This is a genomic window from Pseudidiomarina fusca (assembly GCF_032227045.1).
GTDB classification, from domain to species: Bacteria; Pseudomonadota; Gammaproteobacteria; order Enterobacterales; family Alteromonadaceae; genus Pseudidiomarina; species Pseudidiomarina fusca.
Map to the genome: position 1 here is coordinate 57,672 of NZ_JANFPJ010000011.1, position 57,671 is coordinate 115,342.

Consider the following 57,671-nt stretch of genomic DNA (forward strand, 5'->3'; position numbering starts at 1 on the left):
CAGCACCACATTGTCGACCACTACACTTATACTTTTTTAGGTGATGGTTGCTTAATGGAAGGTATTTCACACGAAGCCTGCTCGTTAGCTGGTACTCTCGGCCTGGGTAAGTTGATTGCTTTTTATGATGATAATGGCATTTCTATTGATGGCGAAGTTGAAGGCTGGTTTACGGATAATACTGAGCAACGTTTTCATGCGTACAACTGGCATGTGATTGCCGATGTTGATGGTCACGATGCCGAAGCTATCAAAGCGGCTATTCATGCTGCCCAAGCGGTAACAGATAAACCTACGCTAATTATTTGCAAAACCATTATTGGTTTTGGTGCGCCCAACAAACAAGGCACAGAAAGCTGCCACGGCGCGCCATTAGGTGCCGATGAAATTACTGCGGCACGGGAGCAATTAGGTTGGTCGTACGGGCCGTTTGAAATTCCCGCCGATGTGTATGCCGCATGGTCTGCTAAAGCATCAGGTGCGGCCGCCGAACAACAATGGCAACAAGCCTTTGCTGCGTATGCACAAGCCTACCCTGAGCTGGCGGCAGAACTAGAACGTCGTTTAGCGGGCGAGTTACCGGTCGATTTTGCCGCCCAAGCGGATGCCTATATTGCTAGTTTACAAGCGGAGCCAGCTGCTATCGCTAGTCGTAAAGCTTCGCAGAATGCATTGAATGCCTATGGCCCTATGCTGCCAGAATTGCTTGGTGGTTCAGCAGATTTAGCTGGGTCAAACCTGACGCTTTGGAGCGGCGCTAAAGGTGTGAGCGCTGATGATGCCGCGGGTAACTATGTCTATTACGGGGTCCGTGAGTTTGGCATGTCGGCAATCATGAATGGGATTGCGTTACATGGTGGTTTTGTACCTTATGGCGCTACCTTCTTGATGTTTATGGAATATGCACGTAATGCGGTGCGTATGGCTGCGCTAATGAAGCAACGCAGTATTTTTGTTTACACTCACGATTCAATTGGTTTAGGCGAAGATGGCCCAACGCACCAACCGGTAGAGCAAACAGCGAGTTTGCGCATGACCCCAAACATGAGTACCTGGCGCCCGTGTGACCAAGTTGAGTCTGCGGTTGCTTGGAAAGCGGCTTTATTGCGTACCGATGGCCCTAGCGCTTTGATTTTTAGTCGTCAAAATTTAGCTCAGCAAATTCGTACCGAGGAGCAGGTTGCGGCGATCGAGAAAGGCGGTTATATCCTCCTTGATAGCGCTGGTCCGGCTGATTTGATTTTGCTGGCAACGGGCTCAGAAGTTGAACTAGCGATGCAAGCAGCACAGCAGTTACAACAGCAAGGAACACAGGTACGCGTAGTATCTATGCCTTGTACCGACCTGTTTGACGCACAAAGTGCCGACTACAAAGAGTCGGTGTTACCTGCTCGGGTAACCCGTAGAATTGCTATTGAGGCAGGTATTGCTGATTACTGGTACAAGTATGTAGGACTGCAAGGCCGCGTGGTTGGCATGACCAGCTTTGGCGAATCTGCTCCAGCCGGTGATTTGTTTAAGTTCTTCGGTTTCACGGTAGAGAATATTGTGAACCAAGCACAAGAGCTATTATCAGCATGAGCCAACCCCTAACCGAGCTGTTGAGCGCATCGGCAAGCCATCCTAAACGTATTGCTATCAATGGGTTTGGGCGTATTGGCCGCAGTGTGTTGCGAGCTTTGTACGAACGCGGCTATCGTGACCAACTGCAGGTGGTTGCCATCAATGAATTAGCACCAGTTGCCAGTATGGCTCATTTACTCAAATATGATACCAGCCATGGCCGGTTCAGCGAGCAGGTTAGTGTTGCAGAAGATCAAAGTTTGCAGGTGGCCAAGGATCGAATTGAGGTTTCTTCTGCAGCTCAGTTAGAACAGCTCGAGTGGCAAGCGCTGCAGTTAGATGCCGTGCTTGATTGTACTGGCGTATTTGGTACCCGAGACGATGGTGCTGCGTATCAACAGCAAGGCATTCCGCGGGTACTGTTTTCACAGCCTGGTGCTGCAGATCTCGATTTTACTGCTATTTATGGCGTGAATCATCAAGCCATCAAGGCAGACCATCAGTGGGTCTCGAACGGTTCTTGTACGACCAATTGTATTGTGCCGGTCATTGCTGTTTTAGATCAGGCCTTTGGTATCGACAGTGGTGCAATTACCACCATTCACGCAGCCATGCATGATCAGCAAGTGATTGATGCTTACCATACTGATCCGCGTTTAGCTCGAGCTGCTGGGCGCTCGATTATTCCTGTCGATACTCGATTAGCGCGCGGCATTGAACGGATCTTGCCGAAATTTGCCGGACGGTTTGAGGCTATTCAGGTACGGGTGCCAACCACTAACGTAACAGCTATGGATTTGAGTGTAACTGTGCATGCTGAGGTGAGTATAGAGCAGGTTAATCAAGTATTAGCAGAGGCCGCACAGGGCGCTTATGCTAACGTGCTAGGTTACACCGATGAGCCGCTGGTATCGATCGATTTTAATCACGACCCGCGCTCAAGCATTGTTGATGGCACCCAAACTCGGGTCGCCGATAAACGTTTGATTAAAGTGTTGTGCTGGTGCGACAACGAGTGGGGCTTTGCCAACCGCATGTTAGATACAGTGCAAGTGATGTTAGCAACAGATTCAAAATAATTAAGAAGGATTTTTTTATGGCTGCAGTCATTACTATGTCAGATTTAGATTTAGCCGGTTTACGGGTACTGATTAGAGAAGATCTGAATGTTCCAATTCAAGCTGGCAAAGTTAGTTCAGATGCACGTTTGCGTGCTGCGTTACCAACCATTCAAGCAGCCGTAGCGGCTGGCGCAAAGGTGATGGTGATGTCGCACTTAGGGCGCCCGGAAGAAGGTGTCTACGACGCCGAGTTTTCATTGCAGCCGGTGGTAGATTGGTTAAACGAACATCTTGATGTACCGGTTCGTTTAGCCACTGATTATCTGAACGGCGTAGACGTGGCTGTAAATGAAGTTGTGGTGTTTGAAAATATTCGCTTTAATGTAGGTGAGAAGAAAAACGATGATGCTTTAGCACAAAAGTTAGCCGCTTTGTGCGATGTCTTTGTGATGGATGCATTTGGTACCGCGCACCGTGCTCAAGCATCTACTCACGGTGTTGCTAAATACGCTGATGTGGCTTGCGCCGGACCGTTACTTGCAGCCGAATTAGATGCGCTAGGTAAAGCATTAGCAAATCCTGCGCGGCCGTTAGTGGCTATTGTTGGTGGCTCGAAGGTTTCGACCAAGTTGACGGTATTAGAATCGTTATCTACGGTAGTAGATCAATTGATTGTCGGTGGTGGTATTGCCAATACCTTTATTGCCGCAGCCGGACACGGGGTTGGCAAATCTCTGTATGAAGCCGATTTACAAGCCGAAGCTAGTCGCTTAGTAGCAGCGGCACAAGCCAAAGGTGGTGATATTCCACTTCCTTCAGATGTGGTTACCGGTAAAGAATTTAGTGCCACTGCAACAGCAGAAACCAAGCCGGTAACAGCTATTGCAGCGGACGACATGGTGTTTGATATTGGTCCGGATACCGCTCAAGCTTTTGCCAAGATGTTAGAACAGGCTGGTACCATTGTTTGGAATGGCCCCGTTGGCGTATTTGAGTTCGACCAGTTTGGTGAAGGTACGCGAGTTTTAGCTGAAGCTATTGCTAACAGTAAGGCATTTTCGATTGCTGGCGGTGGTGATACTCTAGCTGCCATTGATAAATACGGAATTGCCGACAAAATCAGCTATATTTCTACGGGTGGCGGCGCATTTTTAGAATTTTTAGAAGGTAAAGAACTGCCGGCTGTGGCGATTTTGGAAGAACGCGCACAACACGGCTAAGCAGCTATCTATAAGCCAAATTACACAAAAATATTAGGAGAGATATTACATGGCTTTGATTTCATTACGTCAGTTGCTCGACCATGCAGCTGAGCAAGGCTACGGGGTACCGGCCTTTAACGTCAACAACTTAGAACAAATGCGGGCCATTATGATGGCAGCTGATGCTACCGATAGCCCGGTAATTGTACAAGCGTCTGCCGGTGCTCGCAGCTACGCTGGTGCACCTTTTTTGCGTCACTTGATTTTAGCCGCAATTGAAGAATGGCCACATATTCCTGTTGTTATGCACCAAGATCACGGCACCTCACCGGCGGTTTGTCAGCGTTCGATTCAATTGGGGTTTAGCTCAGTAATGATGGATGGCTCATTGCGAGAAGACGGTAAGACTCCGGCGGATTACGACTATAACGTACAAGTTACTCAGCAAACGGTAGCTATGGCGCATGCCTGTGGCGTATCGGTTGAAGGTGAGTTGGGTGTATTGGGTAGTTTAGAAACTGGTGAAGCTGGTGAAGAAGATGGCGTAGGTGCTGAAGGCAAGCTCACACACGACCAGCTGTTAACGGACCCAGAAGAAGCAGCACAGTTCGTTCGTGCCACTAATGTAGATGCGTTAGCTATTGCTTGTGGTACGTCGCACGGTGCCTATAAGTTTTCACGCCCACCAACCGGTGATATTTTAGCGATTGATCGAATTAAAGAAATCCACAAACGGATTCCAAATACCCACTTGGTCATGCACGGTTCGTCGTCAGTACCGCAAGAATGGTTAAAAGTTATCAATGAATTTGGTGGTGAAATCCCAGAAACTTATGGGGTTCCGGTTGAGCAAATCGTTGAAGGTATCAAACACGGCGTACGTAAAGTAAATATTGATACCGATTTACGTTTGGCATCAACGGGTGCTATCCGTCGCCACTTGGCACAGAACACCAGCAATTTTGACCCACGTAAATATTTAAAAGCTTCGACCGATGCTATGTACGAGATTTGTAAAGCTCGCTATGAAGCCTTTGGTTGTGCCGGTCAAGCAAGCAAAATCAAGGTTATTTCGCTAGAAGATATGTTCGGGCGCTACGAACGGGGCGAATTAGACGCTAAAGTAAATTAATCCAGGGTTTAGAATGCCATATCAAGAGGTTATACTAAGGGTATGGCTTTCTTTAGGATTGAAGTACTACCAAAAGGGGAAAATATGCGCTTAACTCAAGCTACTATTGCGATAATTAGTTTATTTGCCGTTGCTGGAACTGCACAGGCAAGTATTTTTATGTACGATGATGCCAGTGATTTAGATACCACGGCAAAAAAAGAGTGGGATGCAAGTGCTGAGTTAGGTCTGTTATTCACCTCTGGTAACACCGAAACTGAAACACTAAAGGCTAAATTGAATTTAGCCCGCGATTTTGAGAACTGGCGTCATAAAGGCGTGATTGATTATTATCGCTCGGAGCAAGTTGATCAAAATACTGGCGATACCATCACGACGGGTGATAAAACCTTTTTGTCCGGCCAAAGTAACTATAAATTTAGTCCTGAAAGCCGTTCTTCGTTATTTGTGTTCGGCTCTTACGAAGAAGACAAGTTCAGTGGTTATGAATACCAAGGCACGTTAGCTATTGGTTACGGTGCTCGTTATCGTTACAACGAAAAAATTTATGCCGACTACGAGGTAGGTCCTGGTTACTCGATGAGCAAGCCTATTGTTGGCGGCTTACCACAAGAACAAGAAACCAGCGCAATTTTGCGTTTGGCTGGTAACTTGGTGTGGGATGTGAGCAAAAACTCTAAATTCAATGCATTGGCTTCTACGGAAGTGGGTTCTGATAATACTAAAACCCGTGCCGAGGCTTCTATTTCTGCCAATATTAATAGCTCGTTGGCACTGAAGCTTTCTATCGCAGGTACTCATAACTCATTTTTAGAAGACTCTACGAAAGAAAAATTAGATACCGAAACCGCTGTTACTTTGGTTTATACCTTCTAACTTAGTTGTACTAAGTGATTATAATGGCGTGAATAAGACTGGGCCTTGATTAACTATCATCGCCCAGTCTTTTTTTGAGGTGAACCGGCTCTCGCGCTTTTCTTATTTTAAGGTTAAGTAGCTCCACCACCAAACTGAATGCCATAGCAAAGTAAACATAGCCTTTAGGAACATGAAAGCCGAGTCCTTCCCCCATGAGCGTGAAGCCAATTAAGATCAGGAAGCTTAGTGCTAACATTTTTATGGTTGGATGATTATCCACAAAATCACCGATAGCTTTGGCGGCCACCATCATTACTAACACCGCAATAATAATAGCAATAATCATCACGGTCACGTAATCAACTAAACCGACCGCAGTAATGACTGAATCAAGTGAAAAAACGATATCAATCAGTGCAATTTGCACAATAATGGCACTGAAAGTAGCAGCTTTCGGAGTTTTTGTTTGATCGTGAGTGCCTTCTAGCGAGTGATGTATTTCAAGGGTACTTTTGGCTAATAAAAATAGGCCGCCACCAAACAAAATAAGATCTCTTCCTGAAAAACTTTGCCCGATGAGGCTGAACAGAGGTTCAGTTAACCCCATCACCCATACAATAGCTAGGAGCAAGGCAATACGCATGCCCATGGCCAGCATTAGTCCTAGTTGCCGGGCGCGTTGCCGCTGCGCTGGCGGCAATCGACCGACCAAAATTGAAATAAAAATAATGTTATCTATGCCCAAAACTATCTCTAAAGCTGTGAGCGTGATAAGAGCGAGCCATGCCTCGGGTAGTAAAATCCATTCGAACATGATGAATTCTCTTTGTTGATTTGTTTTTAAATTACCATAAATCGGTTACTCTTTAAGCACAACTTTAATTTTTGCTTTGCGTGTACGAATAATCTTCGTTAGTATTCGCGCACCTCAATGAGGTTGTATAAAGCGTTTATTTCAGCAGCAACAAAGGCGAACTTTTATGTCTGCAAATTCGTTTCTTGGTATGTTTGCCAAGTCTCCGATCAAACCTATGATCGATCATATTGAGCAAGTGCACGATTGTGCCATGACGCTTAAACCCTTCTTTCAAGCCGTGTACTCAGGAAACTGGGACGAAGCAGAAATTCATCGCAAAGAAATCGTCAAAAAAGAGAAAGCAGCTGACGATATGAAGCGTGATATTCGCTTAAACCTTCCTAGCGGTTTGTTTATGCCGGTGGAACGTACCGATTTACTTGAGTTGGTATCGCAACAAGACCGCATTGCTAACAAAGCAAAAGATATCTCAGGCCTTATGACCGGCCGTGAAATGCAAATCCCTGCAGCTATGATAGAAGGCTTTGATGCTTATTTATCACGTTGTCTAGATGCTACTGATAAAGCAAAAGAAACCATTGGTGAATTTGACGATTTATTAGAAGTAGGCTTTAAAGGTCGTGAACGTCAAATCGTCGATAAAATGATTTCTGAGCTTGACGAAATTGAACAAGATACGGATGCCTTACAGGTGAAGTTACGTCGTCAATTACGTGCTCTCGAAAATGAAATGAGCCCATTAGATGCGATGTTCTTGTATCAAATTTTGGATTGGGTCGGTGACCTTGCAGATCTTGCTGAGCGCGTGGGTGCTCGCTTTGAATTGATGCTAGCCCGCGTCTAAGCCGGAGAATAATCAATGGATATTTTAACAACGTATAGCACGACGTTGATCTTGCTCGCCGCCGGTTTCGGCTTTTTTATGGCGTGGGGGATTGGTGCCAACGATGTCGCAAATGCGATGGGTACCTCGGTAGGTTCTAAAGCTTTAACCATCAAGCAAGCCATCATTGTAGCTATGATTTTTGAATTTGCTGGGGCTTACTTAGCTGGTGGTGAGGTTACCTCAACCATTCGTAAAGGTATTATCGACTCCGGTTATTTTGTCGATACACCAGAACTTTTGGTGTTTGGTATGATCGGCTCTTTGCTGGCAGCGGGAACCTGGCTACTTATCGCCTCTTGGGCCGGTTGGCCTGTATCAACCACTCATTCTATTATTGGCGCTATTGTTGGCTTCGCCGCAGTAGGTGTTGGCGTAGATTCAGTCTCTTGGGGCTCGGTGGTTGGTATTATCGGTAGTTGGGTTATTACCCCGATGATTGCCGGTTTAATTGCATACTTTGTATTCTTGAGTGCGCAAAAGCTTATCTTTGACCAAGAAAATCCGTTAGCTATGGCAAAACGCTATGTGCCTTTCTATATGGCTCTCACCGGCTTTATGATTTCGTTGGTGACGATCAAAAAAGGTTTAAAGCACGTTGGTATTGAAATGACCAGCACCGAAGGCTACTTAACGGCAATAGCCGTGGCAGTAGTGGTCGGGGTGCTAGGTAAAGTTGCCATTAGCCGCTTGAAATTTGATCCTGCTGCAGACCGCAACATGCATTACACCAACGTTGAGAAAGTCTTTGCGTTGTTAATGGTTGTTACTGCCTGTGCTATGGCCTTTGCCCACGGCTCAAACGATGTAGCCAATGCTATTGGTCCTGTTGCTGCAGTAGTAAGTATTGTTTCTAGTGGTGGCGAGATCTCCTCAAAAGCTGCATTAGCTTGGTGGGTGCTGCCGGTAGGTGCTGTAGGTATCGTGCTAGGCTTGGCCATGCTGGGGCGCCGTGTTATTGCGACTATTGGTAAAGGGATTACCCATTTAACCCCAAGTCGTGGCTTTGCGGCTGAGTTAGCTGCAGCTACCACCGTGGTCATCGCATCGGGTACTGGCTTACCTATTTCTACTACGCAAACTTTAGTTGGCGCAGTATTAGGGGTAGGCATGGCGCGTGGTATTGCGGCACTTAATTTAGGTGTGGTGCGCAATATCGTGGTGTCATGGGTAGTGACGCTACCTGCTGGTGCTATTATGTCGATTATTTTCTTCTATATTATTAAAGCTGCATTCGGCGCTTAATACTATTTTGAAAATAAACTGATAATCAGGTGATCTAATTGAATTGCCGTGAGCGTAATTAAAGCAACCGGTCTTGTATCGGTTGTCATCTCGTTTTAGCGCATCCTTAGTGATGCGCTTTTTTTTGCCTTGTTTGCAATGGCTAATAGTTTGTCGTTCAGCCAAGGTTTGTGCGCGCTAAGTACCCGCCCGAGTTTTTTTTCTGCGATAAAAACGTTAAAGTACGCGCAATCTTAAACCGCCGTTCTTGATTGACGACGTATCGCCAAGGGTTTGGCCTAACTTAAATAAGTAACAGCTATGAATGTAAAAGATTTTGCCTTTGAATTACCCGATGAGCTAATCGCACGCTATCCACAACCCGAACGCAGTGCCAGCCGTTTGTTATGTTTAGATGGTCCTACGGGGCAAGTGCAGCACCAGCAGTTCAAGCAGATTGTAGAGCAACTGCAAGCCGGAGATTTACTGGTTTTTAATGATACTCGAGTTATACCAGCACGGTTACTGGGCGAAAAAGTTTCGGGTGGCAAAGTTGAAGTCTTGGTTGAGCGCATTATCGATGAGCATCGAGCCTGGGTGCATTTGCGAAGTAATAGGTCACCGAAAGCGGGCGCACGAATGATTTTAGAAGGTGCGGTAGAAGTAGAAATGCTAGGGCGCAATGATGCCTTATTTGAATTGTACTTTCATACCGAGCAGCCGTTGTTAGAAGTGCTTGAGCAGTTCGGTCATATGCCCTTGCCACCTTATATTGATCGGCCTGACGAAGCCAGTGATAAAGAGCGCTATCAAACGGTCTACAATAAAAAACCAGGAGCGGTGGCGGCGCCTACGGCTGGCTTACATTTTGATGAGATCATATTGCAGCAACTACGTGCTAAGGGAGTCGAGTTTGCTTATGTGACTTTGCACGTTGGGGCCGGAACTTTTCAGCCAGTACGAGTAGACAATATCACTGAACACCATATGCATAGTGAGTATGCCGAAGTGCCAGAGCAAACAGTGGCAGCGATTGCTGCTACCCGCGCTCGTGGTGGCCGTGTGATTGCCGTAGGTACCACCTCGGTACGGTCCTTAGAATCGGCAGCGCAAGCAGCTAAACAAGCGGGTACAGAGTTAGCGCCATTTTTTGCGGATACGGACATTTTTATCTATCCAGGTTATGAATTCCAACTAGTAGACGCCATGATTACGAATTTTCATTTACCGGAATCGACCCTGATCATGTTGGTTTCGGCGTTTGCTGGGCAAGCTCAGGTGATGGCCGCTTACGCCGCAGCAGTAGCGGAAAAATATCGCTTCTTTAGCTACGGTGATGCAATGTTTGTGACCCGTCGCACCAGCTAAGGTATACTAAGCGCCTCGGACTGTTTTTCCGTGAACTACATAGATAGCGGTGATTAAATGAAATTTGAATTGTTAACAACCTCGGGCAAAGCGCGTCGTGGGCGTATGGTGTTTGAACGTGGCGTAGTGGAAACCCCAGCTTTTATGCCAGTAGGTACTGCCGGTACCGTTAAAGGTATGACCCCAGAAGAAGTTAAAGCAACAGGGGCTCAAATCTGTTTGGGTAATACCTTTCACTTAATGTTAAGACCAGGTACCTCAATCATCAAACAACATGGTGATTTGCACGATTTTATGAATTGGGACAAACCGATTCTGACCGATTCTGGCGGCTTTCAGGTATTTAGCTTAGGTGAATTGCGCAAAATTACTGAAGAAGGCGTTACCTTCCGTTCGCCCATTAACGGTGAGAAAATTTTGCTGACCCCAGAAAAATCGATGGAAGTACAGCGTGATCTAGGCTCGGATATTGTCATGATCTTTGACGAATGTACTCCGTACCCAGCTACTCAAGCCGAAGCCCGTTCTTCGATGGAGCTGTCATTGCGCTGGGCTGAGCGCTCAAAAGCTGCGCACGGTGATAATCCTTCGGCGTTATTTGGCATCATTCAAGGTGGTATGTACGAAGAGTTGCGTACCATTTCACTTGAGGGGCTTACTGATATCGGTTTTGATGGCTATGCCATTGGCGGGCTATCGGTTGGTGAGCCGAAAGAAGATATGATGCGGGTGTTAGATTATATTACTCCTGCGATGCCGATTGATAAGCCTCGTTATTTGATGGGTGTTGGTAAGCCTGAAGATTTAGTTGAAGCTGTTCGTCGTGGTGTCGACATGTTTGATTGCGTGATGCCAACCCGTAACGCTCGTAATGGTCATTTATTTATCAGTACCGGAGTGGTAAAAATTCGTAACGCAGTGCATCGCACCGATACCGGGCCATTAGACCCTGAGTGCGATTGCTACACCTGTAAGAATTATTCTCGCGCCTACTTGCATCATTTGGATCGTTCTAATGAAATGCTAGGCGGTCGTTTGAATACCATTCACAACCTGCATTTTTATCAAAAAGTAATGCAGGATTTACGTGATGCTATAGAAGCCGATCGGCTAGAAGAACACGTCGCTGAATTTTATGCTAAGCGTGGTCTACCTGTCCCAGAGCTCAAGTAAGTTGGTTTTGTAACCGCTTCTTGTAAGCTAAAAGAAAGCCCCGCCAGTGTCACCACTGCGGGGCTTTTTAGTTGGTGCTTCGCGCATCAAGCACTAGATAGCGCGCGCAATATCTAAGATATAAGGCTTGATACCGGCAAAGAAGAATTCAACAGCAATCAGCATCACAATCAGGCCCATCAATCGCATCAAAATCTTACTGCCACTGCGTCCGAGTTTTGCCATAAATTGACGCCCACTAGCTAGAACGAAAGCAGTGAGAATACAAACTGCAACGATAGCAGCGAATAAGCTAATGGTGTTGCTAGTTGCGGGACTTTCCTGAATAAATAGAATCACCATGGTAATGGCACCCGGGCCAGCAACCATGGGAATGCCGATTGGAGTTACCGCAACGTCAGAACCAAAATCAGCTTCGCTTTCACCATCAACGCGTTTAGGTACAGTGCGCCCACGCAACATTTCAAAGCCCATCACAAAGAATAAAATACCGCCGGCTACGCGCAATCCGTTAACAGATATATTAAAAAAGCTAAAAATAGCTTCGCCCACTAAGGCAAAAGTACAAAGTGCGATACAGGCTGTTATTGAAGCGCGCATGGCTACCCACCGAGCAGCCTTAGGTGTCATGGCTTCAGTTAAAGCAATATAAATGGGAATCGCCGCTATGGGATTGATCATGGTAAATAGCGAGGTAAACTGAAAGAGAAAGGTTTCTAGCATGGTGGCACTCCGGCAAATGGGTTGAGCTATTCTACCTGTTGCTCACAAAGTTAACAAAAAAATCATTCAATTCAGCAGGATTATCTTTGCTCCGACATTGTGTGTCGTAAGCTGATGGCATACTAACACGCAAGTCAGTTCTTTGGAGGTGGTAGGTTAAACTTCACCAGCTTTGTTCAGCCTTCGCTGATGAAACTACCACTTCCAATCCTCCCAAACGGTCAGCTGTGATTTAAATACCAGATAGGCTTTACATCGCGATCTTAACTCGCTACAATTCAGCACCAATTTTGATCATCGTGGTTATATTTTAACCAGTACCGATAACCAACAACCGAATTTTCATTGAGGTGAGATTTTAATGCCAGTTGTTAAAGTAAAAGAAAACGAGCCGTTTGACGTAGCTTTACGTCGTTTTAAGCGCTCTTGCGAGAAAGCAGGTGTATTGTCTGAAGTACGTAGCCGTGAATTCTACGAGAAGCCTACTTCAGAGCGTAAGCGCAAGAAAGCCGCTGCGGTTAAGCGTCACGCGAAGAAATTATCTCGCGAGAACGCACGTCGTACTCGTCTGTACTAAGTAACTGGTACCGTAGCGGCGCAGCCGACGGCGGTGTCACTACAGCACAGACCTCAAAAGCCGGATTGAGTCTTCTCAGTTCGGTTTTTTTGTGGGCGTCATTCTCGAAGCTCTAACATCTAGATAAAGTGATTCAACCGTTACAACGAGTTCGTAGTTGGGGTACACTGACGCCATGATCTGAACTACCTCCACAGCAATGGTGTGCAGTACTTTTTACCTACTATGCTGTGCTTTAGGTGATGCCCAAATGGAACCTTTATGGCTGGTCTGATTCCCAAAAGCTTTATCCATGATCTATTGGATCGCGCTGATATTGTCGAGATTGTCGATAGCCGAGTGCCACTTAAGCGGGCTGGTAGAAATTACCAGGCCTGTTGTCCCTTTCATAGTGAAAAAAGCCCCAGTTTTACGGTGGCTCCAGACAAACAGTTCTATCACTGTTTTGGCTGTGGTGAACACGGTAATGCCATTGATTTTTTGATGAAATTTGATGGTCTCGAGTTTCCTGAAGCGGTTGAAGAATTAGCTGGAATCATGGGGGTTGAAGTGCCTCGCGAAACCAGCGCTAATCCACAAGCTGATGCCCGCCAACGAGCGCAAGCCGCTGATGATTATCAGCAAATGGAACAGGCGGCAAAGTATTTTGCGCATCAGTTACGTCATCATGCCAAGAGTAGCCAAGTTATCGACTACTTGAAAGGTCGTGGTTTAAGCGGTGCTGTGGTGAAAGACTTTCAGATCGGTTATGCCCCTGATGGCTGGGATGGACTACTACTCAGTTTGGCGAAAAATCACAAAGATCGTCAGCAGCTATTTGATCTTAAATTAGTGAATCGTAATGAAAACCAGCGCTACTACGACTTTTTTCGGGACCGCATTATGTTTCCGATCCGCGATCGTCGTGGTCGGGTGGTCGGTTTTGGTGGACGGATCATCACGGGTGATGGCCCAAAATATTTGAACTCGCCAGAAACACGAATTTTTCATAAAGGACGCGAACTCTATGGCTTTTATGAAGCCAAGAAAGCGCACAAACAATTAGCTCAGGTGGTCATAGTTGAGGGTTATATGGATGTGGTTGCCTTGGCTCAAGCCGGAATCACTTACGCGGTAGCATCCCTCGGTACGGCCACAACAGCAGACCAGTTACAGCTGTTATTTCGTGCCACCACACAAGTCACCTGTTGTTATGACGGTGATAGAGCTGGCCGAGATGCTGCTTGGCGGGCACTGGAAAATGCACTGCCATTATTAAACGATGGCTTAGCGCTAAACTTTTTGTTTTTACCCGATGGTGAAGACCCCGACACTATTGTGCGTAAAGAGGGAGCGGAGGCATTTAGCGCACGCTTGCAACAAGCACAGAGCTTCATAGACTACTTTTTTAGTCACCTCACAGAAACTATTGATGTGAGTAGTGATGCCGGCAAATCAATGCTATTGAAGCAAGCAACACCGTTGATAGAAAGAGTAGCAAGCGAATTTTATCGGGAAGAATTACTGAATCGATTGGCACGTTTGTTACGCCGCGAAACCTCGCAGCTTAAACAACAAATAAAAGCACCTACCAGCCAACACCGCCGCCCCGAGCAGCTTAAAATGACGCCTATGCGGCGCGCTATCGGGTTATTGGTACAGCACCCGCAGCTAGGGCGAGAGATTCCTTTGCATAAAGAGCTGATTGAATTAAAGCAACCAGGTATTGAATTGTTATTAGCCCTGCATGAACAGACACAGCAGCAACAGTTAACTACTGCGCAGTTACTCGAGTTGTGGCGCGATCAGCCCGAAGAAAAAGCATTGCGACAATTAGCAAGTTGGGAACATCACCTAGATGAAGAGCACGTTGCGCAAGAATTCTTTGATACCTTTCTCTATTTTATTGATCAATATATGGAACAGCGTGCTAGTGAGTTACTGGCCAAAGAGCAACAAGCACCGCTAAGCAAAGAAGAAAAGCAAGAGTACATGGTGTTATTGCAATACCGTTCGGATCGTGGAAAACGCTAATAAGTGGTGGAATAGCCTATTCCATGGCTCTTGATTTTAAACAAAAACGATGAAAAACAAAATGTTATTAGAGTTGGCACAAGCTTTGCTTTAGTTATCAAGTCAGTTTGACTTACTCACTTTATTAATAAAAAACAGATTACTAGGAGATGTTATGAGATCTTTTGTGGCACCTAAGCAGGTCGTTGCTTTGATGACTGTCGCGGCACTAAGCCTTGGTTTAAGTGGTTGTATTATCGTGACTGAAACCGAGCACCGGCAAAGCTCATCTGAAGTTGCAGATAAAGAGCAGCGCAATCGCCAGATTATTGCTTCATTGCAAGAAAGTACCAGCGTGGCTACCGTAGAAGCTGAGCTAGGTGTACCGGAATTTTCAGATCTAGTCACTCGTGATGGTAAGCGCTATCGAGTCCTTTACTATCGTACTCAACGGGTTCATGCCGATGGTAATACCACCCGCGATGAGTGCACTCCACTGGTATTTAAAGATGGCCAATTAATAGGCACTGGGGAACTCGCTGTCGCACAAATCCCCACAAACAACTGATTAATTTCTGGCTCAAAACGACAGTATCTGCTACAATTTCCGGTCTTGAATTTTACACCTCACGCACTTATTTAATTAAGGTAGTGGTCATACATTAATTAAGTCGCCGAAGTGAAGACCGGTTACTTTTCTATTTAATAACAGGTGGTAGATCTGTATGCAGCAGAGTCGTCAATCACAACTCAGACTTCTTATTGCCAAAGGCAAAGAGCAAGGGTATCTCACTTTTTCAGAAGTGAATGATCACCTTCCTTCTGAGATCGTTGATTCGGATCAAATCGAAGACATCATCGGCATGATCAATGATATGGGTATTCAGGTGTTCGAAAGTGCCCCTGATGCCGATGAATTGATGATGAGCGAAGATACCGCCGACGAAGATGCGGCAGAGGCTGCTGCGCAAGCTTTAGCAAGCGTTGACGGCGAGCTTGGTCGCACCACTGACCCCGTACGTATGTACATGCGTGAGATGGGTACCGTTGAGCTGTTAACTCGTGAAGGCGAGATTGACATTGCTAAGCGTATTGAAGATGGGATTAACCAAGTTCAGTGCTCAGTAGCAGAATATCCTGAAGCCATCAACTTCTTGCTAGAGCAATGGGATTCGTGTGAAGCGGAAGAAATGCGCTTAACCGATATTATCTCTGGTTTTATCGATCCTAACGAAGTGGATGCAGCGCCGGTTAGTGCTACTCACATCGGCTCAGAATTAAGCGAAGACGAGCTTGAAGACGATGATGATGATGCCGATGAAGACGACGATAGCGATGACGATAGCTCTGATAGCGGTATAGATCCTGAGTTTGCTCGTCAAAAGTTTGCCGAATTACGTGAACAGTACGAAAAAACTCGTACTGCTATCAGCAAGCATGGTCGTGAGCACGCCAAGGCCCGCACTGAAATTGAAGCCTTAAGTGAATTGTTTAAGCAGTTCCGCTTAGTACCTAAGCAGTTTGATCGCTTAGTTAAAGACATGCGTGACATGATGCATCGAGTGCGAGTGCAAGAGCGCTTGATCATGAAGATGTGTGTAGAGCAAGCGGCTATGCCAAAACGCTCATTCATGAAGGTTTTTGCCGGTAACGAAAATAGTACCAGCTGGTTAACAGCAGCGATTGCAGAAGGTGAGGCCTACTCGGCCGTCTTACAAGAGCTACAACCAGAGGTAGAACGTTGTATTCATAAGTTAGCCGAAGTTGAAGTTGAAACTGGGTTAACTATTGCCAAAGTAAAAGATATTAATCGTCGCATGTCGATTGGCGAAGCCAAAGCGCGTCGTGCTAAAAAGGAAATGGTTGAAGCTAACTTACGTTTGGTTATTTCCATCGCGAAAAAATACACCAACCGCGGTTTGCAGTTCCTTGATCTCATTCAGGAAGGGAACATCGGTTTGATGAAGGCCGTTGACAAGTTTGAATATCGCCGTGGTTATAAGTTCTCAACTTACGCTACATGGTGGATTCGTCAGGCGATTACTCGTTCAATTGCTGACCAAGCCCGTACCATCCGTATTCCTGTGCATATGATTGAGACTATCAATAAACTCAATCGTATTTCACGTCAAATGTTGCAAGAGATGGGGCGTGAGCCAAGTCCGGAAGAGCTTGCCGAACGTATGGTGATGCCTGAGGATAAGATTCGCAAAGTTCTGAAAATTGCGAAAGAGCCGATCTCAATGGAAACTCCTATCGGTGATGATGAAGATTCACATTTAGGTGATTTCATCGAGGATACTACCCTTGATTTACCAGTGGACTCGGCTACTTCAGAAAGCTTACGTAATGCCGTTCGCGAGGTGCTAGGTGGTTTAACTCAGCGCGAAGCGAAAGTTCTACGGATGCGATTTGGGATTGATATGAATACCGATCATACCTTGGAAGAGGTAGGTAAGCAGTTTGACGTAACTCGTGAGAGGATTCGTCAAATAGAAGCTAAGGCGCTTCGTAAATTGCGTCATCCAAGTCGTTCAGAACAGTTGAAATCCTTCTTGGACGAATAACACGGAACGACTGAGATTTATATCGGTCATAAGAAGCTCTAGAGCTAGCTCTAGGGCTTTTTTTATTTTTGCGGCTAAATTTGTTAAAATAGCGGCAACTTCGCTGAAAAGGATGAATCATGATCGATATAGATCAGAGTAAAACCGTAACCCAGCAACCAGGACGCATTGTTGATGCGCACTTTCATATCTACAATGACGCGTTTCCTTTAATCGAGAATCAAGGTTTTTTGCCATCGCAGTTTTTGATTGAAGACTACCTGCATCGTACTAAGCATTTTAACATCGTAGGTGGGGTGATTGTCTCTGGCTCGGTGCAAGGTTTTGACCAGAGTTACTTGAAGGCCGCTTTAGCAGCCATGGGACCGAATTTTGTGGGTATCACTAATTTACCGAGTTCAGTCTCCGATGCCGAAATTTTGAAACTGCGTGAGCATCGTATTCGCGGTATCCGTGTTAATTTAAAACGTGGCGTGGTCAGTGGTTTAGATAATCTAGTAGATTTTGGGAAGAGGATATGGGATCTCGCTGGCTGGCATCTTGAAATGTATGTTGATAGCCGCGAACTCGATGAAGTGGTGCCGAAATTGATCAAATTGCCGAAGGCCTCGATAGACCATTTAGGTATGGCTCGGTCAGGTTTGTCGCAAGTGCAAAAGCTCGCCGAGCATGGGGTTAAGATTAAAGCGAGTGGTTTTGGTCGCACTGAAGTAGACGTAGCCAAAGCTGTTAAGGCTATTTATAGCGTTAATCCAGACAGTTTAATGTTTGGTACAGATTTGCCTTCAACCCGAGCAGAACGGCCATTTAATGTGCGCGATATTGAGACTGTGTGTGAAGCCCTAGGCGATACGAAAGCTATCGACAAAGTCTTTGCTCAAAACGCAGCTGATTTCTACCATTTAACCTTATAAAAAACTCGGCAAGGGTCATGACAAGCGGGTCGAAATTTCATATACTTGCGCCCGCTTTGTTAATCGCATAGGTTAACAACCATGTCTCGTATGGCCCCTTAGCTCAGTGGTTAGAGCAGCCGACTCATAATCGGTTGGTCCCCAGTTCAAATCTGGGAGGGGCCACCATCTTTAAAGCCTTTATGGCTGATGTTATCCGCGTACTTCAAATGCCCAGACTACTTTCGTACCGCGATCGTGCTGGCAACTTTGAGCCGCAACTAGTGAAGAAGCACCAGACCCAATTAACCTATGAGCTGGAACGCTCTATTGATTACGCACCCGACAGGATTTTAACGGTTATTGACAGCACTTAGCCGTTGCTCATCTTTTTTTCTTTGATAACTATCAAACAAGTCTATTCATTCGTGCAAAAAATCTCTAAAGTGTAGCCTCAATAAAGCGCAGTAAGCACTGCCATGCACATAATAAATACAATAATAAAGAGTTGATAGCTATGACGGTAATGACTGATAACCGCGGATCTTGGGGATCAAAAATAGGATTTATCTTTGCTGCAGCGGGGTCTGCGGTGGGCCTAGGCGCCATTTGGAAGTTTCCATACATTGCCGGCCAAAATGGTGGCGGGGTATTCTTATTGGTCTATTTGGCCTGCGTCTTTACCGTGGGTGCCGTGATGATGCTCTCGGAGATGATGATTGGCCGTCGCGCTAATAAATCAGCCACCTCAGCCTATCGAGCTTTAGGCGGCGGTTATTGGCATGTAGCAGGGTGGATCTCGGTACTCTGTGTCTTTTTGATTCTTGGCTTTTATTCAGTAGTCGGTGGTTGGACCATTGCTTACGTTTTTGAAGCCGTGCGAGGCGATGTACTGACAACTGACGGGGCTGCACTTGAAGCCGCCTTTGGACAATTTATTGGCGACCCTTTGCCTGCACTAGTTTATACCTTCTTATTCCTATCTATTACAGCTGGTATTGTTATTGCTGGGGTACAATCTGGTATCGAACGAATTTGTAAGATATTGATGCCAACGTTGTTTGTATTGATGTTGTTTTTGGTGGTGCGCAGTTTAACATTGCCCGGCGCTATTGACGGGTTACTCTATTTAATTACACCTGACTGGAGCAAACTGAGCATCCGGATGGTGTTAGACGCCCTCGGTTTGGCGGTATTCTCATTATCGGTAGGAGCTGGCTTAATGATAGCTTATGGCTCTTATTTAAATACAGAAACACGGGTGATCAACTCAGGCCTGTGGATTGCCTTTTTAGCTATCTTAGCATCGGTTTTAGCGGGCTTGATGATTTTGCCGGCGGTCTTTGCCTTTGACGTTGACCCGGCTGCGGGCCCCGGCTTAACTTTTATTACTATGCCAGCATTATTTGCACAGATGGCTGGTGGGCAGTTCCTTGCCATCATTTTCTTCTTATTGTTGTTATTTGCAGCAATCACCTCAGCTATTTCTATTCTAGAGCCGGTAGTGGCGTTTTTGATTGATGAATACAAGGTGTCGCGTAAGAAAGCCACTTTGTGGGTTGCGGCCGTTAATTTCATTTTACTTGGAGTGCCGGCGGCGTTGAGTTTTGGTGGCGCAGCAGATAACTTAAGTCTGTTTGGCAAAACACCTTTTGATTTAATGGATTTTATTGCATCGAATTTATTGATGCCTTTAGGTGGTATGTTAGCTGCAGTGTTTGTTGGCTGGCGTATTTGGCCGGTTATTCGAGCTGAGTTAGAAAAAGAATGCCCGAATTGGTGTATTAAATTATTCCGCTTTGTTGCTAGTATACTGTCGCCGGTACTCATTGCAGCTGTGGCTTATTTCTTGATTTTTTCTTAGCTTAGCAGCTAAGCGATAGCTCTATATGAGTTAACAAGGCCCTTAATCTAAATAGGTTAAGGGCTTTTTTTGTGGTGCTTTCTGTAACAACTTTTACAAATGGTTACCATGCGCACCTGTATGCCTTGTGGCCTAAATGCTACATTGTTGCGTAATCGTTAGCATCATCAGTAACCAAAAGGTTTGCTCCTATGTCTCGTGTGTTATTAGTCACCGTAAGTTCGCTAAGTATCCTAGCTAGTCAATTTTGGTTCAGTGCAGCTTCCGCTGTGCCTCGGGTTGATGGCCAAGCTGCCTCCACTGAAGCTGTTTCTATCTGCAAAAGTGGTGATTGTGATAAAGAGCTCTCGGAACTTGAGCGTTTGGCCCGAAAAGGTAGTGGCGATGCGGCAGCTGTCGTTGCTTTAGCTTATGCTAGTGGTGATGGGGTCGAGCAAGATCTCGGTAAAGCTAAAGAGTTTATCGAGCATGGTGTACGTAAACGGAATCCATTGGCGATGTTTGTGATGGCTGATTGGTATGCGCGTGGTTTTGTGTTACCACAAAATACTGAGCAAGCTCGGCAGTGGTTGGATCGAGCTGCAGAAAAAGGCTATGCGCCAGCCCAATATGATAAAGCCGTTAAGCTACTGGGCAGTACTGATAATGCCGAACAATTACAGGCATTACCGCTGTTACAAGCAGCTGCCGAGGCAAATTTAGTGAGTGCTATGTACGCATTAGCAAGATTGCAGCATACCGGTACTTTAGTTGAGCAAGATCTTCCTGCAGCGGCAGAGCTCTATGCAAAATTAGCGCGCACAGGCCATACGGAAGCGCGTAATCATTTAAAACAGGTGAACCAACAGCTACAAGGCACCGAACTGATGAATTCCGCTAAAGGTAAAAGCTTATTAGCGGCAGAACAAGCTATGGAACGTATTAGCGTCACAGCCGAAGCAAATCGTTATCGTAGTCAGTTAGGTCGTTTGATTGACCAGATTGATGCTTCTGGTAGCTATGATAATCGCTCCATTGGTTCACGCATTAACGGCGTAGGTTGTGGTGACACTGGTAGCCCTTGTGGTATTAGTAAACCTAGCCGTGGCCAAGGTAGCCTCAATGATGTGTTAACGGGCGGCCAAGGTAATAATTAATGACGTGACTCGGCGCTGGTGGGTAATGCTGCCAGCGCTTTAGCTAAAGCCGGTTCAAAATTGCTAAACACCGAAGTAGCTCCTACTAAAGTAACAATCCCAGCTCGTTCAAGTTTCTTAAGCACCCGTTCATTAGCGCCCGAAATGAGTACTTGGGTATGTTGACGTTGAAAGCGCTGAATGACTTCTTCTAAGGTTTGTAGTGCCGTAATATCCATAAAGGGCACCCACTTAAACCGAAGGATCAATATATGTGGGCGTGCATGAATCGCGCCAAGGGTGCGCTCAAAGGTTTCTGCTGCAGCAAAAAAGAACGGTCCTTCAAGGGTATAAACTGAAATTCCTGGGGGTAATTCGGTTAATTGATGCTGCGCCAAAGCGGGTGCCAATTCTGGTTGAGTCTCAGCTTTCACTTCCACACTGCTAGCCATGCGCCGCACAAAATGTAACATGGCAATGATGACTCCAATGTTCACAGCTACCACCAGATCTGCAAACACGGTGAGTGAGAACGTAATTAATAAAATGGCGATATCAGCGCGCGGAGCACGGCGCAGCATTTTAAGAAAGTGAGGAGCATCGCTCATGTTCCATGCCACTACAAACAAGATGGCACTGAGCGCTGCTAAAGGGATAGCATCTGCCAGTGGCGCTAACGCCAGCAAAATGATCACCAACACTAGGCCATGTACAACACCTGCAATCGGACTATTACCGCCGTTACGAATATTAGTTGCCGTACGGGCAATGGCACCCGTTGCAGCAATACCGCCAAACAAGGGAGCAATGATGTTAGCAGCACCTTGGCCCATCAATTCTTGGTTAGAGTGGTGCTTGGTTCCTGCCATGCCATCAGCTACAACCGCTGATAATAGAGATTCAATCGCACCCAACATGGCGATGGCAAATGCTGGCCCAATAAGTGTCACTATCTGGCTGAAACTTAACTGAGGCAAGCTAAATTCTGGTAACCCCTGCGGAATGCCACCAAAGGCGGAGCCAATAGTTCGTACGCTGGCAAAATTGAATATCAGCTGTAGCAGGGTAGCCAGCACCAGAGCGATTAAAGGTCCGGGAACTTTTCTTAAATATGGAATTTTGGGAGTCACCAGTACTGCTAGAAGTGCGGCAATCGCGATACCAGTGGTGGCTAGGTCAAGCTGAGGTAATTGCTGTAGCAAGCCCCAGATCTGTTGATGGAAATGTTCAGCAGATACAGCGGTCACCCCAAAAAACTCTTGCCACTGTCCTACAAAGATAATCACTGCAATGCCGCTGGTGAAACCAATAATCACTGGGTCCGGAATATAACGAATGATGCTACCGAGTTTAGCTGCTCCTAAGATGAGCAAGATCACACCAGCCATCATCGTGGCCACTTGTAAGCCAACGATGCCATGTTCAGCGACGATTCCAGCCAAAATAACAATAAAGGCCCCGGTAGGGCCTGCTATTTGTACCCGAGAACCACCGGCTAGGGAGACGATGATGCCGGCAATGATCGCGGTGTAGATACCTTGCTCGGGTTTAACTCCGCTAGCGATAGCAAAGGCCATCGCTAGCGGCAACGCCACAATACCAACAATAACCCCAGCCAGAATATTCTGTGGCCAATGTCTAGCTTGCAATAATCCGGCTTGGTAGGCCTCTTTGATCGCGAACATGGGGTATTCCTTTGGTTAATTCCCTTGCTGGCCTCAACTCAGTTTAGCAGCAGCAGCTGCGCGTGCGTTATGCAGTTTTTGATAACTTTCTAGGAGGCGTAAATGACGGTCTAACCCTTCTAATTGAGAATTAGTTGGGGTGAGGCCGTAAAAACGCACGGTGCCATCGACACTACCCACAACCGCAGCCATGGTTTCTTCACCAAACATGCGTTGTAGATTCGGTAAATAATCGGCCAGCTCTAACTCATCATCTAAGGTGATATCTAACACGGCACTTACAGCGCGATAAAAGAGACCGCGGGCCACGGTGTTGTCATTGTATTGCAAAAAGGCTTCAACCAAATCATACGCTTCTTCTGAACGGCCTAATGCTAAGTAGATCAAGATTTTTAGCTCTAAAATGGTTAATTGACCCCAGACCGTGTTTTCATCAAATTCAACCCCAATCAGGGTAATGATATCCATGTAGTTGTCTAATTGGCTTGCTTCTAAACGATCTACTAAATCCGTTAATTCAGCGTCACTTAAGCGGTGCAAATTTAGAATATCATGACGATAATCTAGCGCTTTATTGGTGTTGTCCCAAATTAAATCTTCAATGGGGTAAACTTCAGAATAACCGGGCACTAAGATGCGACAGACTGGAGCACCAAGATCGGTATGCACCGCCATGTACGCCTCTAGTCCTAATTCAGCTAAAATACCAAATAACGCTGTAACCTCTTCGCTATTGCTGCCAGAAAAATCCCATTCAACAAACTCGTAGTCACTGCGTGCACTGAAGAAGCGCCATGAAATGACCCCAGAAGAATCGATAAAATGCTCGACATAGTTATTGGGTTCAGTTACCGCCATCGAATTGAAGGTAGGAGGCATAAAGTCATTCAGGCCCTCAAAACTACGCCCTTGCAACAACTCGGTAAGGCTGCGTTCTAATGCCACATGCAAACTAGGATGGGCGCCAAAGGAGGCAAACACACCACCAGTGCGGGGGTTCATTAAGGTGACACACATGACCGGGAATTGTCCGCCCAGCGATGCATCTTTCACCAACACAGGAAAGCCTTGTGCTTCTAATGCTTGAATACCTTCAACAATCGCTGGATATTTAGCCAGCACTTCAGCGGGCACATCAGGTAGCGCAATTTCCTCTTCTATAATGTACTTTTTGACCGCCCGTTCAAAAATCTCAGATAAGCATTGTACTTGAGCTTCTGGTAACGTATTGCCGGCGCTCATACCATTACTTAGGTAGAGATTTTCAATTAAGTTTGAAGGGAAATAAACAGTCTCACCATCACTCTGGCGCACATAGGGCAGAGCACAGATACCACGATCACGGCGTCCTGAGTTTGTGTCAATTAGATGAGAACCAAGGAGTTCGTCATCTGGGTTATAAATCGTTAAGCAATACTCATCAAGTAGCCCTTCTGGCAACTCATCGTTTGGTCCTGGCTGAAACCATCGTTCATTGGGATAGTGCACAAAATCTGCGTTAGCAATGGTTTCACCAAAATATTGGTCGTTGTAAAAGAAGTTGCAATTCAGACGCTCAATAAATTCACCCAAGGCTGAGGCTAGGGCACTTTCTTTGGTGGCGCCTTTACCATTGGTAAAGCACATAGGAGAGGCTGCATCGCGAATATGTAACGACCAAACATGCGGTACTATATTGCGCCACGAGGCGATTTCTATTTTCATACCCAAATTAGCAAGGATCTGGGTCATATTCGCAATGGTTTGCTCTAAAGGTAGATCTTTACCTTCAATATAAGTCAGGCTGCCACCCTCTGGGGCACCCATTAATAAGGCTTGAGCATCTTCATCCAGATTCTCCACCACCTCAATTTGAAACTCAGGCCCAGTTTGCACTACTTTTTTGACGGTGCAACGATCGATAGAGCGTAAAATACCTTGGCGATCTTTGTCTGAGATATCTTCTGGTAGCTCAACTTGGATTTTAAAAATTTGGTTGTAGCGATTCTCAGGGTCAACAATATTGTTCTGTGATAAACGAATGTTATCGGTCGGAATATTGCGGGATAGGCAATAAACTTTCACAAAATAGGCAGCGCACATGGCTGAAGAGGCAAGAAAATAATCAAAGGGGCTAGGAGCTGAACCATCACCTTTGTACCGTATCGGTTGATCGGTCACTACGGTGAAGTCATCAAACTTCGCCTCAAGCCGTAAGTTATCGAGAAAGTTAACTTTAATTTCCATGGGTAGCCACCTAACCAACAAAAGAATGTATTTAGGTGGCTATTATCCCTTATTTAGCAAGTTTTGCTATGTTCAAGCTAGAATTAAGCTGAACTAATCAGCGTTGTTCGGATCCTTGTCGGCATAGCCGCTACCAATGGCACTGAAGGGTAACTGCAAGCCAAGCTCGGGTACTTGTTTCGCAATCCAAGCCGGAAAGGTATTACTATTAGGTCCAGGCACTGCGGTGTATTCATTGGCCCATGGATAACGCTGTGCCGCTGCGGCGATTTGCGGTATCAACTGAGCTGCATTAGCACCTCTTAGTTCTAATAATTTTTCTGGCTTAGCACCGTACCAATAACGATCTGGGGTAGGGGTTTGATAGCTGTAGAGTGCCGGTTGCCCCCTATCCACGCGCCAGCCCACCACTTCATGTACGGTATACTCACGGGCATTTTCTGGCTTCACGGCAATCCAGGTATGCACGGCAAACCAGCCGCGCCAACCAAAAGCATCAGCCGCGTAAACTTCGATCACAGCCTCTGGATGTTGAGTTGGGTCGACAGCCAATCCGGCAGGCTCACGTGATGCGGTGCGCCAATCCGACCCAGAACAGCCAGCTAATAGCACAGTCAAAACTAGTAGCGTAATACGTAACAACATGATTCACCCTTGATCTCAGCTTTAATAACAATCAATCTATCAGCTATCTTATACGGTGATAACAGCATAAAGGAGTAGGAGCCGATGAAAAAAGTTGCAGTGATACTAGCTGGTAGCGGTGTTTTTGATGGCAGTGAAATTAATGAAGTGGTGTTAACTTTGCTGCATTTAACGAAAGCTAGCGCCAGCTACCAATGCTTTGCCCCTGATAAACCCCAGCATCATGTATTAAACCATCTGACAGGAGCTACCGAAGCTAGCTCACGGAACGTACTACAAGAATCAGCAAGGATTGCCCGAGGCGAGGTGCAGGCACTGACAGAATTGCAGGCAGAGGAATTTGATGCATTGATTATTCCAGGAGGCTTCGGGGTGGCGAAAAACTTGTGTGATTTTGCGCTGCAAGGCGCTGCTGCAACCCTTGATACTGAGGTAAAACGCGTGTGTACTGAGTTTGCGGAGCAAGGCAAGCCGGCTGGATACATGTGTATTGCCCCTGCGCTGCTTCCTCTAGTTTATCCGGCTGGAATTAAGTTAACGATAGGTAACGATGCTGATACTGCGGCTGCCTTGCAGCAAATGGGAGCTGAACATATTGAATGCACAGTAGATGACATAGTGGTGGATGCGGAACACAAGGTAGTAACGACGCCTGCTTATATGCTGGCGCAATCGGTCGCTGAAGCTGACGTGGGCATTGGTAAATTGGTCACGCAAGTACTGGCTTGGAGCTAATGTAATAGGTCATTTATGAAGATTGATTATTTCAGCCGTACCGCGGCCGCAGCCGTGTATATCACTATTACCAGTTTGTTCTGGATCGTCGGCTTGTTGGGCTTGGTCGAAGCGCTGGTTTATCAATCGGATCTGCTCCTCCATCTTATCCCTTTACCGTTAGCAACAGCTTGTTTATTAGTCTCCTTTGGGTTTTTCTTTACGCTGCTGCAATGGCGTTGGTGGGCGCGTTTGAGTGGTATCTTATTGTTAGCTACTGGCGCTATCAGTTTCTACTTGGTGATTGCGGGAGATAATCAATTATTAGCTAGTGCCCCAATGGGGCTGATCATCAGTTTAATCATGGGGGCAGCAGTGTCCTTTGTGGTGCAAGCAACAAGTGCTAGCGGTCGTATGATTTGGCGCCTTACAGCCGTGGCGGCGATGCTTGGTGGTTGCTACATGCAACTGCAATTGTGGTTTCCTATCCTGGCGCTTAAACCAGCTAATCCAATTACTATCTCGATTCTAAGCGTGGTGGTGCTATTAGGCGGAGTAGCGCTATGGATTCATTCACGATACAAACTATCAAATAAGCAGCAGCGTTTATCCAAAGCTGCATTGATAGCAGCCTTGGTGATGCAGGCCGGCTATGCCATTTGGTTTGTGTTAACGCTCTTTAATGTGCAACATGAAACGACCCAAGCCGAGCTGAAAATTGCGACTGTATCGCAAGCCATTGTGGATAGATTAGAGTCAACCACACAGATGTTCCGCCGCGCCCAAGAGCGTTGGCTACAAGCCAGTGCCACTGAATTGCCAGCTATTATCAGCCGTGATGGTGAAGCTCTTAGCAGTGATTATCCTCTAATTGATGGGGTGTTATTACTTCGTCAAAATGGTGAACTAGTGCAAGTTCATGGTTTGAGTGATAGTGCGCTCGAACTGGATATGTTTAAAACCGATATGTTTGTAGGTTGGTTGCAGGATGCTGATAATAGTGTGCAACGAACCCTTCATGGCGGTTCTCTGCAAACTCCCCAGCCGTTGTTATTAATCAAGGTTCCGTTGCCAGCAGTAGCTGCCGAACCGCTGGTGGTGGTGGCGTTGATAAACGTTCAAAGGATCACAAATTTAGATTATTTACGCGGTTTTTCTGGGTTAAATACATATATCCAATTAACTCAAGAGGTGTTGGTTCCTCTTGATGCTGCTACCTTCAAAACTTACACTTTAAATGAATTACAGCAACAGTTTCCTTATTATCTGAGTAGGTTAGCCCCCGTCACTTACAACGCCGAACTGAATTTTGTTGCTTTTTTAACAAGCCAAGCAAGCGTGCGTGGCTTTGCCCAACTAAACCAACTAATTTTGTGGGCTAGCTTGGCATTCTGTTTCACTTTTATTTTAGCGGCAGATAGGTCCAAACAATTACGTCATGAAAAAAGTCGGTTTTACCAGTTAGCGCGCTACGACGAAATTACGGGGCTATTGCGTCGTGATGCCCTGCGCGAAACTATGAACTCGAGTTTTGCGCAAGCCAACAATCAAAGCATGATTTTATTTATTGATCTTGATGGTTTTAAACCAGTTAATGATAGTTTAGGCCACTCGTTAGGTGATCAAGTATTAAAGATTATCGGGGCTCGGATCAGCCAGCAGTGCCCAAATAACTGTTCTATTGCTCGTTTCAGTAGTGATGAATTTATTGTATTTTCGGACCAGTTAGACGAGCAACAAACCCAACACCTAGCAGAAAATTTACTAGCTGCAGTGCGTCAACAAATTGATGTGGAAGGATTTGAATTACATCTTACCGCGAGTATTGGGATTGCTCATACGGCCATTGCCGCTCAGTCGCAACAACAGCTGATTCAATTAGCCGATGTAGCTATGTCGGCAGCCAAGCAAGCAGGTGGCAACACCTATCGCTTTTTTGTGGAAGAAATGGCAGATAATTATCGCACCATAGTATCCATTCGAAATGAACTTCAGAAAGCCCTGGATAGACGCCAGCTGAAAGTAGTTTATCAACCGATTATTGATCTCCAAACAGGAGCCATCGTTAGTGTTGAAAGTCTAGTTCGTTGGCAAACCGACACCGGTAGCCATATTTCACCCGCTGTATTTATTCCTATTGCAGAACGAACCGGTCAAATCATCCAACTAGGTGAATTAGTGGTACAGCAGGTATTAGCCGATATAGGGAGCCATAGCTGCTTACAATTACTGACTGTGGCGATAAACGTATCATCGCAGCAATTAAAGCGTTATCCATTTGCTGATTTCTTGGAGGTTCAGCTGCAGCGCTATGGAGTTAACGCAAACAAGCTAGTGCTTGAGCTCACAGAAAGTGACTTTATTGAGCACTCGGCAGGTTCGCAAACTAGCTTAGCCTCGTTAACTGAGCTGGGATGTAGTATTGCTATTGATGATTTTGGTACCGGTTATTCAAGTCTATCTTATCTGTACCAGCTACCGGCTGATTGTATTAAGTTTGATCGGTCGTTCACGCAAGATGTTCTGGTAGATGCTAAACAGGCGCGAATTGTTACCATGCTGGTTACCATTTGCCAGGAAATTGGCAAACAAGTGGTCATAGAAGGAGTTGAGACGGCGGCTATGGCTAATTACTTTCGTGAGATTGGTTGCAACCGGGCTCAAGGTTATTTTTATGCACGCCCAATGCCCATCAACGAACTTGAAGTCTTTTTGCAGAACCATTCAGCAGCAGCCGGGGGATCGTCGAGCTGATGCTGACATTCCCCTTTGCAGTTACGAGCTAAATCTTGCCTCAATGGCCTGATGCAGTGGTTTTTTTAAACCGAGCATGAAAACCACTTCAGCAACGACGAATAAAGGCCCGATAGCTAAGCCCATAATATCGTCTACGAATGCTGGTTTGCGTCCTTCGTAATAATGGCCAATGAACTGAAATACCCAGCCGATCACAAATAAGCCGATGCCCCAGCTGAGCCAAGCACTGGTAGGTAACAAGGCAACATGGCTGCCTAACCATACGGCTAAGCCTAGCAGCAACGTCATCAGTATTCCTAAAAACACATCTAATTTAAGATAGAAGAGTGCAGCTAGGGCACTGACAAGAATAGCAGGGGAGAGTGGTACCCCCAAGATGATACCGCTGGGTCGCGACAGTAAGATCTCGATAGCGATAACAATCATCGGAATCCCTACCAAGTGAGTGTATATGTTTCTGCGATCGCGATGGTACGCAGCATAGCCGGCTAAATGGTCTGTTATTGTTTTCATAGCTTGCTCATCTCAAGGAATATTGCCAATATTAACTGTATTCTTTTACCCAACAAGGCGCAACCATGCGAGAAAAATTAGAATTTAGATCCTTTATTATTTTACTCATAGCAGTGACCTTCGCCTTTGGTATTATTCTCGAACCCTTTTGGTCCGCTATTTTTTGGGCTTGTGCCGTTGCTGTTATCTTTTCTCCGTTGCAGTTGCGCTTACGCGCTAAATTTGGTCATTATCCTAATACCCATGCATTTATTACCCTATTGATTTGCATGACCATAGTGGTGTTACCGTTGGTTTTTTTGGCTACTGCGTTTGTACAAGAAGGCCTCAAGTTTTACCAGCAACTAGATTCCGGTGAAATTGACCCACGTGCTATCTTGCAGCAACTGCGGGATGCTTATCCGTTTGTAGACCAAGCGCTAGAAGAGCTGGGTATTAATCCTAATGATATTCGGGAACAAGTGGTCAGTGCTATCCAAGCGGTAAGCAAGTATCTTGCCAAAGAATCGTTGGTGATTGGGCAAAACACCTTTAGCTTTTTAATCAGTACTGCCTTAATGATGTACTTGGCATTTTTCTTATTACGAGATGGCCGTAAGTTACGGCGTTTGTTAATTAAAGCCTTGCCGCTAGGGGATGAACGTGAGCATCAGTTATTTCAAAAGTTTGTTGAAGTAACGCGAGCAACGGTAAAAGGTAATCTCGTGGTGGCCATCGTACAGGGAGCACTTGGCGGCATCATCTTTTGGATTTTGGATATTCCTGGCCCCTTGTTGTGGGGCGTTATTATGGCGTTCTTATCGCTTATTCCTGCGGTAGGAGCGGCACTGATTTGGCTGCCAGTGAGCTTGTATTTATACGCCACCGGAGCCTGGATAAGCGCCACTATCTTGCTCGCCTATGGGGCTATTATTATCGGCCTTGCAGATAATGTGCTACGTCCTATTTTGGTTGGTCGAGATACCAAACTACCCGATTATATCGTGCTGTTTTCAACTATCGGCGGTATTACTTTGTTCGGTATTAATGGGTTTGTGATTGGGCCGTTAATTGCTGCATTGTTTATGGCAACTTGGCAAATTTTCATGCAAGATTACAATAACAACGCCCTGTAGGAAAGCTCCCACAGGGCATTATTGTCACTTAGTTTTGCCGTACACAAATTCAGGATAGGCTTCTACTCCACAGTCAGCAATATCGGCACCGCTGTATTCGTGTTCGGCACTGATTCTAATACCGATGGTGACCCGTAGTAGCCACCAAGCCAACAGGCTTAAACTAAAGACCCAAGCAAAGATCACTACAATACCGTACAGCTGGGTTAGCAAGGTTGCTTCAGCATGAGTGATGCTGACCATTAATAAGCCATAGATACCACACACTCCATGTACTGAAATGGCACCAACGGGGTCATCAATTCGAGCTCGGTCAAGTCCGATAATGGCAACCACAACCAACACCCCAGCACCCAAGCCGATGAGGCTAGCGGTTATCGCTGAACTGGCACTTGGCTCAGCAGTGATAGCTACTAACCCAGCGAGAGCACCGTTTAAGATCATAGTCAGGTCTGATTTACGCCAGATGATACGCACCAGCAGAAATGCGGCAAGAGCTCCCGCTGCTGCCGCGGTATTAGTATTCACAAAAATTTGAGCTACCGCAGAGCTGTTGTTTTGGCCGACAATGCTTAGTTGAGAACCACCGTTAAAACCAAACCAGCCTAACCACAAAATCAAGGTTCCAAGGGCTGCAAGAGGCATATTGGCGCCAGGAATGGCATAAATATTGCCGCTGTGTCCGTATTTACCTTTGCGTGGGCCGAGTAGTAACACCCCAGCTAGCGCAGCTGCGGCGCCGGCAAGGTGAACAATACCCGAGCCAGCAAAATCAATAAAGCCAGCGTTAGCTAGAAACCCGCCACCCCAACTCCAAGACCCTTGAATAGGATAAATGAAGCTAGTCATGACGACTGCAAAGAGTAAAAAACTAGTTAATTTCATTCTCTCGGCAACTGCACCAGATACAATCGACATAGCGGTTGCCACAAAAACGACTTGAAAGAAAAAGTTCGCCTGTGGCGCAAAGTCGGTGACATCTGGGCTGCCGTACATTAGCGTATAACCGATAAGTAAATAGCACAGGCAGGCAATCGCATAAAGTAAGATGTTTTTAACTAGAATCTCGGTGGTGTTTTTGCTGCGCACGAGGCCAGCTTCTAGCATGGCAAACCCAGCAGCCATCCACATGACTAGGGCAGCACTTACCAGTAGATAAAAAGTATTAAGAGCGTAACTTAAATCGGTGACTGTCATTGTCGGCTTCTCCTAAATAGCACTGCGGTCAGTTTCGCCAGTGCGAATACGAATCACATGGGTCAGTGGGCAGACAAAAATTTTGCCGTCGCCAGTATTACCGGTAAAAGCTGCATCACGGATGGTTTCAACCACGTTTTCTAGTTGTTCGTCGGTCACGGCAAGATCAATCCGTAATTTGGGTAAAAAATCGATGCGGTATTCAGCGCCCCGATAGAGTTCGGTATGCCCTTTTTGCCGACCAAAGCCTCGCACTTCGGTAATGGTCATGCCCTGACAACCAAGCTCAGCTAATGCTTCACGCACGTCGCTTAGCTTAGCGGGCTTGATGATTGCAATAACAAGTTGCATGGTGTAGCTCCTGTTTAGGTGAATAAAGATTTACTGAGTTCATACAGCCTGTTGCAAGCCATGTGCCAAGTTTTAGAAAAAATCAGCGCGTGCTGTTGCGGTGGGGCGTGGCGAGAAATAGTGAGGTGCAGATGAAGATAAAGGAAGATAACGCGTTGCTCACAAATCGAGCACGACTACCCGGAGAATAGGCGAATTCGCACCATGACAGTGCAGCGATCCGCTTGCCAACAGGTCTTTGTTAGTAGTGATTGCACTAAGATATAATCAAATAAACTAGATTAATTTAGCCGCAATGACTGTATGCGCTGCGTAGCTCACGTTATGATAAGTCAACAGATTTGGTTGCAAACTAACTTACTCGTATAGGAGTAGTGATGAATATCATTCATGCCATAGGGTTAAGCTTGATGCTGGCGCTAGTCGTTGCCATCAGTGGTTGCGCCGCACCCGTCCCTGATACCACAGCACAGCAGCAACAGCTGCAGGATACGGTTGAGTTTATTCGACCTTACGAGTTATCTCGCACTGATGTTAGTTTTACGAGTTTAGGCGCTGTTGCTGGCGAATCTTGCCAAGCGCATTTTTGGAACCAAGAACCGAGCCAGCAGCAAGCTTTGTTGCAGTTAAAGCAAGCGGCTGCGGAGTTAGGAGCCAATGCACTAGTATTAAAGCAATGCATCAAAGCCGAATCAGCACAGTGTCGCTTGCGTTGGTTGTGTGAGGGTGACGCCTATCAAATGCAGCCACTAAACTAAAAGTGAAAAGAAGTAAGGAGCCATCATGAAAGTAGCAAAACGTAATGCTGATTTGATTGGACAAACCGATATGCTGCGTTTGAATGGTCTATCCGAGTTAACCGGCTGTGAGATTTTAGTGAAATTAGAATCACAAAATCCGGGTGGCTCGATAAAGGATAGAGCGGCATTGCAGATTATTAAAGATGCCCTAGCCAGCGGCGAATTACAGCCGGGTATGACTATTGTTGAAGGTACCGCAGGTAATACCGGAATCGGCTTAGCATTGGTTGCTAGTTCGTTTGGTTTGAAAATGTTGGCAGTGATGCCAAACGACCAGTCGAAAGAAAAAGAACGCATGATTACTCTACACGGCGCCCAGTTAAAAACCGTGGACCCAGTGCCTTTCAAAAATGACAATCACTTTTATCATACGGCGCGTCGCTTAGCTGAAAGCCGTGAGGATTATTGGTGGGCTAATCAGTTCGAAAATACGAGCAACGCCAGAGCGCATTACCTGATGACCGGGCCCGAAATTTGGCAGCAAACTCACGGGCAAGTGGATATTTTTGTTTCGGTAGCCGGTACCGGTGGCACTATTGCAGGTAACTCCATGTACTTAAAAGAGCAAAATCCAGATCTGCAAGTATGGTTAGCGGACCCGGATGGCTCAGGTATCTACAGCTATTTAAAACAAGGTGAGTACATCAGCCAAGGAAGTTCATTTACCGAGGGCATTGGTATCATGCGTTTGGTCGAAAACTTCAAGCAAGCACGAATAGACGCTGCCGTAAACTTACCTGACCAAGACCTCGTGAGCTTATCGCGCTATATTCGGGATACGGAAGGCTTAGTACTGGGTAGTAGCTCTTGTTTGAACGTTGCCGGCGCTTTGCAAGCTGCGGCGTTGCATGGTCCAGGTAAAACCATCGTAACTTTTGCTTGTGATTTGGGTGAGCGTTCAGCGAGTAAGTTGTACAACGATGATTATTTGCAGCAGCGTGGACTCGCGCTGCAGCCTGAACCTATCCATGAGTTGTTAGCTCGCTATCGCGACCAGGGAGATAAGGTATGGTATCGACAAGCGTGAAAGCATTGCCAGCTTTGGCAGTCACTTGGATGGGCCTTCTGAGTCTTTTTATTCTGCCTAGTTATGCCGCGATTTATGAAGCTGAGAATCAACCGCAAGCAGCGGCCGAGTCAGTTAAGAAAGGTGCGCCTTTAACCATCATCGCTCATCGCGGTGCATCTGGTTACGCACCGGAGCATAGTTTGGCTGCGGTTGCCATCGCATTTGCCCAGGGTGCGGACTATATTGAACAAGATGTGGTTTTAACCCGTGATCATGTGCCCGTGGTATTACATGACTTGCAATTAGACGCGGTGAGCAATGTTGCTGAGGTTTTTCCAGATAAAAAGCGCCCTAATGGTCACTACTATGCATTAGATTTTACCTTCGCAGAACTGCAGCAGCTTAATTTTCATGAACGTAGTGAGCATACTAAAGCCGGCGCAAAAGGCTCCGCTAAGCAACAATATCCTGCGCGCTTTCCTCACAATAAAGGGCGCTTTAGGGTGATGTCATTAGCTGAAAGTATTGAATTGGTGCAAGGCTTAAACCATAGTTTTAAGCGCAATACCGGCATCTATGTTGAACTAAAGAATGCGCCTTGGCATCAGCAACAGAACTACGACCTACCCGCGGCAGTGATGCAAGTGCTAGGTAAGTACGGTTATACTGATCCGGTACCCGCAAATCCCATTTATTTACAAAGTTTTGACCCTGAAGTTTTGCGCCGCTTGAAGCGCGAATTTTTGACTGAGATTCCGCTGATTCAATTGATTGCTGACAATCGTTGGAACCAAAGCTCGGTCGATTACAATCTTATGCTAACGGCTGCTGGCCTAGAAACGTTGAGTTCGTACGCCGATGGTGTTGGCATATGGCTTGACCATTTGTATCAAGGGCCAGCGGTGCAAAGCACGGATGCGTTAGCACCGGCCGCCACTGCACAATCCTCAACAGCTCAGTCGTCATGGTTAGCAGCTGCCCAACGCTGGCGTTGGCGAGAAGTGGTGCCACACGCTCATCAAGCAGGTTTAAAAGTGCACGTGTATACCTTGCGAGCAGATCAACTGCCATCAGGGTTTGCTTCCTATGAAGAGCTAAAAAAAGCGTTGACTGAACTGGGTGTAGACGGGATTTTTACTGACTTTCCTGATTTATAGACCTATGAAAACTTGGCTGACACAGAATATTGACCACCCTCAGGGTTAATCCGCTAATTCGGCAAAAGTCACTTGCATTCGGTAGCCGTCGTTGCTGGCCTCAGTGCTGTCACCATCATCATAGTATCCCGGCAGCACATCAACGACCGCAAAGTGGTGCGCTTGATAGAGCCCGATAGCTGCATGATTATCGGTACGTACCTCAAGACTCAGCGCACTAGCGCCGGCTTGCTGCGCTAAGTGCATGGCGTGACGGAGCAAGGCTTTGCCAAGACCCGTACCACGTGCAGCTGCCGCAGTGGCAATAGAATAAATGCGCCACTTGCGGCTGTTCTTGCGAGTTAACAACAAATAATATCCCAACAGTTGCTGGCCATCATTGTAAGCAACATAGACTCGAGCGCTAGGGCGCTGAACCAAACGTCGAAAACTAGCTCGACCAATTCTGCTATAGTCAAACACTTGATGTTCTAGGGCGACTAGAGCAGGTACATCAGCCAACAGTGCTTGGCGAATGTGCCAAGCGCTGCTGTTGCGTGTGGTCGCAGCCGTCGCGGTTGATTTATTTTTCATCTAAACGCCGGGCAAAATCGCGCATAATAAGATGATATAACTCATCACCAAGCAGAAGATCCTCAACTCCCGAGTCGATGGACGGGTTATCGTTAATTTCTATTACTACCGGCCCTTTGTTGCTGAGTTTCATATCCACTCCATACAACCCATCCCCAATTAAGCGTGTTGCTTGCAGGGCTGTTTTGACCACATCCCGAGGTACTTGATGCACGCCTACGGTCTCAAAACCACCCGATTTAGCACGACTGGTACTACTGGCATGGTTGTAAATTTGCCAATGATTACGTGCCATAAAGTATTTGCAAGCATAAATCGGGCGATTGTTGAGGACGCCAATGCGCCAGTCAAAATCGGTTTTGACAAACTCTTGAACCAGCAAGATGGTCGATTTTTTAAACAGCTCTAGCGCAACACGCCTAAATTCTTCAGCATTTTCTGCTTTCTCGACACCAATAGAAAACGACCCATCTGGAATTTTTAACACCACCGGATAGCCCAAGCGCTCACCGATCTTCTCGTAGTCAATCGCTTGTTGGCTCAATAATAGTTCAGTGCGAGGCGTAGGTATCTCGTGCTTATCGAGTAATTCTTTTAAGAACACTTTATTGGCGCACTGCAAGATAGAGTGGGGTGCATCAATAACCACCATGCCATTAGCCTCTGCTTTCTTGGCAAAGTGATAGGTGTAATGGTTGATCCGAGTCGTTTCTCGAATAAACAAAGCATCAAACTCTAATAGCCGATTAAAGTCATTAGCAGTAATCAACTCAGCTTCAATATCGGCATCTTTTGCCGCCCGAATAAACTTTTGCAGCGCCTTTTTATCGCTGGTAGGAATAGGCTCATCAGGATCGTGCAAAATAGCTAAATCGTAGCGATATTCTTTACGTGTGCGGGCTTTGCGCCAGACGCGCTTGCTAAAGCTATCAAGTGAATTACCAAAAAATGTCTGTTGCTGATCACTTAAATCAGCCAAGCTACCGGCATGTAACTGATTAATAAACCAACGGCCCTGATAGCTAAACTCGACCCAAATAATCGGACATGGGTAACGGTCAAATATTTGCCGCGCAAAATTATTAAGCAAGCTATGCTCGCTTTGTCCAAAGCAAATCAATACTTTAAAGGAACTGCTGCTGTCAGCTTTAGCTAAGAACTTATTGAGTTGTTTGTCAGTATTGGCCAATAGCAATTGGTAATGAGAAAAGTTCGCTAGGTCGTTAATGGTCATCACTGAAGGTAAGACTCGCTGACCGCGAGCTTCAGCCAATAGACTGACGTAGTAACCGGTTGATAAATAGCTCAGGTCACCACATAAATTTAGAATTTGCGTGCGCGTTTTACTTGACTGTTGAAGTAAGTATTCACTAGCGGTAACGGTTGATTGGCTAGGGTAGTAGGGTTGCCAATCAGTAATATCATCAAGGATGATTAAAGCCGAGTTTTGCATGATAGCTCCAGTGCGAATTTGCTGCGCATATTTAGGCTTAATTTAGCAAAAATACAAGAGGTAAAAATGGGTATTTTTGGTAAATATTGTTTGTTTCCTTAGCTCTTAGATTTTAGTTAAGCTATTCTTGAGATTACCAATATAGCTTGGAGCTTAGATTATGTTGACGTTGTTAGCGAAATTTTTAAAGGCGCTCAACTCTGAATCGGGAGTATGGGCGCTCGCCTTCGCTTTTGTGTTAGGGATGATGATGGGGTTCACACCATTGTGGCGGGTGCATAATTTAGTGATTTTACTGATCGCTTTAATCTTTCGAGTAAACCTCACCGGTTTTATTTTAAGTTTTATCCTGTGTTCAGGCATTGCCTTTTTGCTTGATCCCCTGTTTCACCAATTTGGTTATTATTTGCTAGCTCACGAAAGCTGGCAGCCACTTTGGCAAGCCATGTATCAATCGGCCTTTTGGCGGGTCGTACAATTCCAGCACACCATTACCTTGGGTAGCTTGTTACTCAGTTTAGCTTTTGCGCCAATTTTAGCCGTGGTTAGCGCTGTAATTGTGACCCAGTACCGGCATCGTATTCAGACTTGGTTTAATAAGTTACGCATTGTGCAACTGCTTAAAGCAAACAAGTTCTGGACCATTTACGCAAACTTGCGAGGGTAAGCTGATGACGACTAAAACAACTGCCAAACCCGTTCGTAAAAGTGCTATTCGTTGGCCTGGCTTAGCTGCTTTCGTGGTCATTTGTGCGCTGCTGGTGGCCTTTTCGTGGCTGCTGCTAGACACCATTTTACGTTGGACATTGGAACGCACGGTGGGGACTCTCAATGGCGCAGAAGTGAATATTGCTAAGGTCGAACATAGCTGGTCACCGCTCGGTCTAACAATAACTGGGATTGAAGTGACGGATCCTGGTCAGCCAGAGTTCAACCGTCTGCAAATTGGCCAAATCAGTGGCAATTTGAATGTCGAGCAATTGCTGTTGGGGCGGTTTCATTTTGAAGAAGTGGTAAGCAGTGGTATTCGGGTTCATCAACAACGAGCTAGTGCCGGTGAAGTTTACCAAGCACCAAGTAAAGATGAGCTGTCTACGTGGGCGAAACAAGGCTTAGACTCGCTTAATGTGAAATTGCCAGACGTTGACGAGATAGTGGCGCGGGTCGATTTACAGACACCGGCTGCGATTGCTGCAGCCAAGACAAACTTCGCTGAGCAAAAAGAGCGAGTCAAACAGGCGCAAGCTAATATTCCCAGCGAAGAAGACTTAAAGTCTTACCAAGCAGAACTAAAAGCACTTACAGATACCAAGGTTGAGACGCCCCAGCAATTACAACAATTGCGAGATAAATTAAAGGCGTTACAAGCTAGGTTTAAGGCCGATCGTGAGCGCTTGGTAGAGTTCAAAGCGGTAGTTGAGCAATCGGTAGAGGTGTTAAAAGCCGATGTTGAGCGCGTTAAAGATGCACCGGAACAAGATTTAGCGCGGGTTGAGCAACTGATTCAGCTCAACAGTGAAGGGTTGAATGAAATTACCGCAGTGTTATTTGGTGAACAAATGCGTCAGTGGAGCCAATATATTTTATTAGCTTACGAACAGTTGGCGCCGATGTTAGCCAAATCAGCAAATGAAGAATTGGTTAAACCACAACGAGGTGAGGGAATTTGGTTTGAGTTTATGGATAAGTCAGAGCCACCAAGCTTTTTAATCAAAAAAGCTATCACCGAATTTGTCTGGAATGACACCCTACTCGACGTGAATTGGAGCAATATCACGCATCAACATGAACAATTGGGACAGCCTACCACCTTTATTGCTCGAGCTGATAACTCGGCCTTGTGGCAAGCACTTAATCTTAATGGTGAAATGGCCTTTACCGTGGATGGATTAGATGCCAAACAACAATGGCAAGTGCAAGGGATTCAACTGCAGCAATTGGCCCTGAGCGAGCGTAGTGAGTTTGTCGCTTCTATTGCATCAGCGTTGCTTGATAGCGAGGGCTCTATTGGCTTGCGTAATAATCAGTTTGATGGGGGCGGGGTCGTTAAGTTAACCCAACTTGAGGTGCTCGCTGAAGCTGATAATCGCTGGACCCAAGTGGTTGCTGACGCACTGAAGACTTTACAACGGTTGGATATTCGTGCGGATATCAGTGGTGAATTATTGCAGCCGTCGTTTAATTTAAGCTCAGATTTAGATCGTCAGTTAGGCGATGCGCTCAAGAGCTCAGTTATGGCCGCTGGTAGAACCCAATTGGCTGAGTTTAGTGGAAGCTTGCAGCAGCAAAGTGATGGATTTTTAAGTGAGAATCAGGCGGATCTAGAGCAATTAATAGGCCTGCTTGGTGATGCCGAGCAACGTGACCAGCAACTGCAAGAGATGCTACAGGCCAAAGTGGAAGACAAGCTCAAAGATTCGGTCAAGGATAAGCTAAAGGGCCTGTTTGGAGGCTAATGCCTTAACTAAGCCAGAAGTTAGTGACAATAAAAAGCCAGCTTGCCTGATGAGCTCGCTGGCTTTTTTATTGCGCATCTACTCTTTAGTTGCTAGTTGCGGTTGGAGAATTAATAAACTCAGCGAGCAGGTCTGCTTTACTGCTAATACTGTAAATACCATCTAAGTGTCCCCAAATACCTTCGATTTCAGCATACTGAGGATCTTTGCCTTGGGCTTGTAACAATTTAACGCTCTGCTGCGCCATATACGGCTGTAATAGCAAATCATTTTTGGCCGGTAAGAATAAGGTTTTAGCTTTGATTTTGGCCAGCCCAGTTGCCAAATCTTGTTCGTGCCCAGCTACAAACAATTGGTTAGCTCGTACAAGATAGAGAATATGGTTAGCATCGGCTAAGGGTGCTTGCCCAGCTGCAGCGTTAAATAGAAAATCTAAGGCCGGTAAACTGTTGGTTACGCTGGCTAGACCTGCCTCAGGTAACACCGGCTGTTGCGGTGCTCGCATGTTCATACTAAGTGGATGCATGGCTTGCTGAGTGATCATAGCTAAGGTACTGGTGAGTCCTACTAGGGGTTTCTCGCCTTCATAATAGTCGCCTTGGTTCCAGTTTGGGTCCGCTTTGATCGGACGCGCCCAATGTTCAAGGGCTGTTATGGTCCAAGCATCCATAGCTCCGGTACCAATCACCGAAACCATACGTTCAACCATATCTGGATAGGCAGCTGCCCACTCAATCGCCTGCAAAGAGCCCATCGAGGCACCAATTACTGCGTGCAGCGAGGTTACTCCGAGGCTCTCTAATAACGCATGTTGTACATTAACAAAATCACGAATGGTGACCACCGGAAAATCTAAACCATAGGGCTTACCGGTAGCAGGGTTAAGCGAGGCTGGGCCGGTAGTAATCACATGGGGCAAGCCCGGAAAAGCATTGGCTAAAGTATCTGAGCTAACCACATAATACTTATTGGTATCAATGGCTTTGCCTGGGCCTATGATAGCGTCCCAATAACCTGGTAGGGGGTCTTCAGGAGTGTATTTGCCGGCGGCATGACTGTTACCTGAAAAAAAGTGGGTAATAAGAATCACATTGTCTTTGGCTGCATTGAGTTCGCCGTATGCTTCCCAGCCTACGGTTACTTCAGGAATCACCTCACCACTTACTGTAGCAAAATTGCGAGTAGTAAAGCTTTTCTTTTCAACCAGTAATGGCTCTGCAGCATCGGCGTTTGGGCTAACAGCGAGTAGCGCAACGGTTAGTAGCAAACCAACTACCGCAGTTAGGGGGGAACTTACACGTATACTTGCATTCATCATGAAGATTGCTCCATTAAGTAATATTGATACTGTCTGCGTAGCTCATTTTTAACGAGCTTGCCGGTACCGGTATGGGGTAGCTCTGTAACAATCAGAATATCATCAGGCAGCCACCACTTGGCAATGCGGTCTTGTAAGAATTGGTAAATGTCTTGCTTGTTCAACTCAGTATTGGCTTTGGGAACCACCAGCAATAACGGCCGTTCATCCCATTTCGGATGCTTGACGCCGATCACACAGCTTTCGTTGACGGCGGGATGTTGGCTGCAAATGTTTTCAATTTCTAATGAACTGATCCACTCACCGCCACTTTTGATCACATCTTTTTTGCGATCCACTACCTTCATGTAGCCATGCGGATCTATTACTGCGATATCGCCGGTAGCTAACCAGCCATCAACAAACACCTCAGGGTCTTCGCGTTGGTAGTAGCTAGCAGCAATCCAGGGGCCACGCACCCGTAACTCACCGCTACTTTCGCCGTCGTGAGGTAATGGCTTGCCGTCGGCATCGACGATGATCATATCAACCCCAAAACAGGCTCTACCAGCAGTGGTCTGAATGGCATAACGTTGCTCTTTGGGTAATGCCATAAGCTCCGGCTCTGGTGGTGCCGAACAAGCTAATGGACCCGTTTCAGTCATCCCCCAAATAGGTTGCCAGTAAATGTTATACCGCTCTGCGAAGGTTTTTACTAAGCCCAAGGGTGATGCAGCACCACCAACACAAACTCGCTGCAGTGATGGTACCGAGGCTTGCTGCTCGGCAAGGTAATTATGCAAGGTTAACCAAATAGTAGGCACCCCGAGACCAAGCGTAACCTGTTGCTCAGAAATAAGCTCATACATGGCTTCGCCGCTCATGCCAGCGCCAGGGAGGACTAATTTACAGCCGGCTAGCGGAGCTGCGTAGGGCGCACCCCAAGCCCCAGCATGATACATGGCTACCATCGGCATCAGTACGCTGTCACTTCGCAAGTCTAGCAGTTCATGGCTGACGGTAGCTTGGGCATGCAGCACCATAGCGCGATGAGAATTAAGCACGCCTTTGGGATTGCCTGTGGTGCCTGAGGTGTAGCACAACAAAGCAGCACTATCTTCATGCAGCGCTGGCCAGTCAAACTGGTTGGGTTGCGGTTGGATCAGTTGCTCGTAGTTGAGGACCTGTTGCGCTACCTTGGTGAGCGCAGGCTGGTGGGCGCTATCGGCTAACACGATAATCCCTTTGATACTACTAAGCTGGCTGGCTATCTCAGTGATTAAATCGATAAAGCTCAAATCAACAAACAACCAAGTATCTTTAGCATCATTGATAATCCAGCTGATTTGTTCAGCAAACAGGCGTGGGTTAACAGTATGCAAGACGGCACCGATACCACTAACGCCATAATAGAGTTCGACATGCCGATAAGTATTCCATGCGAGGCTGGCAATGTTATCGCCTGGCTGCACACCTAATTCGGTTAAAGCATGAGCCAACTGACAACTACGCTGATAACAGTCGACATAAGTGTAGCTATGAATATCTCCTTCTAATCGGCGCGATACAATCTTTTGCTGCGGATGACGCCGACAAGCGTGCCGGAGTAGATCGATAATAAGCAACTGGCTGCGTTGCATGGCAGCTGGGTGTTGCGGGGTTGCGTGAGTTGTTGTTTCAAACATAGTTATTCCTGCTTATCCTACCACCAAATGAATAAACCAATAGCCACCGCTAGCCCCATCAGCGGCACCACTACAGTGACTGCAGCAACCGACCAATAGGCAGCTTGATGAGTTTCTTTACAGATACCGCGAATGGTCGTGACCACGTAACCGTTGTGTGGCAAAGAGTCGAGTGCGCCAGAAGAAATCGCAACAATCCGGTGGAGTTGATCCGGATTAACGCCAGCGTCGATGTAGTGCGGGCCTAGTACCGGTAACGCAATAACTTGGCCACCAGAGGCAGAGCCTGTTAAGCCAGCGATAACACTGACAGCTACCGCGGCACCCACCAGTTCGTTACCGGGTAAGTTGGTCATGATGGCAACTGCTTGGTCAAAAGCTGGGGTGATTTTTGCAATGCTACCAAAGCCCACCACAGCTGCCGTGTTACCGATAGCCACCAGAGCGCCGGTTGAAGCTTCACTGATAGCATTGGAAAGGTTCTGGAAGAATTTACGATTGATGATAGCAATGCTTAAGACGCCACCCGTAAGGGCGATGATTAACGCATTTTGTTTAAGCTCATCATGAAAGATAAAGCTTAACGTCAATACCACAATTAAGGGCACTAAACCGCTCAGCGGTGATGGTAATTCACGCTCTTGTTGCTGTGGGTCATCAGCGCGGCTATGAAAGGTTTCACCATTAGCAACGGCTTTGTTGATCAGGCGATTGAGCCACCAATAACCAAAGCTTGCCATCAACACGGCTACTAATAAGCTCACTTCCCAAGCGGCATAGGGAGAGGTGCCAAGGTATTGAATCGGGATCCAGTTTTGAATTTCTGGTGAGCCGGCCGAGGTCATGGTGAAAGTAACCGAGCCAAAAGCTAATGCGGCGGGAATAAATCGGCGCGGCAGATTGGCATCTTTAAACAGTGATAGAGCCATCGGATAAACCGAAAAGGCAACCACGAACACACTCACACCACCGTAAGTTAAAATAGCACAAGCCAGCACCACTGCCAGCATAGCTTGCTTGCGCCCGAGTTTGGTGATGATCCATTTGGCCACACTATCGGCGGCGCCGGTGTCTTCCATGAACTTACCGAACATTGAGCCCAATAAAAACATAAAGAACCAAGCGGCGACAAAACTAGCGAAACCACTCATATAGGCGCTAACAAAGTTTACCTCGCCTTGAAACAATGGCACATTGCTGCACAAGGCCACGACCACCGCGCACAAAGGTGCGCTGATAAATAAGTTCATTCCCCGCAGGGTGAGAATAATAAGCAGAGCGAGCCCGCCTACTAAACCGATCATGCTTAACATGCAGTTACCTCGTTATCGAGTGAGCTATCAGGAAGGCCATGACCTGATTGACTTTGCACTTATGTGGCTGATGATGCGATATTGCCTCGCTAAATAACATAGTACTAACGTACAGAATACAAAGCTCAAACTTTAAGCTAGTTTAATCAGGCCATGACCTAACAATGCATACAAGCATCAGGTTGTAGCCAGCTTTCGCTCAACGGAGCCAGCAGCTACCACCGGGTAAATAAAATAACAATCTATCAATACAGCAACATAGACAACCGGGAGATCGACATCATGAGTCAACCCAAGTTTCGCCGCTCATTAGTAGCAATCGCCATTACATCGGTGATGATGATGCCAGCTATGGCACAGCAAGCCGATACCGCTGCTAGTGACGAGTTTAAAGGTTTAGAACGTATAGAAGTAACCGCACGTCGCAAGACAGAGAACCTGCAAGAGGTGCCCGTTTCAGTAAGTTCATTTAGTGCGAACGACTTAGAAGAGGTTGGTGTCGAGGATATTACCGAGCTCCAACAACGAGTTCCGAACGCTACCATACAGGTAAGCCGTGGTACTAACTCCACTCTAACTGCTTACATTCGTGGGGTGGGTCAGCAAGATCCGTTGTGGGGATTTGAGCCTGGTGTTGGCGTCTACATCGACGATGTTTATGTTGCGCGTCCACAAGGTGCGGTGTTAGAAGTGTTCGATCTTGAGCGTATTGAAGTATTGCGCGGTCCACAAGGCACTTTGTACGGTAAAAACACCATCGGTGGTGCGGTGAAATATGTCACTAAAGAGTTGACTGGCTACAACGAGCTCAGCGTGCAGGGTACTGTGGGTAGCTTCAATCAACGTGACTTAAAACTATCCGGACAAACCGCCCTAAGCGATAATTTCTTTGTTGGTGGCGCACTAGCTTCGTTGCAGCGCGATGGTTTTGGTGAGTTCCGCAATACTGGTGAAGAAAACTATAACAAAGACTTAATGACGGGGCGCTTGAGTGCGAAGTGGCTAGCCACCGAAGATTTGAGTGTGAAGTTTTCTTATGACAAAACCAAAGATGAATCAAATTCTAAAGGCGGCCATCGCCTAGTGACGAGTTTAGTGACCGGGCAAACTCCTTACGATAACGTGTATGATTCAAATACCGCTATGCCTACGGATAACTTGGTTGAAACTGAAGGTTACTCGATGGTTGTTGATTGGGATATCAATGCCAATTGGGGCTTTAAATCAGTGACAGCCCGCCGTGAAGGCTACACTAATACCAATATTGACTTTAACTCTACCGGCGAGCCGATTTTCATGGTGCCTGCCATTTATGAAGATGACCAAACCACGCAAGAGTTTCAGTTAAACTACAGTAACAATGATAATTTTGACTTTGTGGGTGGAGTTTATTTCTACGATGGCGAAGCCTGTGGTGTGTTTGGTACCGTACTCCCCATGTACTTAGCCGCGTTGGGTGGGGTTACCATCGATAACGGTGGTTGCGTACAGACTGATAGTGTGGCGCTGTTTGGTCAAGGTAACTATCGCTTTACCGACCAGTTGACTCTGACCTTGGGTGGCCGTTATACCAAAGATGAGAAAGAGGCTGATGTATCACGGATCACCTACCTAGGTGTGCACTACATTAACCGAGATGACCAAAATATTGGCACACCTTTTGCCGTTAACTCAGACTTTACCACTAAAGCTGACTGGAGCCGTTTTTCACCGCACGTAGCGCTTAATTATAAGCTCAACGACGATATGATGGTGTACGGTAGCTACAGTAATGGCTTTAAGTCTGGTGGTGTTGACATGCGTGCTGACCAATCGCTAAACCCAACCATTTCTGAGCCTTATGATCCAGAAATCGTAGATACCTTTGAAGTAGGTATGAAATCTGAGTTAATGGATGGCATGATGCGCTTGAATGCCTCCGTGTTCTATTCAGATTACCAAGATATGCAAGTGACAGTGCAGCGCGTGGTGCCATCAGGGGTATCTTCGCAAGTGCTTAATGCTGGTCAAGCAACGGTGCAAGGTTTTGAAGTGGAGAGTGTGATTGCGCTTTCTGACACCTTCAATATCACTGCTATGTTGGGTCATATCGACGCTGAATTTGATTCAGTCGTCTATACCGAGCCAGCCACGGGTGATACCACCGATGTTACCAATGCTTGGTCATTTGCCAATACGCCTGAATGGACCGGTAGCTTAGGTTTCAACAAGACCTTTGATACGGAAGTGGGCCAAATCGTGTGGTCAGCTAACTATTCTTATCGTGGCAAAACCCAAATGTTTGAAGCGCCATCAATGTTAGACCAAGGCAGTTACAGCTTAGTTAACACCAGCCTAGTTTGGTATCAGAACGGTGGTAACTGGCATGTGGGGCTACACGGTAAGAACCTAACCGATGAAGAATATCGTGTTGGTGGTTACAACTTTGGGCCAACCTTTGGCGATGATGCGATTGTTGCCTATTACGGCGACCCAAGAACAGTCTCCCTGACTGTGGGATACAAATTCTAATCCCACTTGGCGGTTATCAGTAGATAATTACTGGTAACCGCTGACTTTTTTAGCAGGACGCGCTAGCATGAGTGATTCTCTTTTGGTAACTGATAACTTAGCTATGGCTCGCGCAATTATTGCTGATGATCACCCTTTGTTTCGTGCGGCGTTAACTCAAGCCCTGCGTGATACCCTCTCAGATCCTATTTTAGAAGCCGCAAATTTTCAGCAACTACTGGAGTTACTGGCAAAAAACCCACAAATTGAATTGGTATTACTCGATTTAACCATGCCTGGTAACCGTGGTTTAACGGGGGTGGTGTCGTTGCGACATCGTTATCCAGAAGTGCTGGTGGTCGTGGTTTCAGCCAACGAGCAGGTTACCGTGATGCGCCAAGCGATGAATTATGGTGCTAGCGCTTATATCCCCAAATCCTTACCTTTAGTTGAATTACAGCAGGCTGTGCAAGTGGTGCTTGCCGGTGAAACCTGGTTACCAGAACACTTATTAGCTGCTGTGAGTGCTGATGAAACTGATGCCAGTGCTGATTTTGCACAGCGGCTCGAGCAGCTCACTCCACATCAATACCGGGTGCTAGAATGTTTGGCAGACGGCATGTTGAACAAGCAAATCGCTTATGAACTGAATGTGCAAGAAACGACAATAAAACAGCATGTGTCAGCCATTTTGCGTAAGCTTAATGTGATTAACCGTACCCAGGCTGGGGTCGTCTTTAAACAAATGCTTTATTCACCTGATGAACAGGAGCATTAAGGTAGCAGGCGCTTAATCAGGCGTTTTAGAGCTGCAATCTTGGTTGGTTTACTAATAAAAAAAGCCTGTTCTGCGAAAACTTGCTCACGTAACACGTCATCTGGGTCGGCTGAGTTGATAATTGCCGGCAGGCTAGCATCTCGATAATGCCCTCGTAACCACACCAGTACATCGATTCCGGTATCGCCTTGGTCTAAATGGTAATCAAAAATAACTAAGTCGGGTGCTGTCTGGTTAAGTGGTAGCTCACTACGTTTACTCGCCGCTAAGACAGTAGCCCCCCAACTGGTGAGTAATTGCTGCATCGCGCTTAACACTTGAGGTTCGTTATCAACTAACCAAACATTACGTCCGCGTAAAAATTGTTCGTTTAACGAGGCCGGAGTTGCGACTGGATGAATGTTAGCTGGCTGCCAACTTTCTAATGCTAAAGCTAAGCTAAAACACGTGCCTTGCCCCTCGCGCGAGTATAACTGTAACGGGATCTGCAAAAGTCGACACATCCGCTCAACAATCGCTAAACCTAAGCCAATGCCTGGATTATCGCCGGTTTGGTTGCCTTGATGAAACTCTCGAAAAATATCTGCCTGTTGGTCAACAGGAATACCACGACCAGTATCAATTACTTGAATATTGATCTGTGTCCCAGCGCGCTTAATACCCACTAACACCTTTCCCTGATCGGTGTACCGAACCGCGTTTGAGAGTAAATTTTGGAGAATTCGGCTCAGCATTTTACGATCGCTTACCACTACCGCAGAGCTTGGTACGTAACGAACTTCTAATTGTTTGTCGGCAGCAATCACCCGCTGATTATCAATCAGAGGTTGAATGATATCGTGCAATACTACGCGCTGCTTGCTGACCGGCAGGTTACCAGCTTCTAGGCGGGTCATTTCTAACAGCATAGTGAGTAATTCTTCTGCGTTACGCAACGATTGCTGTAGCTGTTGAGCCAACTGAGCCAGCTCAGTTGGAACCCGCTGCGACAACATATCGGCGAATAGGGTGGCCGCATTAAAAGGTTGCATCAGATCATGGCTTACGGCCGTAAAAAACCTTGTCTTACTCTGGTGAGCTCGCTCTTCAGCTTGCTTTGCTTGTAACAACTCAGCAGTACGCTCGTTGACACGCTGCTCTAATTCTTGGTTGGCTTGTTGCAGGGCGCGCTGTGCAGCAACGAGTTCGGTGATATCGGTATAAGTGGTGACAAAACCACCACCGGGCATGGGCGCACCCTGTAATTCAATCACTTGGTCTCCCTGTTCACGCTGGTAGCGATAGGCACTTCCTTGTCTCAAGTAATTCAGGCGTTTTTCTACTTCGTTAGCGATGGCTTGTTCATCTGCAACATTTATCAAGCCTCGTTCGGCGTTGTAGCGCAACAAATCAGCTACTGACATTCCTGCTTGTAATAACCCCGGTGGGTATTTAAAGACTTCTAAATAACGTCGGTTCCAGGCAACGAGACGCAATTCTTGATCGATAACACTGATCCCTTGCGGAATGTTTTCTACCGAGGCCTGCAATAGTTCGCGATTGAATTTATACAGCTGTGAGGCTTGGGTCGCCCAGGTTACCACTTGCGCAATTGGAACGCCCGGTTGTTGTGTTACTGCATCTAACAAAATGCGGCTAGCCGCGCTACCAATAACGGCCGATAGCTCACGTTCAATACGTGCTAATAACGCGCCAGGGACGAGTTCATCAGCAGCAGCCAAGCTTAGATCTTGTTGTAAACGCTCGCTCAAGCGTTCCAGCTCTAGGGCATCAAAAAACCGTGCTAACAGTTGCCGCATTCGACCCCAAGTAATGGGTTGGTGTTGGTATAACTCAGGATGACCGCCAGTAGGGTCGGTAAACTGACGACGTTGTTGGTGCTCAATCGTTGATGCTTTGAAAAGCCACGAGGCTACAACGTAGAGGAGCAAGTTACAGGCTAAACTTAAAAATACGCCATAACTTAGATCACTGTCGCTGAGGCTACGGTCACTTTGAATCGAAGGTAATAACAGGGCAAAAGCCCAAACCAGTGTACCTGCCAAAATACCAGCGCCGGCACCGATCCGGTTGCCCCGTTGCCAGAGCATCCCACCTAATAAAGCTGGCGCTAATTGAGCCAGTAAGGCGAGCGATAATAAACCGGCGTTAACTAAGGGCAAATTAGCTTCGGTAAGCTTATGAAATCCATAGGCTAAACTAATAATCACAATGATGGTACTGCGACGAATACGTAACACCCGCGCTGGGGTAAAGCTAAAGTTACGCAAGCGTTGATGAGAAGCCTTCAGCCACAAAGGCATCACCACATCGTTAGACATCATGATACTCAGCGCCAACGTGGCAATAATCACCATGCTGGTTGCTGAGGCTAGGCCACCAATAAAAGCTACCATAGTTATCAAAGGTTGTTCTGCTTGTAATAACAAGCTAATCATAAAGGTATCACTGCGACTCGCTTCTGGCACTAATAAAAGCCCCGCTAGAGCCACCGGTAGAATAAAAAGATTAATTGCGAATAAATACAGCGGAAAAGCCCAGCGAGCGGTGCGAAGTTCTTCTGGGTCGGTATTTTCGATGTAGCTGACATGAAATTGTCGGGGTAAACAAAACATCGAGATCGCACCCAACAACACATGGGTAACGTAAACGAAGCCGCCTTCGGGTTGTCCTTGCAGAATAGGTTGAATGGCGGGGCTTTGCGCTGCCTGCATGATGATGTCGCTAACCCCATCAAACATCACATAGCTAACGTAGGCGCCCACGCCCATAAAAGCTAACAGCTTAACCACGGATTCAAACGCCACGGCATCCATGAGCCCCGAATGTTGCTCAGCTAAGCTCATGCGCCGAGTACCAAATAAAATAGCAAAGATCATCATGGCCAATGCCACCAAAGCGGCAACATCGCCAAACCATGGGATCGGCCGTTCTGCCAGACCTGTTACAGCGGCAAAGCTACCAGTAACGGCACGTAATTGCAGTGCAATATAGGGCACAATTCCGATCAATGCGATGCAGGCAACAGTAACTGCCAGCCACGATGACTTGCCGTATCTATGACTGATAACATCGGCAATAGAGGTTAAATTTTGTTGTTTACAGGCATGTAATAAACGCAATTGAAGGCGGTGTGCAAACAAGAACACCAGCATGGCACCGACGTAGGTTGGCGCCATGGCCCAACCAAAATAAGCCGACTGCGTAATGGTGCCGTAAAACGCCCAGGTCGTGCAGTGGATGCCCTGTGCTAAAGCGTAGCGATAAGGTTTAATTTGGTTGGGCGGTTTACGCTCGCCACGGTAGGCAATGCTATACAACACGGCAATATAGGTAATGGCGATTAAGATAGCGACGCTGGTGCTAAGCATGGCTAGCGATGCCCATCATGGTGCTCGTGAAACACAACCAACGACCAATGCCAGCGGATGGCGCCTAAGCGTAAGAGTAAAGTGGTGAGCAAGCCCAACACAATCGCAATGCTTTGTGAATAATTAGCCACCAGCACAAAGATTGAACCACCGGCTAAACAGGTGAATGCATAAAGTTCACCTTTTAAAAGCATCGGGACATCGCGGGCAAGGACATCACGTAGCATGCCACCAAAGCACGCACTTACGGTACCCATAATGATGCATATTAAGGGATCAAAGCCGGCTTGCATGGCCTTTTGTGCGCCCATCACGGTAAAAAACGCCAACCCCACCGCATCCGCAATCAGTAAGGTCTTTTGATGAATGTAATCACGAAAACGTAACCACAGAATAGTTAATAATGCGGCCGTTAGAATCGTGTAGAGATAATAGGTATCGTAAACCCAGAACACGGGTAGATCTAAAATCAAATCGCGCGTGGTACCGCCACCGATAGCAGTTACGGCAGCCAAGACAATAACGCCAAAGCCATCCATGTTTTTACGAAAGGCCAATAAGGTTCCAGATACTGCGAAAACAGCAATACCCATGTGGTCTACCCAGTAGAATAATGTGTTGATATCCATTGCTTTAGCGCATAGTAATTGATTAATGAACGAATCTTAGCGATAGAGTGTACGCCAATTTACTCCCTATTTAAGCAGAAATTCGTTAGAATGCCTGCCATTCGTTAAAAATTGCCGAGTAGGGCTTGTTTGCTATACATTTAGCCCCATCTCTAATCAGATTCACTACAACTATAAACAAAGAGGGTTTTATGGATTTCTTGATTCCTACTGCTTATGCACAAGATGGCGCAGCTCCACAAGGTGGCGGCATGGAACTTATCTTCATGTTGGTCATGTTTGGTTTAATCTTCTATTTCATGATCTACCGCCCACAAGCAAAACGCGTAAAACAGCATAAAGAACTAATTAGCAGCATCAGCAAAGGTGATGAAGTACTGATGAATGGTGGTTTTGTTGGCCGTATCAGTAAAATTTCTGACGACAAAGATTTTATGGTGATTAATGTTGCCGAAGGTATGGAAGTTACCGTACAGAAATCTGCTGTCACAGCTGTGTTGCCAAAAGGTACGATGAAATCTCTGTAAGCAGAGATTAAGGATACAACGTGTTAAATAAGTTTCCGCTCTGGAAAAACCTGCTGGTTGTTGTCATTTTGGCGATAGCCGCAGTGTACGCATTGCCAAACTTGTATGGTGAAGATTATGCCGTACAAATTTCAGCAAGCCGTAATGCCACGGTTGATATGAGCACGCTAAAAGAAGTCGAAGAGACGCTAGCCGAACAAGCTATTAGCCCCAAAGGGGTGGTGCTTGAAGATAGCCAGATTTTAGTACGCTTAAATTCAGACCAAGAACAGTTACAAGCTCGTGATGCTCTACTTAGAGCGTTAGGCACGGATTATATTGTTGCCTTGAACCTAGCGCCTGCGACTCCTGATTGGCTAGAAAGCCTAGGAGCTTCGCCAATGAAGTTAGGTTTGGATTTGCGTGGTGGGGTGCACTTCTTGATGGAAGTAGACATGCAAGAGGCCATGCGCAAAATTCAAGATCAACAACGTGATACCGTGCGGAGCGAGCTGCGCGAAGAGCGGATTCGTTATAGCAGTGTAGTGCGTGATGGTAATGATGTCGTCGTTACCTTACGTACTGCCGATGATTATGCGGCAGCGGAACGCTTTATCAACAATCGTTACCCTGGCTATACGGTACTTGATAACGAAGCGACGCAAGAGCTGCGCTTACGGATGACCGAAGCGAAATTGAAAGAAACGCAAGATTACGCGATTTCACAAAACGTAACGATTTTACGTAACCGGGTTAATGAACTTGGGGTAGCTGAACCGCTGGTACAACGTCAAGGCGCTGAACGGATTGTGGTGCAATTGCCCGGGGTACAAGACACTGCTCGTGCCAAAGAAATCTTGGGTGCTACGGCCACTCTAGAGTTCCGGTTTGTTGACGATGAAAACAGCATCCGTGATGCTGAAATGGGTCGTGTACCTTTTGGTAGCGAGCTATTCAGTAACCGCAACGGTGGTAACGCCTTATTAAAACAAGACGTTATCCTTACCGGTGATCATATTATTAATGCCACCTCAGGCTTTGATGAGAACCAGCGTCCGCAAGTGAGCATTTCGCTTGATGGCCCGGGGGGTGACAAGATGTCATTAGCCACCCGCGATAACATTGGTAAACCAATGGCCACGCTGTTTATTGAGTTTAAAGCTACGGGCGAACGCGATGAAAACGGCCGTGCTAAGCTTGAGCGGTATGAAGAAGTTATCAACATTGCTACCATTCAAGCGCGTCTAGGTAGTAATTTCCGCATTACCGGTATTAGTTCGCAACAAGAAGCGCAAAACCTAGCCTTGTTATTACGCGCAGGGGCGTTGATTGCACCTATTCAAATCGTTGAAGAACGCACCTTGGGCCCAAGTTTGGGTAAAGAAAACATTGCCTTAGGTACTCAAGCTATCGTTTGGGGCTTCCTCTTGGTGGTGTTGTTTATGGTGATCTACTACAAGAAATTCGGCATGGTCGCAAACTTAGCCCTGACCGCAAACTTGGTGCTGATCATTGGGGTTATGTCGATGATCCCAGGCGCTACCTTAACCTTGCCAGGTATGGCCGGTATTGTCTTGACAGTAGGTATGGCGGTAGATGCTAACGTGCTGATCTTCGAGCGAATTCGAGAAGAAATCAAAGACAAACGAAGTCCGCAGCAAGCGATCCATCATGGTTACGATAGTGCGTTCTCGACTATTCTAGACGCTAACATTACCACCTTGATTGTCGCGATTATTTTATTCGCGGTAGGTACAGGACCAGTTAAAGGCTTTGCGATTACGCTAGCTATCGGGATTATTACCTCGATGTTTACTGCGATTGTAGGAACCCGTGCTGTGATTAATGCAGTTTGGGGTGGCAAACGAATTGATAAGTTGTCGGTGTAAATTGTCGATGCAACAAGGTCGGCAATAGGAGGCCACACGAATGCATGAATTAATAAAAACTCATAAAACCATACCCTTTATGCGGTATCGTAAAATCAGCTGGTTATTTAGCGGATTGCTGCTGCTGGCGTCGATTTTCTCACTCAGCACCAACTCGCTGAACTGGGGATTGGATTTTACCGGTGGTACCGTAATCGAAGTAGGTTACGACCAACCTGCTGATTTGTCTTCGATTCGACAAACACTGGATGCCAATGGTTTTGGCGGAGCTGTGGTACAGAACTTTGGCACCCAGCAAGATGTGTTGATTCGGATTGAGCCGCAAGAAGGTGTAAAGGCTCAAGAATTAGGTAGCCAAATACTTAATTTATTGCAAGCCGAGAGCTCGGGTTCGGTAGATATGCGCCGAATTGAATTCGTGGGTCCAAACGTAGGTGATGAGCTTACCGAACAGGGCGGTTTAGCTATGTTAGCGGCCCTACTCTGTATTCTTGTCTATATTGCGTTGCGCTTTGAGTGGCGCTTAGCTTTGGGCGCTGTCGGCGCATTGGCTCACGATGTGATCCTAACCTTAGGATTATTTTCGGTACTTGGATTAGAATTTGATTTAACGGTATTGGCAGCATTGCTAGCGGTTATCGGTTACTCCATTAACGACACCGTGGTGGTCTGTGACCGGATTAGAGAAAACTTTCGTAAATACCGTAATAGCACTTCAGAAGAAACCATTGATGGTGCCTTAACGGATACCATGAGCCGTACTGTGGTGACCTCGTTAACGACCATTTTAGTGCTGTTAGCCTTGTTCTTTATGGGTGGGCAACTGATTCATGGCTTTGCTACTGCATTGCTGTTTGGGGTTGTTGTTGGTACTTATTCATCGATTTACATTGCCAGCTCGTTAGCATTAGCGTTGGGCGTAAGTCGTGAAGATTTGATGCCACCAGAAATCGAGAAAGAAGGTGAAGACCTCGAGCCAATGCCTTAGAGCATTGGCTTTACCCTAGTTGCTGAACGGATAGCAGAAAGCTAAGGAGCTATTTATGCTGGTTGTATTATCGCCCGCTAAAAACCTAGATTATGACAGCGTCTTACCAACGACTGAGCACAGTCAGCCACGCATGCTTGAACGTGCGCAAGAGTTGGTAGATCGTTGCCAAGCACTGTCACCGCAGCAACTGAGTGAGTTAATGAAAATTAGCGATAAATTAGCTGGCTTAAATGCTGCGCGTTTTGCCGAGTGGCACACGCCGTTTAACAGCAGCAATGCACGGCCAGCAATTTATGCGTTTGACGGTGATGTGTACACCGGTTTAGCTGCAGAAAAACTTGATGCTGAGGCAATTGCATACGCTCAGGAACATTTACGTATCTTGTCTGGTCTATATGGAGTATTGCGGCCGTTAGATTTAATGCAACCCTATCGTTTAGAGATGGGGACCAAGTTAGACACCGCCCGGGGTAAGAGTCTTTATGAGTTTTGGGGGGATGAAATTACCGACCAACTCAACGAAGATTTAGCGGCGGCAGGCGATGACGTTTTAATCAACTTAGCTTCGCAAGAATACTTTGGTAGTGTCCAACCCAAGCGCTTGCACGCTCAAGTGATTACCCCAGTATTTAAAGATGAGAAAAACGGCACCTATAAAGTGATTAGTTTTTGGGCGAAGAAAGCACGCGGTATGATGGCGCGATATATTGTGAGTAAGCGTCCGCAATCAGTTGCTGAGCTAAAGCAGTTCAATGAGGCGGGTTACCGTTTTAATGCCGATCAATCTAGCGCTACCGAACTGGTATTTTGCCGCGCCGAGCGTGATCAACTATAACCTGACCATGTTAAAGCCAAATAGGGAAAGTAAATGACAGACACAAACCAACCACCTCAAGATCACAAAGGCAAAATTATTGTCGGTTTGATTATTGCGCTCGTGGTAGCGCTTGTAGTTGTCTTTTGGTTGGTTCGCGATGCTGATCAGCAGACCGTGGTTGCGCCACCGGTGCAACCTCAACCTGTGGTTACCGAGCCGGAAGTAATCACCCCAGTTGAGCCAGAAGTGGAGCCAGAACTCATTCCTGAGCCGAGTGACACGGTAGAATTAGAGCCTGAGCCAGAAACGCCGCCAGCACCGCCTTTACCAGCCTTGGCTGACAGCACTGCTTCGGTAGTTGCTGAATTGTCAGAAGCGGGTGTTGATGTAGCACCACTAAAATCACCACAACTGATTCGTGATGCTGTGGTCTTTATTGATAACTTGCGTAATGGCGCAGTGATTCGTGATAAAGCAGTGATTGAAGGCCCGACAGCCCAGTTCAAAGTGCTAGAACAGAATGGCAAATTGTATATCGACCCTCGTAGTTATGATCGTTACAACACTCTGGTAGATTGGTTTGTAAGTTTAGACGGTGTGGTACTGACGAATATGATGGAGACCTATGAGCCACTGATTCAAGAGGCGTTGGATGAAATTGGTTACCCCGATCAATACCCACAACAAGTATTGTTAGATGCGATTGATACGTTGCTCGCAACTCCGTCGGTAGGCACTGTGATTGAATTGAATGATGACTCTGTGATGTACCGTTATGCGGACCCAACGCTTGAGGCCCTGCCTGATGCACAAAAACAGATGCTGCGCATGGGGCCTGATAATATCCGTCGGGTTAAGCTCAAGTTAGAGAGCTTACGCACGGCGTTGTTAGCGAAGGATTAAGGCAAAGGCCTTGGCATGACCGACCTGACAGTGACTAAGCCAACTGTGGCTGATGAGCAACAAACTCCAATCCCTGCGTCACTACGTGGGGATTTTCCGTTGCGTGGTAATGGTTTTAGCCGTTGGGTAGGGCGTGTCGGCTTGCGCCTATTGGGGGGATGGCAAGTAATCGGCGATTTACCCCAGGTGCGCAAAGGCATTTTTCCTGTCGCCCCACATACCTCTAACTGGGATTTTTTTATTGGGGTATTTGGGATGCTGGCGTTAGGTCTAAATTTAAGCTACCTCGGTAAACACACTATTTTTCGATTTCCTGTGAATGGCTTGCTGCGCTGGCTAGGGGGCATCCCTGTCGATCGCCGAACCGCGCACGGGGTGGTTGGCGAAATGGTCGAACAGTTTCAGCAACGCGAGCATCTGATATTAGCTTTATCCCCAGAGGGAACACGCATCAAAGTCACAGAATGGAAAAAAGGCTTTTTACATATGGCCAAAGCAGCGCAAGTGCCGGTAATCCCTGTGGCCCTAGACTTCTCTCGTAAAGTGATTGAAATCACTCCGGCCTATATGGTGACCGGAGATATCGACAGTGAACTTGCTAAGGTCAAAGCAAAACTTGCTCACGCCGTTGGCAAGAATCCTCAACATGCTTGAAACTAATTTTTGTGCTATTATCGCGCCAAAATTTGTAAAGGACAGCTCCCTATGAAAATCATTGAAGGTGGTATTGCCGCACCGGGTAAGAAATTCGGTATTGTGGTTTCTCGGTTTAACCATTTTGTTGTTGATAGCCTACTAGAAGGCGCATTAACCACGTTGAAACACTACGGCCAAGTAAGCAGTGATGACATTACTGTCGTTCGCGTACCTGGTGCCTACGAAATTCCTTTAACAGTCAAAAAGTTAGCGAAAAGTGGCAACTTTGATGCAGTTATTGCGATTGGTGCTGTGATTCGCGGTGGTACGCCACACTTTGATTTTGTTGCCGGTGAGAGTAATAGCGGTTTAGGGCGAGTAGCGCTGGAGCATGAAATTCCGGTAGCTTTTGGCATTATTACCACAGATAGCATTGAGCAAGCGATTGAGCGTAGTGGCACCAAGGCTGGTAATAAAGGCTCTGAGGCTGCACTAAGCGCCCTTGAAATGGTCAATGTATTAGACCAGCTTTAAGCTTTACTATAAGCCCACGCAGGCTATTTATTCCTATTTAAAGGTTCAGTTAACGTAACCAGTTAACCCACAGAGAGTTAAAGTAATGAAACCAGCTGCACGCCGTAAAGCCAGAAAACTTGCCATCCAGGCAATTTACTCATGGCAGTTATCACAAAATAGTATGAGT

Annotated in this window: 49 protein-coding genes and 1 tRNA gene (2 of these 50 cut by a window edge); 35 read left to right on the plus strand and 15 right to left on the minus strand. The window is 46.5% G+C overall.

The annotated features are described in order from the left end of the window. From tkt to NOG12_RS06900, 5 genes are all read left to right on the plus strand, one after another. Positions 1-1,581, plus strand: partial view of a transketolase gene (gene tkt, locus NOG12_RS06880; protein ID WP_153826777.1) — the 3' portion only. 432 nt of this gene lie to the left of the window's left edge; 1,581 of the gene's 2,013 nt are visible here — the last part of the coding sequence; the start codon falls outside the window, past its left edge; its stop codon occupies positions 1,579-1,581. Further along, entirely contained in the window at positions 1,578-2,642 is a 1,065-nt protein-coding gene (gene epd / locus NOG12_RS06885; RefSeq protein ID WP_313932801.1) for an erythrose-4-phosphate dehydrogenase, read from the plus strand. The genes tkt and epd overlap by 4 nt, the downstream gene beginning before the upstream one ends. Before the next feature lie 17 nt (positions 2,643-2,659). Further along, positions 2,660-3,844 (plus strand): phosphoglycerate kinase, encoded by a 1,185-nt coding sequence (locus NOG12_RS06890; RefSeq protein ID WP_313932802.1) that lies wholly within the window; start codon positions 2,660-2,662, stop codon positions 3,842-3,844. A gap of 49 nt (positions 3,845-3,893) precedes the next feature. Further along, the gene (gene fba / locus NOG12_RS06895) at positions 3,894-4,958 is read left to right on the plus strand and encodes a class II fructose-bisphosphate aldolase (RefSeq protein WP_110075854.1); all 1,065 of its coding nucleotides are present in this window, start codon (positions 3,894-3,896) and stop codon (positions 4,956-4,958) included. An 84-nt stretch (positions 4,959-5,042) separates the two neighbouring features. Beyond that, positions 5,043-5,834, plus strand: a complete 792-nt coding sequence (locus NOG12_RS06900) for a DUF481 domain-containing protein (protein WP_228759534.1) — start codon at positions 5,043-5,045, stop codon at positions 5,832-5,834. Positions 5,835-5,883: 49 nt separating this feature from the next. Here the strand turns inward: NOG12_RS06900 and NOG12_RS06905 are convergent, their stop codons facing one another. Beyond that, positions 5,884-6,630 (minus strand): TerC family protein, encoded by a 747-nt coding sequence (locus NOG12_RS06905; RefSeq protein WP_110075853.1) that lies wholly within the window; start codon positions 6,628-6,630, stop codon positions 5,884-5,886. A gap of 166 nt (positions 6,631-6,796) precedes the next feature. Between NOG12_RS06905 and NOG12_RS06910 the strand changes: the two genes are divergently transcribed. The 4 genes from NOG12_RS06910 (at position 6,797) to tgt (ending at position 11,281) form a co-directional block, all read left to right on the plus strand. Further along, positions 6,797-7,477 (plus strand): TIGR00153 family protein, encoded by a 681-nt coding sequence (locus NOG12_RS06910; RefSeq protein WP_110075852.1) that lies wholly within the window; start codon positions 6,797-6,799, stop codon positions 7,475-7,477. Positions 7,478-7,492: 15 nt separating this feature from the next. Then, positions 7,493-8,761, plus strand: a complete 1,269-nt coding sequence (locus NOG12_RS06915; protein WP_313932803.1) for an inorganic phosphate transporter — start codon at positions 7,493-7,495, stop codon at positions 8,759-8,761. A 300-nt stretch (positions 8,762-9,061) separates the two neighbouring features. After that, positions 9,062-10,108, plus strand: a complete 1,047-nt coding sequence (queA, locus tag NOG12_RS06920; RefSeq protein WP_313932804.1) for a tRNA preQ1(34) S-adenosylmethionine ribosyltransferase-isomerase QueA — start codon at positions 9,062-9,064, stop codon at positions 10,106-10,108. Positions 10,109-10,165: 57 nt separating this feature from the next. Next, positions 10,166-11,281 (plus strand): tRNA guanosine(34) transglycosylase Tgt, encoded by a 1,116-nt coding sequence (gene tgt, locus NOG12_RS06925; protein ID WP_110075849.1) that lies wholly within the window; start codon positions 10,166-10,168, stop codon positions 11,279-11,281. Between the two features lie 93 nt (positions 11,282-11,374). On the opposite strand, the gene NOG12_RS06930 is transcribed toward tgt, so the two are convergent. Beyond that, positions 11,375-12,004: a MarC family protein gene (locus NOG12_RS06930; RefSeq protein WP_110075848.1), complete on the minus strand. Its 630-nt coding sequence runs from the start codon at positions 12,002-12,004 to the stop codon at positions 11,375-11,377. A 361-nt stretch (positions 12,005-12,365) separates the two neighbouring features. Here NOG12_RS06930 and rpsU point away from each other — a divergent pair, with 361 nt between their 5' ends. The 8 genes from rpsU to NOG12_RS06970 all read left to right on the plus strand — a co-directional run bounded on the left by rpsU (position 12,366) and on the right by NOG12_RS06970 (position 21,033). Beyond that, positions 12,366-12,581, plus strand: a complete 216-nt coding sequence (gene rpsU / locus NOG12_RS06935) for a 30S ribosomal protein S21 (protein ID WP_110075847.1) — start codon at positions 12,366-12,368, stop codon at positions 12,579-12,581. A gap of 261 nt (positions 12,582-12,842) precedes the next feature. Further along, positions 12,843-14,594, plus strand: a complete 1,752-nt coding sequence (gene dnaG / locus NOG12_RS06940; protein ID WP_110075846.1) for a DNA primase — start codon at positions 12,843-12,845, stop codon at positions 14,592-14,594. A gap of 154 nt (positions 14,595-14,748) precedes the next feature. After that, positions 14,749-15,141 carry a DUF3192 domain-containing protein gene (locus tag NOG12_RS06945; protein WP_110075845.1) on the plus strand — a complete coding sequence of 131 codons (393 nt, stop codon included), beginning with the start codon at positions 14,749-14,751 and terminating at the stop codon, positions 15,139-15,141. Positions 15,142-15,298: 157 nt separating this feature from the next. Then, complete coding sequence (gene rpoD, locus NOG12_RS06950; RefSeq protein WP_110075844.1) at positions 15,299-17,140, plus strand: RNA polymerase sigma factor RpoD; 1,842 nt, start codon at positions 15,299-15,301, stop codon at positions 17,138-17,140. A 119-nt stretch (positions 17,141-17,259) separates the two neighbouring features. Continuing rightward, positions 17,260-18,054, plus strand: coding sequence for an amidohydrolase family protein (locus tag NOG12_RS06955; RefSeq protein WP_110075843.1), 795 nt, complete (start codon positions 17,260-17,262; stop codon positions 18,052-18,054). Between the two features lie 92 nt (positions 18,055-18,146). Beyond that, a tRNA-Ile gene (locus NOG12_RS06960) sits at positions 18,147-18,222 on the plus strand. A 328-nt stretch (positions 18,223-18,550) separates the two neighbouring features. After that, the gene (locus NOG12_RS06965; RefSeq protein WP_313932805.1) at positions 18,551-19,897 is read left to right on the plus strand and encodes a sodium-dependent transporter; all 1,347 of its coding nucleotides are present in this window, start codon (positions 18,551-18,553) and stop codon (positions 19,895-19,897) included. Positions 19,898-20,088: 191 nt separating this feature from the next. Beyond that, the gene (locus tag NOG12_RS06970) at positions 20,089-21,033 is read left to right on the plus strand and encodes a tetratricopeptide repeat protein (protein WP_313932806.1); all 945 of its coding nucleotides are present in this window, start codon (positions 20,089-20,091) and stop codon (positions 21,031-21,033) included. Here NOG12_RS06970 and NOG12_RS06975 read toward each other — a convergent pair. The 3 genes from NOG12_RS06975 to NOG12_RS06985 all read right to left on the minus strand — a co-directional run bounded on the left by NOG12_RS06975 (position 21,030) and on the right by NOG12_RS06985 (position 25,568). Beyond that, a complete protein-coding gene (locus tag NOG12_RS06975) occupies positions 21,030-22,697 on the minus strand; it encodes a SulP family inorganic anion transporter (protein ID WP_313932807.1) in 1,668 nt (555 codons plus the stop codon). The two genes, NOG12_RS06970 and NOG12_RS06975, sit on opposite strands and share 4 nt — an antisense overlap. A 33-nt stretch (positions 22,698-22,730) precedes the next feature. Further along, the gene (locus NOG12_RS06980) at positions 22,731-24,923 is read right to left on the minus strand and encodes an OsmC domain/YcaO domain-containing protein (RefSeq protein ID WP_313932808.1); all 2,193 of its coding nucleotides are present in this window, start codon (positions 24,921-24,923) and stop codon (positions 22,731-22,733) included. 93 nt (positions 24,924-25,016) lie between these two features. After that, positions 25,017-25,568, minus strand: coding sequence for a DUF3750 domain-containing protein (locus NOG12_RS06985; protein WP_153826212.1), 552 nt, complete (start codon positions 25,566-25,568; stop codon positions 25,017-25,019). A gap of 84 nt (positions 25,569-25,652) precedes the next feature. Here NOG12_RS06985 and elbB point away from each other — a divergent pair, with 84 nt between their 5' ends. Further along, positions 25,653-26,303 (plus strand): isoprenoid biosynthesis glyoxalase ElbB, encoded by a 651-nt coding sequence (gene elbB / locus NOG12_RS06990; RefSeq protein WP_110075836.1) that lies wholly within the window; start codon positions 25,653-25,655, stop codon positions 26,301-26,303. 15 nt (positions 26,304-26,318) lie between these two features. Next, positions 26,319-29,036, plus strand: a complete 2,718-nt coding sequence (locus tag NOG12_RS06995) for a putative bifunctional diguanylate cyclase/phosphodiesterase (RefSeq protein ID WP_313932809.1) — start codon at positions 26,319-26,321, stop codon at positions 29,034-29,036. A gap of 21 nt (positions 29,037-29,057) precedes the next feature. Here the strand turns inward: NOG12_RS06995 and NOG12_RS07000 are convergent, their stop codons facing one another. Beyond that, positions 29,058-29,552 carry an Mpo1 family 2-hydroxy fatty acid dioxygenase gene (locus NOG12_RS07000; RefSeq protein WP_313932810.1) on the minus strand — a complete coding sequence of 165 codons (495 nt, stop codon included), beginning with the start codon at positions 29,550-29,552 and terminating at the stop codon, positions 29,058-29,060. A gap of 65 nt (positions 29,553-29,617) precedes the next feature. Between NOG12_RS07000 and NOG12_RS07005 the strand changes: the two genes are divergently transcribed. Further along, positions 29,618-30,667, plus strand: a complete 1,050-nt coding sequence (locus NOG12_RS07005; protein WP_313932811.1) for an AI-2E family transporter — start codon at positions 29,618-29,620, stop codon at positions 30,665-30,667. A 24-nt stretch (positions 30,668-30,691) separates the two neighbouring features. Here the strand turns inward: NOG12_RS07005 and NOG12_RS07010 are convergent, their stop codons facing one another. Next, positions 30,692-31,864, minus strand: a complete 1,173-nt coding sequence (locus NOG12_RS07010; RefSeq protein WP_313932812.1) for an ammonium transporter family protein — start codon at positions 31,862-31,864, stop codon at positions 30,692-30,694. Positions 31,865-31,876: 12 nt separating this feature from the next. Beyond that, positions 31,877-32,215, minus strand: coding sequence for a P-II family nitrogen regulator (locus NOG12_RS07015; protein ID WP_110075831.1), 339 nt, complete (start codon positions 32,213-32,215; stop codon positions 31,877-31,879). A gap of 377 nt (positions 32,216-32,592) precedes the next feature. On the opposite strand from NOG12_RS07015, the gene rcsF reads away from it, so the two are divergent. Genes rcsF through glpQ form a run of 3 tightly spaced genes read left to right on the plus strand, consistent with a single transcriptional unit; the run spans position 32,593 to position 35,181 of the window. Then, the gene (rcsF, locus tag NOG12_RS07020) at positions 32,593-32,973 is read left to right on the plus strand and encodes an Rcs stress response system protein RcsF (protein WP_153826206.1); all 381 of its coding nucleotides are present in this window, start codon (positions 32,593-32,595) and stop codon (positions 32,971-32,973) included. A 25-nt stretch (positions 32,974-32,998) separates the two neighbouring features. Beyond that, positions 32,999-34,042: a cysteine synthase A gene (locus NOG12_RS07025; protein WP_153826205.1), complete on the plus strand. Its 1,044-nt coding sequence runs from the start codon at positions 32,999-33,001 to the stop codon at positions 34,040-34,042. After that, positions 34,024-35,181, plus strand: a complete 1,158-nt coding sequence (gene glpQ, locus NOG12_RS07030) for a glycerophosphodiester phosphodiesterase (protein ID WP_313932813.1) — start codon at positions 34,024-34,026, stop codon at positions 35,179-35,181. The genes NOG12_RS07025 and glpQ overlap by 19 nt, the downstream gene beginning before the upstream one ends. A 45-nt stretch (positions 35,182-35,226) precedes the next feature. Here the strand turns inward: glpQ and NOG12_RS07035 are convergent, their stop codons facing one another. Both NOG12_RS07035 and NOG12_RS07040 read right to left on the minus strand, forming a co-directional pair. Beyond that, a complete protein-coding gene (locus NOG12_RS07035) occupies positions 35,227-35,754 on the minus strand; it encodes a GNAT family N-acetyltransferase (protein WP_153826204.1) in 528 nt (175 codons plus the stop codon). Continuing rightward, entirely contained in the window at positions 35,744-37,207 is a 1,464-nt protein-coding gene (locus NOG12_RS07040) for a RimK family protein (protein ID WP_153826203.1), read from the minus strand. Before NOG12_RS07040 ends, NOG12_RS07035 begins: the two co-directional genes overlap by 11 nt. A gap of 160 nt (positions 37,208-37,367) precedes the next feature. Here NOG12_RS07040 and NOG12_RS07045 point away from each other — a divergent pair, with 160 nt between their 5' ends. Further along, entirely contained in the window at positions 37,368-37,874 is a 507-nt protein-coding gene (locus tag NOG12_RS07045; protein WP_313932814.1) for a TIGR03546 family protein, read from the plus strand. A 4-nt stretch (positions 37,875-37,878) separates the two neighbouring features. After that, positions 37,879-39,663, plus strand: a complete 1,785-nt coding sequence (locus tag NOG12_RS07050; protein ID WP_313932815.1) for a TIGR03545 family protein — start codon at positions 37,879-37,881, stop codon at positions 39,661-39,663. A gap of 85 nt (positions 39,664-39,748) precedes the next feature. Here NOG12_RS07050 and NOG12_RS07055 read toward each other — a convergent pair whose 3' ends face one another. From NOG12_RS07055 to NOG12_RS07065, 3 genes are read right to left on the minus strand one after another with little or no spacing between them, the layout of a single operon-like run. Beyond that, the gene (locus NOG12_RS07055) at positions 39,749-40,981 is read right to left on the minus strand and encodes an E22 family MetX-like putative esterase (protein WP_228759473.1); all 1,233 of its coding nucleotides are present in this window, start codon (positions 40,979-40,981) and stop codon (positions 39,749-39,751) included. Beyond that, on the minus strand, positions 40,978-42,645 hold the full coding sequence (locus NOG12_RS07060) for a long-chain fatty acid--CoA ligase (protein ID WP_313932816.1): 1,668 nt from the start codon (positions 42,643-42,645) through the stop codon (positions 40,978-40,980). The genes NOG12_RS07055 and NOG12_RS07060 overlap by 4 nt, the downstream gene beginning before the upstream one ends. Positions 42,646-42,662: 17 nt before the next feature. Beyond that, the gene (locus tag NOG12_RS07065) at positions 42,663-43,958 is read right to left on the minus strand and encodes a GntP family permease (protein ID WP_313932817.1); all 1,296 of its coding nucleotides are present in this window, start codon (positions 43,956-43,958) and stop codon (positions 42,663-42,665) included. Between the two features lie 282 nt (positions 43,959-44,240). On the opposite strand from NOG12_RS07065, the gene NOG12_RS07070 reads away from it, so the two are divergent. Next, positions 44,241-46,469 (plus strand): TonB-dependent receptor, encoded by a 2,229-nt coding sequence (locus NOG12_RS07070; RefSeq protein WP_313932818.1) that lies wholly within the window; start codon positions 44,241-44,243, stop codon positions 46,467-46,469. 67 nt (positions 46,470-46,536) lie between these two features. After that, positions 46,537-47,226, plus strand: a complete 690-nt coding sequence (locus tag NOG12_RS07075; RefSeq protein WP_313932819.1) for a response regulator — start codon at positions 46,537-46,539, stop codon at positions 47,224-47,226. Here NOG12_RS07075 and NOG12_RS07080 read toward each other — a convergent pair. Continuing rightward, positions 47,223-50,597 (minus strand): hybrid sensor histidine kinase/response regulator, encoded by a 3,375-nt coding sequence (locus tag NOG12_RS07080; protein WP_313932820.1) that lies wholly within the window; start codon positions 50,595-50,597, stop codon positions 47,223-47,225. The two genes, NOG12_RS07075 and NOG12_RS07080, sit on opposite strands and share 4 nt — an antisense overlap. Before the next feature lie 2 nt (positions 50,598-50,599). Beyond that, complete coding sequence (locus tag NOG12_RS07085; protein WP_162014556.1) at positions 50,600-51,220, minus strand: trimeric intracellular cation channel family protein; 621 nt, start codon at positions 51,218-51,220, stop codon at positions 50,600-50,602. Positions 51,221-51,417: 197 nt separating this feature from the next. On the opposite strand from NOG12_RS07085, the gene yajC reads away from it, so the two are divergent. The 8 genes from yajC to nusB form a co-directional block, all read left to right on the plus strand. Beyond that, entirely contained in the window at positions 51,418-51,753 is a 336-nt protein-coding gene (gene yajC / locus NOG12_RS07090) for a preprotein translocase subunit YajC (protein WP_153826197.1), read from the plus strand. Positions 51,754-51,773: 20 nt separating this feature from the next. Further along, positions 51,774-53,621, plus strand: a complete 1,848-nt coding sequence (gene secD / locus NOG12_RS07095; RefSeq protein WP_162014554.1) for a protein translocase subunit SecD — start codon at positions 51,774-51,776, stop codon at positions 53,619-53,621. 40 nt (positions 53,622-53,661) lie between these two features. Then, on the plus strand, positions 53,662-54,609 hold the full coding sequence (gene secF, locus NOG12_RS07100) for a protein translocase subunit SecF (RefSeq protein ID WP_313932821.1): 948 nt from the start codon (positions 53,662-53,664) through the stop codon (positions 54,607-54,609). A gap of 55 nt (positions 54,610-54,664) precedes the next feature. Then, complete coding sequence (yaaA, locus tag NOG12_RS07105; protein ID WP_153826196.1) at positions 54,665-55,447, plus strand: peroxide stress protein YaaA; 783 nt, start codon at positions 54,665-54,667, stop codon at positions 55,445-55,447. A 33-nt stretch (positions 55,448-55,480) separates the two neighbouring features. After that, on the plus strand, positions 55,481-56,332 hold the full coding sequence (locus NOG12_RS07110) for a DUF3014 domain-containing protein (RefSeq protein ID WP_313932822.1): 852 nt from the start codon (positions 55,481-55,483) through the stop codon (positions 56,330-56,332). 15 nt (positions 56,333-56,347) lie between these two features. Beyond that, positions 56,348-56,986 (plus strand): 1-acyl-sn-glycerol-3-phosphate acyltransferase, encoded by a 639-nt coding sequence (locus NOG12_RS07115; RefSeq protein WP_313932823.1) that lies wholly within the window; start codon positions 56,348-56,350, stop codon positions 56,984-56,986. Positions 56,987-57,037: 51 nt separating this feature from the next. Then, positions 57,038-57,502 (plus strand): 6,7-dimethyl-8-ribityllumazine synthase, encoded by a 465-nt coding sequence (ribH, locus tag NOG12_RS07120; RefSeq protein WP_110075815.1) that lies wholly within the window; start codon positions 57,038-57,040, stop codon positions 57,500-57,502. 85 nt (positions 57,503-57,587) lie between these two features. Beyond that, positions 57,588-57,671: the start of a transcription antitermination factor NusB gene (gene nusB / locus NOG12_RS07125; protein ID WP_153826193.1), read on the plus strand. 336 nt of this gene lie beyond the right edge of the window; 84 of the gene's 420 nt are visible here — the first part of the coding sequence; the start codon lies at positions 57,588-57,590; the stop codon falls past the right edge of the window.

Coding starts and splice junctions, on each gene's coding strand:
- rcsF (WP_153826206.1), top strand. CDS start 32,593: ATGAATATCATTCATGCCATAGGGTTAAGCTTGATGCTGGCGCTAGTC.
- yajC (WP_153826197.1), top strand. CDS start 51,418: ATGGATTTCTTGATTCCTACTGCTTATGCACAAGATGGCGCAGCTCCA.
- NOG12_RS06900 (WP_228759534.1), top strand. CDS start 5,043: ATGCGCTTAACTCAAGCTACTATTGCGATAATTAGTTTATTTGCCGTT.
- dnaG (WP_110075846.1), top strand. CDS start 12,843: ATGGCTGGTCTGATTCCCAAAAGCTTTATCCATGATCTATTGGATCGC.
- NOG12_RS07025 (WP_153826205.1), top strand. CDS start 32,999: ATGAAAGTAGCAAAACGTAATGCTGATTTGATTGGACAAACCGATATG.
- yaaA (WP_153826196.1), top strand. CDS start 54,665: ATGCTGGTTGTATTATCGCCCGCTAAAAACCTAGATTATGACAGCGTC.
- ribH (WP_110075815.1), top strand. CDS start 57,038: ATGAAAATCATTGAAGGTGGTATTGCCGCACCGGGTAAGAAATTCGGT.
- rpoD (WP_110075844.1), top strand. CDS start 15,299: ATGCAGCAGAGTCGTCAATCACAACTCAGACTTCTTATTGCCAAAGGC.
- NOG12_RS07060 (WP_313932816.1), bottom strand. CDS start 42,645: ATGTTTGAAACAACAACTCACGCAACCCCGCAACACCCAGCTGCCATG.
- NOG12_RS06915 (WP_313932803.1), top strand. CDS start 7,493: ATGGATATTTTAACAACGTATAGCACGACGTTGATCTTGCTCGCCGCC.
- queA (WP_313932804.1), top strand. CDS start 9,062: ATGAATGTAAAAGATTTTGCCTTTGAATTACCCGATGAGCTAATCGCA.
- NOG12_RS07075 (WP_313932819.1), top strand. CDS start 46,537: ATGAGTGATTCTCTTTTGGTAACTGATAACTTAGCTATGGCTCGCGCA.
- NOG12_RS06965 (WP_313932805.1), top strand. CDS start 18,551: ATGACGGTAATGACTGATAACCGCGGATCTTGGGGATCAAAAATAGGA.
- NOG12_RS07115 (WP_313932823.1), top strand. CDS start 56,348: ATGACCGACCTGACAGTGACTAAGCCAACTGTGGCTGATGAGCAACAA.
- elbB (WP_110075836.1), top strand. CDS start 25,653: ATGAAAAAAGTTGCAGTGATACTAGCTGGTAGCGGTGTTTTTGATGGC.
- NOG12_RS06980 (WP_313932808.1), bottom strand. CDS start 24,923: ATGGAAATTAAAGTTAACTTTCTCGATAACTTACGGCTTGAGGCGAAG.
- NOG12_RS06905 (WP_110075853.1), bottom strand. CDS start 6,630: ATGTTCGAATGGATTTTACTACCCGAGGCATGGCTCGCTCTTATCACG.
- NOG12_RS07040 (WP_153826203.1), bottom strand. CDS start 37,207: ATGCAAAACTCGGCTTTAATCATCCTTGATGATATTACTGATTGGCAA.
- NOG12_RS06970 (WP_313932806.1), top strand. CDS start 20,089: ATGTCTCGTGTGTTATTAGTCACCGTAAGTTCGCTAAGTATCCTAGCT.
- NOG12_RS07065 (WP_313932817.1), bottom strand. CDS start 43,958: ATGTTAAGCATGATCGGTTTAGTAGGCGGGCTCGCTCTGCTTATTATT.
- NOG12_RS07070 (WP_313932818.1), top strand. CDS start 44,241: ATGAGTCAACCCAAGTTTCGCCGCTCATTAGTAGCAATCGCCATTACA.
- NOG12_RS07000 (WP_313932810.1), bottom strand. CDS start 29,552: ATGAAAACAATAACAGACCATTTAGCCGGCTATGCTGCGTACCATCGC.
- NOG12_RS06890 (WP_313932802.1), top strand. CDS start 2,660: ATGGCTGCAGTCATTACTATGTCAGATTTAGATTTAGCCGGTTTACGG.
- NOG12_RS06995 (WP_313932809.1), top strand. CDS start 26,319: ATGAAGATTGATTATTTCAGCCGTACCGCGGCCGCAGCCGTGTATATC.
- NOG12_RS07005 (WP_313932811.1), top strand. CDS start 29,618: ATGCGAGAAAAATTAGAATTTAGATCCTTTATTATTTTACTCATAGCA.
- NOG12_RS06945 (WP_110075845.1), top strand. CDS start 14,749: ATGAGATCTTTTGTGGCACCTAAGCAGGTCGTTGCTTTGATGACTGTC.
- NOG12_RS06985 (WP_153826212.1), bottom strand. CDS start 25,568: ATGTTGTTACGTATTACGCTACTAGTTTTGACTGTGCTATTAGCTGGC.
- secF (WP_313932821.1), top strand. CDS start 53,662: ATGCATGAATTAATAAAAACTCATAAAACCATACCCTTTATGCGGTAT.
- NOG12_RS07080 (WP_313932820.1), bottom strand. CDS start 50,597: ATGCTTAGCACCAGCGTCGCTATCTTAATCGCCATTACCTATATTGCC.
- NOG12_RS07045 (WP_313932814.1), top strand. CDS start 37,368: ATGTTGACGTTGTTAGCGAAATTTTTAAAGGCGCTCAACTCTGAATCG.
- NOG12_RS07110 (WP_313932822.1), top strand. CDS start 55,481: ATGACAGACACAAACCAACCACCTCAAGATCACAAAGGCAAAATTATT.
- epd (WP_313932801.1), top strand. CDS start 1,578: ATGAGCCAACCCCTAACCGAGCTGTTGAGCGCATCGGCAAGCCATCCT.
- rpsU (WP_110075847.1), top strand. CDS start 12,366: ATGCCAGTTGTTAAAGTAAAAGAAAACGAGCCGTTTGACGTAGCTTTA.
- NOG12_RS07055 (WP_228759473.1), bottom strand. CDS start 40,981: ATGATGAATGCAAGTATACGTGTAAGTTCCCCCCTAACTGCGGTAGTT.
- NOG12_RS06975 (WP_313932807.1), bottom strand. CDS start 22,697: ATGTTCGCGATCAAAGAGGCCTACCAAGCCGGATTATTGCAAGCTAGA.
- tgt (WP_110075849.1), top strand. CDS start 10,166: ATGAAATTTGAATTGTTAACAACCTCGGGCAAAGCGCGTCGTGGGCGT.
- fba (WP_110075854.1), top strand. CDS start 3,894: ATGGCTTTGATTTCATTACGTCAGTTGCTCGACCATGCAGCTGAGCAA.
- NOG12_RS07035 (WP_153826204.1), bottom strand. CDS start 35,754: ATGAAAAATAAATCAACCGCGACGGCTGCGACCACACGCAACAGCAGC.
- glpQ (WP_313932813.1), top strand. CDS start 34,024: ATGGTATCGACAAGCGTGAAAGCATTGCCAGCTTTGGCAGTCACTTGG.
- NOG12_RS06910 (WP_110075852.1), top strand. CDS start 6,797: ATGTCTGCAAATTCGTTTCTTGGTATGTTTGCCAAGTCTCCGATCAAA.
- NOG12_RS07010 (WP_313932812.1), bottom strand. CDS start 31,864: ATGACAGTCACCGATTTAAGTTACGCTCTTAATACTTTTTATCTACTG.
- NOG12_RS07015 (WP_110075831.1), bottom strand. CDS start 32,215: ATGCAACTTGTTATTGCAATCATCAAGCCCGCTAAGCTAAGCGACGTG.
- NOG12_RS06955 (WP_110075843.1), top strand. CDS start 17,260: ATGATCGATATAGATCAGAGTAAAACCGTAACCCAGCAACCAGGACGC.
- NOG12_RS06930 (WP_110075848.1), bottom strand. CDS start 12,004: ATGCTAGAAACCTTTCTCTTTCAGTTTACCTCGCTATTTACCATGATC.
- NOG12_RS07050 (WP_313932815.1), top strand. CDS start 37,879: ATGACGACTAAAACAACTGCCAAACCCGTTCGTAAAAGTGCTATTCGT.